The sequence below is a fragment of the Microbulbifer sp. ABF4_143 genome (assembly GCF_056160225.1).
In genome coordinates this window covers 1-52,427 of record NZ_JBSWWT010000025.1, presented here as the reverse complement: position 1 = coordinate 52,427, position 52,427 = coordinate 1, and the positions used below count along the sequence as shown (strand labels likewise).

The 52,427-nt window shown below is 59.1% G+C and carries 45 protein-coding genes and 5 tRNA genes; 12 read left to right on the top strand and 38 right to left on the bottom strand.

Annotation, left to right across the window (positions count from 1 at the left end; genetic code table 11):
- Together ACXAF3_RS16315 and ACXAF3_RS16310 are read left to right on the top strand one after the other, a co-directional pair.
- Positions 1-105, top strand: a 105-nt coding sequence (locus tag ACXAF3_RS16315) for a transposase (protein WP_475113119.1), incomplete at its 5' end; no start/stop codon positions are given.
- Between the two features lie 31 nt (positions 106-136).
- On the top strand, positions 137-310 hold the full coding sequence (locus ACXAF3_RS16310) for a hypothetical protein (protein WP_475113356.1): 174 nt from the start codon (positions 137-139) through the stop codon (positions 308-310).
- Here ACXAF3_RS16310 and ACXAF3_RS16305 read toward each other — a convergent pair.
- The 21 genes from ACXAF3_RS16305 to ACXAF3_RS16205 all read right to left on the bottom strand — a co-directional run bounded on the left by ACXAF3_RS16305 (position 307) and on the right by ACXAF3_RS16205 (position 23,872).
- Positions 307-1,524, bottom strand: coding sequence for a glycosyltransferase (locus tag ACXAF3_RS16305; protein WP_475113355.1), 1,218 nt, complete (start codon positions 1,522-1,524; stop codon positions 307-309). The two genes, ACXAF3_RS16310 and ACXAF3_RS16305, sit on opposite strands and share 4 nt — an antisense overlap.
- A 73-nt stretch (positions 1,525-1,597) precedes the next feature.
- On the bottom strand, positions 1,598-2,851 hold the full coding sequence (locus tag ACXAF3_RS16300; RefSeq protein ID WP_475113354.1) for a glycosyltransferase: 1,254 nt from the start codon (positions 2,849-2,851) through the stop codon (positions 1,598-1,600).
- Between the two features lie 26 nt (positions 2,852-2,877).
- The gene (locus ACXAF3_RS16295) at positions 2,878-4,047 is read right to left on the bottom strand and encodes a glycosyltransferase (RefSeq protein WP_475113357.1); all 1,170 of its coding nucleotides are present in this window, start codon (positions 4,045-4,047) and stop codon (positions 2,878-2,880) included.
- 34 nt (positions 4,048-4,081) lie between these two features.
- Positions 4,082-5,353 (bottom strand): glycosyltransferase family 4 protein, encoded by a 1,272-nt coding sequence (locus ACXAF3_RS16290; protein ID WP_475113353.1) that lies wholly within the window; start codon positions 5,351-5,353, stop codon positions 4,082-4,084.
- Positions 5,340-7,154 (bottom strand): heparinase II/III domain-containing protein, encoded by a 1,815-nt coding sequence (locus ACXAF3_RS16285; protein ID WP_475113352.1) that lies wholly within the window; start codon positions 7,152-7,154, stop codon positions 5,340-5,342. Before ACXAF3_RS16285 ends, ACXAF3_RS16290 begins: the two co-directional genes overlap by 14 nt.
- A gap of 2 nt (positions 7,155-7,156) precedes the next feature.
- A complete protein-coding gene (locus tag ACXAF3_RS16280; RefSeq protein WP_475113351.1) occupies positions 7,157-8,890 on the bottom strand; it encodes a hypothetical protein in 1,734 nt (577 codons plus the stop codon).
- A gap of 152 nt (positions 8,891-9,042) precedes the next feature.
- Positions 9,043-10,773 carry a heparinase II/III domain-containing protein gene (locus ACXAF3_RS16275; RefSeq protein ID WP_475113350.1) on the bottom strand — a complete coding sequence of 577 codons (1,731 nt, stop codon included), beginning with the start codon at positions 10,771-10,773 and terminating at the stop codon, positions 9,043-9,045.
- Positions 10,770-13,529, bottom strand: a complete 2,760-nt coding sequence (locus ACXAF3_RS16270; protein WP_475113349.1) for a glycosyltransferase family protein — start codon at positions 13,527-13,529, stop codon at positions 10,770-10,772. The genes ACXAF3_RS16275 and ACXAF3_RS16270 overlap by 4 nt, the downstream gene beginning before the upstream one ends.
- A 49-nt stretch (positions 13,530-13,578) precedes the next feature.
- The gene (gene wecC, locus ACXAF3_RS16265) at positions 13,579-14,841 is read right to left on the bottom strand and encodes a UDP-N-acetyl-D-mannosamine dehydrogenase (protein ID WP_475113348.1); all 1,263 of its coding nucleotides are present in this window, start codon (positions 14,839-14,841) and stop codon (positions 13,579-13,581) included.
- Positions 14,842-14,852: 11 nt separating this feature from the next.
- A complete protein-coding gene (gene wecB / locus ACXAF3_RS16260; RefSeq protein ID WP_475113347.1) occupies positions 14,853-16,007 on the bottom strand; it encodes a non-hydrolyzing UDP-N-acetylglucosamine 2-epimerase in 1,155 nt (384 codons plus the stop codon).
- A gap of 9 nt (positions 16,008-16,016) precedes the next feature.
- A complete protein-coding gene (locus ACXAF3_RS16255) occupies positions 16,017-16,892 on the bottom strand; it encodes an NAD(+) kinase (RefSeq protein WP_475113346.1) in 876 nt (291 codons plus the stop codon).
- A 183-nt stretch (positions 16,893-17,075) separates the two neighbouring features.
- On the bottom strand, positions 17,076-18,086 hold the full coding sequence (locus ACXAF3_RS16250) for a 1-aminocyclopropane-1-carboxylate deaminase/D-cysteine desulfhydrase (protein WP_475113345.1): 1,011 nt from the start codon (positions 18,084-18,086) through the stop codon (positions 17,076-17,078).
- Positions 18,087-18,143: 57 nt separating this feature from the next.
- Complete coding sequence (locus ACXAF3_RS16245; RefSeq protein WP_475113344.1) at positions 18,144-18,929, bottom strand: RES family NAD+ phosphorylase; 786 nt, start codon at positions 18,927-18,929, stop codon at positions 18,144-18,146.
- A complete protein-coding gene (locus ACXAF3_RS16240) occupies positions 18,926-19,291 on the bottom strand; it encodes an antitoxin Xre/MbcA/ParS toxin-binding domain-containing protein (RefSeq protein WP_475113343.1) in 366 nt (121 codons plus the stop codon). Before ACXAF3_RS16240 ends, ACXAF3_RS16245 begins: the two co-directional genes overlap by 4 nt.
- Positions 19,292-19,695: 404 nt before the next feature.
- Positions 19,696-19,772: transfer RNA gene (locus ACXAF3_RS16235), tRNA-Asp, on the bottom strand.
- A gap of 48 nt (positions 19,773-19,820) precedes the next feature.
- Positions 19,821-19,896 (bottom strand) — tRNA-Val (locus ACXAF3_RS16230).
- 101 nt (positions 19,897-19,997) lie between these two features.
- Positions 19,998-22,256 (bottom strand): DUF6351 family protein, encoded by a 2,259-nt coding sequence (locus tag ACXAF3_RS16225; protein ID WP_475113342.1) that lies wholly within the window; start codon positions 22,254-22,256, stop codon positions 19,998-20,000.
- A 347-nt stretch (positions 22,257-22,603) separates the two neighbouring features.
- Complete coding sequence (gene cysC, locus ACXAF3_RS16220) at positions 22,604-23,227, bottom strand: adenylyl-sulfate kinase (protein ID WP_475113341.1); 624 nt, start codon at positions 23,225-23,227, stop codon at positions 22,604-22,606.
- A 182-nt stretch (positions 23,228-23,409) separates the two neighbouring features.
- Positions 23,410-23,485: transfer RNA gene (locus ACXAF3_RS16215), tRNA-His, on the bottom strand.
- A gap of 212 nt (positions 23,486-23,697) precedes the next feature.
- Positions 23,698-23,774: transfer RNA gene (locus ACXAF3_RS16210), tRNA-Arg, on the bottom strand.
- Positions 23,775-23,795: 21 nt separating this feature from the next.
- Positions 23,796-23,872, bottom strand: a tRNA-Pro gene (locus ACXAF3_RS16205).
- 293 nt (positions 23,873-24,165) lie between these two features.
- Here ACXAF3_RS16205 and folD point away from each other — a divergent pair.
- From folD to ACXAF3_RS16190, 3 genes are all read left to right on the top strand, one after another.
- Entirely contained in the window at positions 24,166-25,014 is an 849-nt protein-coding gene (gene folD, locus ACXAF3_RS16200; RefSeq protein ID WP_475113340.1) for a bifunctional methylenetetrahydrofolate dehydrogenase/methenyltetrahydrofolate cyclohydrolase FolD, read from the top strand.
- A 70-nt stretch (positions 25,015-25,084) separates the two neighbouring features.
- On the top strand, positions 25,085-25,777 hold the full coding sequence (gene rsuA / locus ACXAF3_RS16195; protein WP_475113339.1) for a 16S rRNA pseudouridine(516) synthase RsuA: 693 nt from the start codon (positions 25,085-25,087) through the stop codon (positions 25,775-25,777).
- Between the two features lie 4 nt (positions 25,778-25,781).
- Positions 25,782-26,792 carry a class I SAM-dependent methyltransferase gene (locus ACXAF3_RS16190; protein WP_475113338.1) on the top strand — a complete coding sequence of 337 codons (1,011 nt, stop codon included), beginning with the start codon at positions 25,782-25,784 and terminating at the stop codon, positions 26,790-26,792.
- A 93-nt stretch (positions 26,793-26,885) separates the two neighbouring features.
- Here ACXAF3_RS16190 and ACXAF3_RS16185 read toward each other — a convergent pair whose 3' ends face one another.
- The 11 genes from ACXAF3_RS16185 to ACXAF3_RS16135 form a co-directional block, all read right to left on the bottom strand.
- Positions 26,886-27,341 (bottom strand): hypothetical protein, encoded by a 456-nt coding sequence (locus ACXAF3_RS16185; protein ID WP_475113337.1) that lies wholly within the window; start codon positions 27,339-27,341, stop codon positions 26,886-26,888.
- Between the two features lie 103 nt (positions 27,342-27,444).
- Positions 27,445-28,191 (bottom strand): methyltransferase domain-containing protein, encoded by a 747-nt coding sequence (locus ACXAF3_RS16180; protein ID WP_475113336.1) that lies wholly within the window; start codon positions 28,189-28,191, stop codon positions 27,445-27,447.
- Between the two features lie 9 nt (positions 28,192-28,200).
- Positions 28,201-28,683 carry a GAF domain-containing protein gene (locus tag ACXAF3_RS16175; protein ID WP_475113335.1) on the bottom strand — a complete coding sequence of 161 codons (483 nt, stop codon included), beginning with the start codon at positions 28,681-28,683 and terminating at the stop codon, positions 28,201-28,203.
- 144 nt (positions 28,684-28,827) lie between these two features.
- Positions 28,828-29,277: a hypothetical protein gene (locus tag ACXAF3_RS16170; RefSeq protein WP_475113334.1), complete on the bottom strand. Its 450-nt coding sequence runs from the start codon at positions 29,275-29,277 to the stop codon at positions 28,828-28,830.
- Between the two features lie 141 nt (positions 29,278-29,418).
- Positions 29,419-30,618 (bottom strand): Wadjet anti-phage system protein JetD domain-containing protein, encoded by a 1,200-nt coding sequence (locus ACXAF3_RS16165; RefSeq protein WP_475113333.1) that lies wholly within the window; start codon positions 30,616-30,618, stop codon positions 29,419-29,421.
- Positions 30,619-30,691: 73 nt separating this feature from the next.
- A complete protein-coding gene (locus tag ACXAF3_RS16160) occupies positions 30,692-34,318 on the bottom strand; it encodes an ATP-binding protein (protein ID WP_475113332.1) in 3,627 nt (1,208 codons plus the stop codon).
- Positions 34,319-34,447: 129 nt separating this feature from the next.
- Positions 34,448-35,158 carry a DUF4194 domain-containing protein gene (locus tag ACXAF3_RS16155; RefSeq protein WP_475113331.1) on the bottom strand — a complete coding sequence of 237 codons (711 nt, stop codon included), beginning with the start codon at positions 35,156-35,158 and terminating at the stop codon, positions 34,448-34,450.
- Positions 35,151-36,578 carry a Wadjet anti-phage system protein JetA family protein gene (locus ACXAF3_RS16150; protein WP_475113330.1) on the bottom strand — a complete coding sequence of 476 codons (1,428 nt, stop codon included), beginning with the start codon at positions 36,576-36,578 and terminating at the stop codon, positions 35,151-35,153. Before ACXAF3_RS16150 ends, ACXAF3_RS16155 begins: the two co-directional genes overlap by 8 nt.
- Before the next feature lie 15 nt (positions 36,579-36,593).
- Positions 36,594-36,782: a DUF3012 domain-containing protein gene (locus ACXAF3_RS16145; RefSeq protein ID WP_475113329.1), complete on the bottom strand. Its 189-nt coding sequence runs from the start codon at positions 36,780-36,782 to the stop codon at positions 36,594-36,596.
- A gap of 130 nt (positions 36,783-36,912) precedes the next feature.
- Positions 36,913-38,289: a cysteine--tRNA ligase gene (gene cysS / locus ACXAF3_RS16140; RefSeq protein WP_475113328.1), complete on the bottom strand. Its 1,377-nt coding sequence runs from the start codon at positions 38,287-38,289 to the stop codon at positions 36,913-36,915.
- 57 nt (positions 38,290-38,346) lie between these two features.
- Entirely contained in the window at positions 38,347-40,023 is a 1,677-nt protein-coding gene (locus ACXAF3_RS16135; RefSeq protein ID WP_475113327.1) for a glutamine--tRNA ligase/YqeY domain fusion protein, read from the bottom strand.
- A gap of 198 nt (positions 40,024-40,221) precedes the next feature.
- Here ACXAF3_RS16135 and ACXAF3_RS16130 point away from each other — a divergent pair, with 198 nt between their 5' ends.
- The 4 genes from ACXAF3_RS16130 (at position 40,222) to ACXAF3_RS16115 (ending at position 43,000) form a co-directional block, all read left to right on the top strand.
- On the top strand, positions 40,222-40,719 hold the full coding sequence (locus ACXAF3_RS16130) for a peptidylprolyl isomerase (RefSeq protein ID WP_475113326.1): 498 nt from the start codon (positions 40,222-40,224) through the stop codon (positions 40,717-40,719).
- A 120-nt stretch (positions 40,720-40,839) separates the two neighbouring features.
- Positions 40,840-41,565 carry a UDP-2,3-diacylglucosamine diphosphatase gene (locus tag ACXAF3_RS16125; RefSeq protein ID WP_475113325.1) on the top strand — a complete coding sequence of 242 codons (726 nt, stop codon included), beginning with the start codon at positions 40,840-40,842 and terminating at the stop codon, positions 41,563-41,565.
- A gap of 122 nt (positions 41,566-41,687) precedes the next feature.
- On the top strand, positions 41,688-42,851 hold the full coding sequence (locus ACXAF3_RS16120; RefSeq protein ID WP_475113324.1) for a saccharopine dehydrogenase family protein: 1,164 nt from the start codon (positions 41,688-41,690) through the stop codon (positions 42,849-42,851).
- Positions 42,848-43,000, top strand: a complete 153-nt coding sequence (locus ACXAF3_RS16115) for a DUF2269 family protein (protein ID WP_475113323.1) — start codon at positions 42,848-42,850, stop codon at positions 42,998-43,000. The genes ACXAF3_RS16120 and ACXAF3_RS16115 overlap by 4 nt, the downstream gene beginning before the upstream one ends.
- A gap of 36 nt (positions 43,001-43,036) precedes the next feature.
- Here the strand turns inward: ACXAF3_RS16115 and ACXAF3_RS16110 are convergent, their stop codons facing one another.
- On the bottom strand, positions 43,037-45,022 hold the full coding sequence (locus ACXAF3_RS16110; RefSeq protein ID WP_475113322.1) for a DNA topoisomerase III: 1,986 nt from the start codon (positions 45,020-45,022) through the stop codon (positions 43,037-43,039).
- A 133-nt stretch (positions 45,023-45,155) separates the two neighbouring features.
- The gene (locus tag ACXAF3_RS16105; protein WP_475113321.1) at positions 45,156-45,788 is read right to left on the bottom strand and encodes a malonic semialdehyde reductase; all 633 of its coding nucleotides are present in this window, start codon (positions 45,786-45,788) and stop codon (positions 45,156-45,158) included.
- Between the two features lie 75 nt (positions 45,789-45,863).
- Here ACXAF3_RS16105 and ACXAF3_RS16100 point away from each other — a divergent pair, with 75 nt between their 5' ends.
- Positions 45,864-46,124 carry a DUF3081 family protein gene (locus ACXAF3_RS16100; RefSeq protein ID WP_475113320.1) on the top strand — a complete coding sequence of 87 codons (261 nt, stop codon included), beginning with the start codon at positions 45,864-45,866 and terminating at the stop codon, positions 46,122-46,124.
- A 166-nt stretch (positions 46,125-46,290) separates the two neighbouring features.
- Here the strand turns inward: ACXAF3_RS16100 and ACXAF3_RS16095 are convergent, their stop codons facing one another.
- Together ACXAF3_RS16095 and ACXAF3_RS16090 are read right to left on the bottom strand one after the other, a co-directional pair.
- A complete protein-coding gene (locus tag ACXAF3_RS16095) occupies positions 46,291-46,905 on the bottom strand; it encodes a MiaE family protein (protein ID WP_475113319.1) in 615 nt (204 codons plus the stop codon).
- Positions 46,906-46,962: 57 nt separating this feature from the next.
- Positions 46,963-47,700, bottom strand: a complete 738-nt coding sequence (locus tag ACXAF3_RS16090) for an iron-containing redox enzyme family protein (protein ID WP_475113318.1) — start codon at positions 47,698-47,700, stop codon at positions 46,963-46,965.
- Positions 47,701-47,860: 160 nt separating this feature from the next.
- Here ACXAF3_RS16090 and ACXAF3_RS16085 point away from each other — a divergent pair, with 160 nt between their 5' ends.
- Positions 47,861-48,778 (top strand): hypothetical protein, encoded by a 918-nt coding sequence (locus ACXAF3_RS16085; protein WP_475113317.1) that lies wholly within the window; start codon positions 47,861-47,863, stop codon positions 48,776-48,778.
- Between the two features lie 19 nt (positions 48,779-48,797).
- On the opposite strand, the gene ACXAF3_RS16080 is transcribed toward ACXAF3_RS16085, so the two are convergent.
- Positions 48,798-49,253 carry a DUF1289 domain-containing protein gene (locus tag ACXAF3_RS16080; RefSeq protein WP_475113316.1) on the bottom strand — a complete coding sequence of 152 codons (456 nt, stop codon included), beginning with the start codon at positions 49,251-49,253 and terminating at the stop codon, positions 48,798-48,800.
- A 281-nt stretch (positions 49,254-49,534) separates the two neighbouring features.
- Between ACXAF3_RS16080 and acnB the strand changes: the two genes are divergently transcribed.
- Positions 49,535-52,150 carry a bifunctional aconitate hydratase 2/2-methylisocitrate dehydratase gene (gene acnB / locus ACXAF3_RS16075; protein ID WP_475113315.1) on the top strand — a complete coding sequence of 872 codons (2,616 nt, stop codon included), beginning with the start codon at positions 49,535-49,537 and terminating at the stop codon, positions 52,148-52,150.
- Positions 52,151-52,208: 58 nt separating this feature from the next.
- Here the strand turns inward: acnB and ACXAF3_RS16070 are convergent.
- Positions 52,209-52,427 (bottom strand): transposase (locus ACXAF3_RS16070; RefSeq protein WP_475113314.1); only part of this gene is annotated, 219 nt, incomplete at its 5' end.

The window sequence follows — 52,427 nt, the reverse complement described above, 5'->3', positions numbered from 1 at the left end:
ATGAACAACCGCATCAAGGTGATCAAGCGCACGGCCTACGGATACCGGGACAACGACTACTTCTTCCTAAAGATCAAAGCCGCGTTTCCCGGTAAAGTGCGATGAACCAAATAATGGGGTAAGGGGGAGTTGCGCCTTGAGAAAAATTACCTGGTCACAAGATAATCAACCTGAACACTTTAAGGTCATCCTCTGGGCGCTTGCATACCGCATGCCTGCACAGCATAAAATTCTGGAGTGTCAGGCGGGTGGTGCAAAATCCGGGCTAGAAACCCGGGGTGATTCAATAAATGTCGCAGCACCGACCTAACTTGGATTATCACCCAGCACCAATTCTGTGAACGCCAATGCGAGACGCTCCCGGTCATACTCTGCACAAAACGACGATCTATCGTACTTTAACAATTTAATACGGCTGAACTGCCGAATCGCACTTGACAAATCACCCGGGGAAAAGCACCAAGCACCATCAATTCTATTGATAATACGTCTGGAAACGCCTTCAACCCCAGCAAATATGGGTTTTCCAGTTGCGGCGTACTCAAAAATTTTTGAAGGCACTGCTCTACGGTTCGACTTCGCGCTCTTCAAATTTAAGAACAGAATGTCAGCCCAGTGATAATGCTTGATAAGTTCATCTCTACATACTGGCGAAATAATTTTTAGGCGGGAATGCGGAATGTCCGCAGCCGATCTTCTCAAATCGACCTCGCATGGACCATTGCCAACAACTCTCCATTCAACATCGTCACCCAATTTCATAACCAGTCCGGGCAAAACTTCGTGAAGAGCCTGCGCACGGCCTATATTTCCAGCATATAGAACTCGCACCTTCTTCTTGGCCATCTCCGCTGGAAAATCTGCAGCAGATCTATGTACCGACATTTCGAACTCCAACATACGCTTATAAAAGCTCGATTCCAGGCCATTACTAATGACTGCACATCGATCGACACCGAAGAAACGCTGCAAATACCTCCCCTGCATCTCGTTAGTTGCAGTAAAACTACTCGCCTTGCGGATAGCCCAACGTTTAAAAGGTAGCAATAATCCTCGTAAAAATCTGCCTCTCCACCCAGGAATCAAGTGTCGAAGGTTATCGGTAAACAAATCTCTAGTATCAAGATGCAATCTCGAGCTATATCGCGTGGAAATAATTGCCCCCAAAATCTGGGAGCCGAGCATAGAAGATGAGGCAATTACCAGATTTGGGTTATATTCTCTGGAAACGCGGAACACCCTCCAGGCGTAACGCAACAAACAAAGCAGGCTAGAATTGGTCAGAGAATTCCACCGGCTAAATTTTGCACGATGCACTTTAACCAAACATCGGCCATTAGACTCAACACCTTCCCGATCCGAGCTCCAGTTATCAGCCTTACGCCGTATTTTGTCCCCGGTAACGACATGTATCTCCGATCCACTCGGTAACTTCTCAGAAAGAGCGCGAACAAAAGCCGACGAGCGAAAGGATGCTGCCATCAAGTCAGGTGGATAATGAAAACTAAGAACAATAACACGCACAAACTTATTCTCTACATAATCCGAGGATACAGAATTCCAGCATGCCAACTCATACAAGTTGTAAACTTACCATTCAAGCAATGTTACGAGCCTTATTCTCCATTCTGGAATTTATAATCAGCTGCCCTTCTATGGCCGCGACATATTCCTTCTCAACAGCATCCCAAGACAAGTCGAATCCAGACTTTCGTGCGTTATCGGCAAGTTGCTCGCGCAACAACGTATCCTCTGCTAGTTGGCGAATAGCCGATCGAATTGCACTCACGTCATCCGGATTTACCAAGATTCCATAATCGTATGCACGTACAATCCGACGAATTTCAGGAAAATCGCTGGCTACCACTGGCAAGCCGGAAACCGCGTACTCGAAGAGCTTGTTTGAATCCGTAGAGTAATGATTGAAACAAGTATTTCTAAGCAGCTGCAGACCGAAATCAGCTGAAGCTGTCCATTTCGGCAAATCCGCCAAAGGCACTGATGATAAAAAATGTACTCTCTTGGAGACACCCAGATTTTCAGCAAGGAACGCCAACGAATGGCGCTGTGGACCATCACCCAAGAAAACCAAATCGACATTTTCAACCCCGACAATCGCCCTGACCATATTGTGTAGCCCGCGCCCTTCCTGCAGTCCGCCCTGATATAGTGCAATGACACGCCCAGCTTCACTTTCAATGGCCTTCCGCAGTTTCTCGGTCTTCACTGGACGCGAAAAAGGTGGACGATTCTCAAATACCAGGGGGGCAGTCTCGAGCTTGTAGACCCGCCGAAAATGCCTCGCCCTCATAGCTGTAGTCGTCATTGTCAATGACGTACACGGCAATAAAGCTCTTTCGATGAACCATATCAATTTCTTCAGCTGCCTGTAGTATCCCTCTCGATTAAGGTTAATCTCGTGCGCATCATAGATCAATTTAGCTCCTGTGAATTTTGAAGCAACCCAACCAGTTATCAATGTATTAACATTATGCGCCAGAATAATTTGCGGCCGGCAGCGATACACCAATGGCAACATCCTCAACAAAATGAGAATACGAGAAATCAGTAACGCCAAAAGCCTAAAACGGGTTGGTTTGTAACCAGCTTCAGAGAGCATGGTACTACCTGCGTGCTGTCCTCTGACGCCATTGCCAGCTCTAGACCGAATACCTGCCAGCAAACCAACTTTTGTGCGCAATATAGTGAATCCGCCAGGATGTTGCTCCAGCTCTTCATCTTCGCCCGAAGATCCAGCACTGATTACATGTACCCGCCAACCCGCTCGAACGAGGCTAATGGCCTGCTTTACCACCCGAGGATTTTTCATCGCACTGGTTCTCACCAGCATGCATATAGACCGTTTCATCTGGAGCGCTACTCGATCGACATGACTGAACGATATAAACCAAGCAGCCTCGGCGCCTGCGTTTCCCAAGACAACTCAGGGGCTGCATTGAGAGCAGAAACAGAGAGCTTATTTCGAAGAGGCTCATCGCTTACCAATTGATTTAGTGCCTCGACCACCGCATTTTCATCAGCCGGGTCAACCAACGTGCCAAAAGGATGCTTTTCAATCACCCTGCGGATCTCGGGGAAATCACTCGCGACCACAGGCAAACCAGCAATTGCATATTCAAACAGCTTGTTCGAGTCCGTTGTGTAATGGTTCAGACATGTATTCTGTAATAACTGAACACCGATATCTGCCGAGCAGGTCCAATGATGGAGCTCTTCCCACGGGACTGCCGGAGGGAAGTGAACACGATCTTGTACGCCTGAATCAACAGCCTGCGCGATCAATTTTTCCCGCATGCTACCCGGCCCCATCAGTACGAAATGAGCCTCGGGCACCCTGACTGCAACTTTCAGCAGTTCAGGTAACCCACGCCCTTGCTGCAAACCACCTTGATACAAGACAATCGGCGAGTCAGCTGGAATCCGCAGATGCTCTCGCAGACGCTGAGTACGCTTTATCTCTCTATACAGCGGCCGGTTCTGAATTACTACCGGGCGCGCCACACCGTACTCTGCAACAAAGTGATCTGCACGCATATCGGTTGTCGTAATCATTCCCTCTATACGTCGCACTATATATCCTTCTACCTTACGCACCAGGCCGGATATACGCTGAAAAGCTTCTCGGTCGGTACTTATCTCATGTGCATCGTAGATCAGGGGTCGTCGACGCAACTTGGCCGCCACCCAGGTGGTAGGCAAAGGGACAATATCATGCACATGGTAGACATCGCTGTTCAGCTTCCACGCTTCGAAAACCATTCGTATATGCCCAGTCAACCCACGCAAATAACGCCAAAAAACCGAAAGTCGACCGGGACGCATAGTCCCATTGCTACCCTCCGGCATCTTCAGAGGAGTCGGTCGACGAATGCGGATAACATCGAAACCAAGCGGGTGCGTTTCCCGTACTGGAAGACTATCATCCCAATTGGATGCGATTACCGTAACCTCAGCACCGGCTTTAACCAATTCCTCCGCGGAGCGAACAACGCGTGCATCATGACGCAGACTGTTCCAAATAGTCATGCATACACGCGTCCCAACCAAGGGGCTCTCTGATTTATTCATTCACTAAAACTCTGCTATACAACTTCAATAGATCTTCGGACTGTGAAGCCCAGTTGAGCGACTTCCTCGCCACCTTGGCATTGTTCGCATATCGGGCACGCATTTCCTCGTCCCGCACCAAGCACTCGATGGCTTGTCGAAGGGATGTAACATCGTCAGGATCAACCAGCAGCCCTAGATCCCATTCAGAAACCAGCTTGCGGATCTCTGGAAAGTCACTCGCCACTACTGGGAGCCCGCCCATTACATATTCAAACAGCTTGTTTGAATCAGTAGTAAAGTGGTTCAAGCAGGTATTACGAAGACACTGGACACCAATATCCGCAGAGGCTGTCCACTCCGGGAGCTCATCAAGTGGAACTTGCCCGACAAAGTGGATTCGGTCAGCCAGCCTGGCAGCCTGCTCTTCCAAATATTTTCGCTGGATACCGTCACCGATAAATACTAGCTCAGCGCCCTCAATATCGCTGACTGCAGCCATTAAGTTCCTTAATCCCCTGCCCCACTGGAGACCGCCCTGATATAGCACAACAACGCAATCGGCTGCTATGCCGAGCCTTGATCTGATCCGGTCACTACCATTGACGATTCGCTGAACCGGTCGATTCTGTAATACGACCATGTCCGGATAACCGTAAGAACTACGAAACCAATCTGCACGGGCCTGTGTTGTGGTAATACGCCCTTCGGCATTTCGTCCTATCCATCGCTCAACGATTTTTATCAGCCATACTCGCCCACGGTACCCCTCTCGGTCAGCGCTGACTTCGTGAGCGTCATAGATTAATTTGGCCCCGCAGCGACGGGCCGAAAGCCAAGCCGGTAGAAGGGTATTAATATCATGTGCATGCACTACGTCCGGACGAAATCGACAAACAGACCGGAACATGCGGAAGTTGACGCCAAGTTCTTCAACTAAAAGCGTAAGACGTCGGTCCAGCTGCCACCAACGAACTGGATTATAACACTGCCCGCGAGGCTTGCCCTTTATTGTTCCGGTAGCCAACCACTTAACGCGTCGCAATAGATTGCGTGGAGCCAAGATAAGCCGCGACAGTAGTGGCACCATGCGCGACACTCTTTCAACATGGATTCCATCGGACACTGTTTCTGAAGACACCATCCGGGCGGGCGTTAACACTGCCGTAATCTGTACACTTGCACCGCTCTTATGGAGCGTATCCGCTTCACGTAACACTCTTGCGTCATTGACAAAACCGTTCCACAAAAGCATTGCCACTTTCTTCCCTCTAATCACAGCCATGCAGCCTCCACACCCCTTGCTGCAGATCCATTCGTCTACCGTTAAGGGAACCACTCTCCCTCCAGCAGTACTCGTAATTCCCGGAAGAAAACCAACCAATGAATTGCGTTTCCGGCACACTCGGGAGTGCTTCACCAGGCTCAATCCAACGAAATACCGTGACAAACCTTCCCGAAAAAGCCCTGTTCCGAAATCCAATTTGCCAACTAGGCTCCAATTTCCGGTACTCGGGTGAATACCACCCATACCACTGATCACCCTTAACACCTCGCAACGCTTCCACACCCGTTACCGGCACTGTACTGAATACATACAGGACTGAATCAGTCCAGGGAAACCGCACTTCGAATCGACCTCCAATCTTTGTTACCTGTGCCTCAGGCGGAAAATGAAACCATTGCACCAACTCCTCCCATGGCCAGCGGTTGCGTATTTCGTCAGCCACTATCAGCCACTCCCCAGGCGAAAGTAGTAACCACCGCTCTTGCTCGGTATCTACGACAGAACGAGGAAACTTGGCGGAAGCGTTTAGCATTGCCACACCATCTTCTGTTCTCGCACTGGAACTAAGTATTTGCGGAATCTTTTTGCGCGAGTAGCCACGCTCACCGACCCTAACCGTGTTGTGCGCATTAACGCCTACAATATAATTACGAGCTGGTCCTGCGTCATATCCCCACTTTCCAGAATCAACTAAAATACGCCGCCCCTGATCCGACCATTCAAAAGAGAACGTATCAGCGTGCTTATGGACCGAAGAGTGATGCGCCACTGAAAACATTACGTAGCTATCATTTCCCCTCTTGTCCTTCATTCGGACAAATGAATACCCGGTATCGGGAAACGACTTTGCACCATACTCAGGCTCACGGCCCTGTACACCACCGCTCGTCAACCACAAAGCCTTTGGATCAAATTTTGCAGCATTACGAGCATGGCGGGACTCCGTATCCCCAATTGCGGCAAAGCCGCCGTCAGGGTGGACCATCCAGTGAAGATTATCGGGCACACGCTCAAAAACGGTTCTTGCATTTCCGGACAGTTTGAGCAACCCGGAATCTTCTATTTTCTTAAACACCTTGTAGGCAAAAAGATGGTATTCCGGGGAGTGTTCCAAATGCATCGCTTCTCCATTGAACTGTAGCCAAAACAGCTCTTCATAACGAGCACCTGCATACTTCATCATGCTTTCGCACTCAGGGTACAATCCCAGTTGACACAGCGATGCAATACCTATCAACTGAAATAACCCGTGATTGTAAGCTGAGAATTTATCGGGATCTGCCAATTCGACCAAATGAAGTCGCCCCGCATTAACAAGGCGTTCCATGTCGATCTCGGAAATCTTCCCCTCACGTCGCTCTAGCCAAATCAGTTGCGCCAGGTAATTTGCACGCACACCAGTCGCCATATCATTCCAGCGGAAGGAATTAGGCTTGTCATCTTCTATATTAAATCTGACCCAGTCGAGGAAAACTTCACGAACAAATTCTAAATAAGATCGGTTACCATCGCCCATCAGCACCTGAAAAGCAGGTGCAAGCGGATACATTCCATTAAGTTGATATTGCCAATTAATATCTTTATATGGGTCTGCAGCCCAATCGATGGGAGGCTGCATTGAAAATGCTTCATATCCTCGAATAGAAAACCCATCCTCGACAATCGACCTTGCCGACCTTTCCGGATTCGATATATTTTGATGCTTATAATAACCAAATCCGTCTTCAGCCTGAAGCCTTCCCACAATCGCAAAGAGCATTGCAGGGAACAGGATAAATCGCAAGAGACTTGACCGCACGACTAACTCCCCATTAAATATTCGCCGTTCGAAACCGGAGATCCCATGCTGCGCAGGTGGTTCAACCTAACTAGAATATCAGGCAAAAGTGCCAAGGCGTCGACAAATCGTTGCCGGCTCACCTCGACCTCCAAAGCAAACATCAAAGCCGCCAGCTCCGCCTGTTCCGGCTTGACCTCTTTAAGTGAGTGTCTCTTATATCCAGCCGTTACTATGTTATCTTTGAGTGTCTGAAGTCGACTAATAGGCCACCCTGCTCCTACCGGCTCGAGGCCCCAATGCCCCCAGTGCAGCGCGCAATCGTTATCATTCTTTCGCGAGAACATGGTACAACCATTCACACTTGGATTCGTAAATGTCAACGGCAGGGCATTAATCAATCCTTTAATCACGTTTATATGAGAAATAAGAGTATCAATTAATGCCAATGACTGAGCGTCGGAAGCGACGCGCAGTCGTGTGAACATTTCCTCGCTAATTCTCTGTCCAAGTAGCGGACGGGAACGAAGATATCGCTGAGTTAACTCTACGGGCGGTTCAACCAAGAGTAATATTCCACACATACGCTCCGCCAATGAACGGATATTCTTACCCTCATAAGAGACGACGTCAGGCAACAAGAACAAATGGCACTGAAAATTCTTTAACTGTGTAACCCCAATGAGCGGCAAAGCCGGAAGTCCCCGCGGGGGGCGCGCTAGCAGCTCAGCCTCATGTTGCGCTATGGAACTGAGATTTGACTCAAACAGTTTAACGAAATACGACCTTTGGCTCTCACTCGCTTTTACCTTAAGCACGGCAATATTCGTCAGACCTGTGTGATACCATTGACATTCCAATGTCCTGCTATCGTCTCGTGCCAGCTCCGAAAGTACTGACCGCACCCAGGTACTTTTTGATTCTGGCGCCAGCATTGGCCACATACTGTTGTCAGTACTGTTGCGGGACGACAATAGTACTTTGCCATGAAAAAACAATGCGTCCAATTTCATTCTCTGCCGCTGCAAGTCGATCAGTCCGCTCACCACACCGGCGGCGTGAGCAAATACTTGCCTGCTGAGCAATAAGGTCACTATCGCCAGCAGTAAATTCGGCGGAGACCAGAATATAAAGTCAACCATCATGCAAGTGAATGAGAGCAAAAATCCCAGGTTACCCGCTATGTTTACCGAATCCCGCCATTTCTCAGCCATCACTTCCGAAAATTTTTCGCTGACTTGGCATCCCGCCCAATACAGCGTGAAAATCAACACGAAGTATCCAGCCAATACCAGTGCCATTACAGGATATTTCCAGGCCAGCAAAAGCACGGAAAACAATATGAACACGCCACTGGACAGCAGCCTGGAGTATGCCTGATATCCATTTACGGCGGTCAATTCCTGGTTCTCAAACAGGATCATCTTACGGTTTTTGGCCAGTAGATACTGCGCTCCGCTGTTGGCACAGAATGAGATCACGCGCTCGGCAGCCAGATGCAGGGCGTAAAAAGCGATAGCGGAAATACTCAGAAAAAGTACGAGCCAATCCCGATCCATGTCAGCAAAAAAACTGGGAAAATAGGCAGGAGTTCTCTCAGAGCCCAATAAGACGACCACTTTCAGCGGTAAGAGAAACGCCAAAATAGCGCTAATCTGAGATACAAGCGTTGCAAACACCCCGCAAGCAGTCGTCCAGGGAACAACACGAGCAAACTTAAGCCCGAGCGAAAGATACCACCGCATCACTCCAGACATTGTTTATAGTTACCTCTCAGCATCTTCAATACCTCATCAATCAAGCGCCGAGCAATACCCTAAGACGCTGAAGGACGGTCAATTTTCTCAAATACAAAAAGGACTCAGCCTAACTTTGAATAACAAGTAACAACACCAGAACTCTGCAAAGACTAATCCTTAACTTGCATAGTTCCGTCCTCTTGTAAGAGAACACTACGAGATTTATTTCCGATAGATACTGTCATTAGCCTGCTATTCTTAGAGGCACTCTGAGAGACAGACACTTTCTCACTATGCTTAGCAAATCCAAACACTGTTAAGAAAGTGACGAACTTTCCGGAACGCACTGTTGCGAGTGTCGGTACTGGGACTATCTCATCATGGCCGTAGCCCGCCCATCCACGTAACGGCTGCTCGCAGCCCCGAAAGTAGGAAATCTCATCAAAGGGCCAGAGCTGGAAACATTCGGCTTTGGCATCCCCCAACGTCAACTCGGCGTGATCCCTAGTCAGGGAACGAAGTTCCAGGCCGCGATCAAAATGCCAGAGCTGCTGGAAGGGTCTGCTTTGTTCGGATACCAACCGGTCCACCACAACGATAAATTCCGGATCCTGGCAAAAGAGAATTCCACGCTGCCTAGTTGTTTTATAGTAAGGAACATCTCTTAACTGGTAAGACTGCCAATCTTCACGAACTTGGGAGTAGGTCAATTCCGTTTTGGCATTCCATAGAAAATTAGCATTATCGAGGGAAACAACTGTGTTGTGAGCCTCCGGTGTCTGTAAATGTTTGCGCATTTTTTCATCGGAATAACCATGAAAGCCACCGTCAATCAGAACCCGCCTGCCTTTGTAGTGATAGGTCAGCGAGGTATGATCGTTATGCCCATGGATAATGCGCCCGGGACCAAAGCGGAGTGTATAGTAGCTCTCTTGCTCAAAAGGACGCTCCTCACCCCAACCGCTGCGCCCAAAGACATAACCGCTATCAAATATCGCGATGCGCCTGTCAGGCCTTTCCCCCCGAGCTCCATTGGTCGCAGCGTATTCCAGGGCTGACCCGGAGGCAAAACGGGCGAGATCCGTCGCATCATTGTGAGCGTTCCGCAACAATGTATCACCGAGCTGCACCCAATTGCCATCCGGCGCGACCCCGTGAGCAGCAAAGTCCAGCATTCGCGGCAATCGCGAGAATTTGCTTTCATCCACAGCGAGACCACTCGCATCCAAACGTGTTTTCAGGTCGTTAAACCGCAGATAAACGTAATACTGATAGCCCACTGCCTGCTCGTGGGTCACTCCCTGTACATCGATAGACGCCTCGAGATTGTCCAGTGCACGCTCGTACGCCAAACGCTTCCAATCGTCGCGATCTAGCGCACAACCCAAGGCAAGCAACCCAATATCCTGGTCCAGGCCGTGATTCCATTTTCCCTGATGGAAATCCTCGTCAAGCAGCATCTCCGCGTGTACTGCGATGGTATCGATCAGCCACTGCTCATGACAGCCGAGCACATACAGTGCCGCCAAGTGCTCAGCCCTTATCGCCGTCGCATGACCGTCCCACGCCATTTTAGAGCTGGGAGTACTTGGGTCATTGTCGGAAGCCCAGTCACGCATAATTGAAGCGGCCAATTCAATATCACTTTCCTCTCGGCCCATCTCAATCAACAGCGGTCTTAAACAAAAAAAGGAATTCAACCACCAGTGAAAGGTCGGAGACAACTCCGCATGGCTTGACCAATCGAATTTAACGGAAAAATCCAGCAGCGTTACCCCATAAACAGGCGGAACCAAGACGCATTTTGACTCCCGGAGGCTGCAAAGCTCCTTCCTTGCCATCGCAGATGGGGGGAAATCACACAAAAATTCCTTGCCGGCCAGTGGAACACGTACCGTCATACACGCCCCTCAATATTCAAGACCTCGGCCAGTCGTCCGTAGATAGATTCATGGCCGTACTTTCCAACGAGTAGATTCCGATTCGCCTCGATCTGCGCCCGGCGCTCACCCTCAGAAAGATTTCGAAACACCTCAATTCGATCGGCCGCCTGTTTGGGATCATTCACGATCCAGTCGCTGGAATAAACTGACGCGGCCTCCTCCCAAGGCCACAGCAGCGGCTGGCAGCCTGTCAGCACACCATCCGCGAGCGCGTAGTGAAAGGACTCGTGGTCGCTACAGGAAATGATGTGATCAACCTTGCGATACCACAAGGCGACATCATTCCCCCAAGGATCAAAGTGCACCCGTCCCGCCAGTAGAGACTCACCATCAATTCTGGCGTAGATTTCCCGGTAATAGTCGAGTTCAGCCTTGCGGCTGGGACCATGCATAAACTCCAATGTTTCAGGGCGCGGCCCCTTGATAAAAAGTTCCGCGTCCCTGCCCCTTTGCCGCAGCACCAGAAGTGTATCGATCGCGCGATCTAGACGTTTGCTTTGAGGAATCATCCCCACCATACCCAAGCGGATAGTTTCCGTCTGCTTCCGGGAAGCCAGTTTATACTCGTCTTCCAACAGGTAATTGGGGATTATTACTGTCTTTTCCTTCGGCCAACCGAACAGTTCAAGCGCACGATCACGAACCCGGCGCGATACAAAAATAACTTTCTCTACATTGTCGATATTTATTTGACGACCAAATTTGCTTGCGCGTGGATTGACCTCTTGAGCATGAGCCCGAATGAAGAGCCGCTTACCCGGCGCCAGATTATTTGAATGCCAAACTGCATTCGCGAGCCCCCACTCGCACAACACGATATGCGCCCAATCCTGACAGGCCTTCGACCTTTCGACATTGACAGGATCTCCCCACGCCCAGGTATCTCGAACAACTTCGTGTCCCACTGATTTCAAGTAGGAGACATATGGATCGATAAACTTGAAGTCGTGGCTCGCAACGCAGATACGCTTTACATCGGCCAGCTCTTTGCGATCAATGATTTCATCGAAAAACCGCCGACGGGCAGTTGCAAGACTGTGCTTTTGACGCAGTGCATTAGCAACACCGCTTGGCAATGAGTTCTGCGAAGCAAGGATCTTTCCAAAATCTTCCAGATTGTCGGCGAAAAAAGGATAATCCGCACCAAGTACCGAAACATTAACCTCGCTCGGATAACAGATACATTTTGAGCCGGATGCGATCATTTCAACCAGTTTGGTGGAGAGTTCAAGCGTATTGTTCTCCAATCTCGCGGGCCGCCAGCACCAGACATAATCCATCTCAGACATCAACCGCATAGACTGCTGACGATTGAAATCCTGGTAATGTTTAGCCTCAACCCGCTGCATCTTTTCCATGATAGTTGTTCGAAAGCCTTCCTGGCGTTTCGCACCACTGCCTTCTGAAATCTTGTTTGCGACTATGTGAACTTCGACGTCCACGCCTCTTTCTTTAATCTCAGCGATCCAGTCCAGAAGCTCTTCCACTCCCCAGTCTGGTGTTATCTTCCCTGAGTATCCGATCAGCAACGGTCCATTCTGGCCAACCTCCGCAGACTTTGGTTGAGGAAGCTCATCCGGAATTGGGGGGGGGAGTTCGAAAGCTTCGAAGTCCAACCCCGTGACTTGACGCAATTTCTGTTCAATAGCGGGGGTCTGAACTATGAGTTTTGCCGCTTGATTTGTACATATTGATGCCGAGTGGGCTCGCTCCGCAGGAACCTCCAGGCCATCCTCATTAATCACATAGAAGTCTGTTAGGTAAACTAGAGCGCGCTCCCTGAACTGGCGCGTAACAAGCAGCTGCTCAGCAGCCTCCACGCCACGAATAACAACGTGAGAAATTCTAGGAAGAATTCCATCTATTGACCGCAGGACTCGACAGGCGTCAGCTGGAGTAAAGGATTCACGTGGTGAATTCAAGTCGTCGGGACTAATTATCAGAAGGTTTTCCCGATTTTGAATGTTAGATACAACGACATCTGAATGAATATCTGATTTGGAAACCAGAATGCAGCGTCCATAGCCACACAATATGGAAGCCATAGAGGAAAGCCAGACAGAAGAGCCATCTACAATATTTAGGTTAATATCTGCATACAGAAGATACTTGATATCCGTTGCGTCCGCTAAATTTTCGGCCCATTTAGCCGTCGCTGCTTCAATCCAAGAATTATCCTCTTCCAACCTCCGGAAACACAACTGGTCTAGGTTGATCACGCGATCTAGCGTTGAACTCAGTGTAACTTTAAGCCACCTTTGATCTTTCTCGACATTAATGACCGCGTTTTGAGCCACCCCATAGTCGCGAGGCTTTCCTCCGCCAAAGTATGAGAGTAGTGAATCATCATCGCCAATCATCATACCCAGGCGGCCGGCAACTTCTCGGGAAGGAGTGCCATTGAACATTTGAAAGCGAGCCACCAGGGCCTTTCGGCTGCCGGCCAGCTTCTGATCTGCGTGCCGAATTTCAAAGCAGTAAGTGCCCTTGCGCACATTACCAAAATATATCCTTTTCTTGGAAGATGGCCAAAGAACACAACCATTAACAATTGATCCGACATTGGAAACTATGCCTCTATTCAATGACCTATGCAGCTTGGCTGCAGCTTTCCATCTATATGTCTTGATCTCCCTGTATAGATAATTAGCAATCTTGTAGGGGTTTAGATACTTCAAATTAGATTTTATATTTTTCGCAACCACCACGTTCATGCATCTTCTCTAACAGTTAGGACCAACATCAAATACAATCGAAAAGCATCTATTGCTTTTTGATATTTACAAAATCGATTAGCTTTTCTCCAGGGAAATCTACTTCATTTAGCACTTGCACAAACTCTTTGTGCCTCACCAGTCCAGCAAGTAATACTTTGTCCTTTATGACGTCGTCGAGTGAAGCCAGCCGTATATTTTCTATATCGCGAAGAGCTTCTGGCAAATCACTGATATTTGGCTCTACTGCAAGCACTTGTATGGATTTGTCGTTCGATAGCATTCGGACAATCTCTACTGCTGGACTTTCGCGCAAATCATCAATATCCGGCTTAAACGCCAACCCGAGGCATGCCACCACCTGTGCACCATTTAACTTTTTCTTGATTTGCTCTACTACGTATTCAGGCTTGCTGTCGTTTACTTCACGCGCCGTACGGATAAGGCGGGCGCTCTCTGGAGATTGGCTCACGATGAACCAGGGATCCACGGCAATACAGTGACCACCGACTCCACAACCCGGCTGCAGAATGTTGACCCGGGGGTGTTTATTGGCTAATTCAATCAACTCCCAAACGTCAATATCTAACTCTTTTGAGATTATCGAAAGTTCATTTGCAAACGCTATATTGACATCCCTGAAAGCATTTTCAGTCAACTTTGCCATCTCGGCAGTACGGGCATCGGTTAATAAACAGTTGCCTTCCACAAAAATTTGGTAGAGCTCTTTGGCCTTGGCGGCACACTGCTTCGTCAGACCGCCAATAATTCGGTCGTTTTCCACCAACTCTCGCATCACATGTCCAGGAAGCACTCGCTCCGGACAATGGGCGATATAAATATCGAACTCTCCTTCTAACCGGTTGAGTGTTGGCACATTTAGGTCCGGCCGAAACTTAGCCAGGCCCTGCGCCATATGCTCTGTGGCACCAACGGGCGATGTCGATTCTAGAATTATCAAGTCACCCTTCTTGATGACAGGCGCAATTGCGGCTATCGCAGATTCGATATAAGAAAGATCAGGCTGCTTATTTCCTTTAAATGGTGTAGGTACAGCTATGATAAACGCATCAGCAGCTTCCGGTGACAACGAAGCTTTTAAGTAGCCTTCCGTTACTGTCGAATGTACAACTATATCCAACTCGGGCTCGACTATATGAATCTCACCGCGATTAATGGTGTTTACTGCGCCTTCATTGACATCCACACCACAAACTTTGAGCTTCCGAGATGCAAACACTGCGGCAGTTGGCAAACCAATGTACCCAAGCCCCATTACCGTCAGTGATTGAAAATTCTTGTTAGTAATCACTTTACCTCCTTTTATACCGTTGCATCTTCTACTGCAGAAACCTCTTTCTGCTGGACTATTTGCGAAACTATTCGCTCGCACGCCTTGCCATCCCCATAAGGATTGTGGGCTTCAGACATGGATTTATAGTGTGCCTCGTCAGTTAGGAGTTTCACCACTTCATTCAAAATGAAATTACTATTTGTACCCACAAGCTTAACGGTTCCTGCATCTACAGCTTCAGGTCGTTCCGTTGTATCCCTCATTACCAGTACTGGCTTACCAAGTGACGGAGCTTCCTCTTGAATACCCCCGGAGTCAGTCAATATCAAATACGAGCGACTCATCATATATACGAAAGGGAGGTATTCGAGCGGTTCCATCAGGAGCACATTTTCAACATTGCTCAGAATTCTGTTGACAGGTTCTCGGACATTCGGATTCAGGTGAACCGGATACACGACTAGAACATCAGGATGGGAGATGGCGATCTTTCTTATTGCCGTGCAAATGTTTTCAAACCCTTCGCCAAAGTTTTCTCTGCGATGCCCTGTCACCAGGACAATCTTCCGGTTTTCTTTCAGAAAGGGGAGCTGATTCAGAATCTGCTGCTCGAGCTGAGGATTCTGCCCAATAATAGAGAGGACTTCATGTAGCGCGTCGATAACGGTATTGCCCGTTACTTGCACCGTGGAGCTGTAAACGCCCTCGTTGAGCAAATTATGTTGCGCTCTTGAAGTTGGCGCAAAATGATACGCAGCAATAGAGCCGGTGATTCTCCGATTCATTTCTTCCGGCCAAGGCGAGTAAATATCACCCGTACGCAATCCTGCCTCGACATGACCAACTGGAATTTTTTCGTAGTAGCTCGCTAAAGAAACAGCTAGCGTGGTCGTCGTATCGCCGTGTACAAGCACGATATCGGGGCGCCACTCTTTCAAAACAGGTCTCATCCCCAGCAATATTCGACTGGTAACATCTGTAAGATCCTGGCCAGGCTGCATAATATCGAGATCCCAATCAGGTGTGATATCAAAAAGCTCCAAAACCTGATCCAGCATTGAGCGATGTTGTGCGGTTACGCAAACCTTGCACTCGGCATCTTTATTTTTGGCAAACGCTTTTACAAGCGGTGCCATCTTTATCGCTTCCGGGCGTGTGCCGAAGACAATAAGGACTTTTTTCATAACGCTACCTTAGCTGCTTACCTGCCAGTTCAGTTTTGAACGGCATGTTTCGTAAAAGTTGTGGCCTAAAGGGTGAATTAGAGTCAATCTATGTGGTTTTTTGTGTATACGAATCACATCACCCGGTTCGGTAACTACGTGATCATGTCCGTCACAAGTCACGTGCGGCTTGGCAATATTGTGCTCGCCCACAATGATCTTGAACTCGCTGCTGCCCTCCACGACGATCGGGCGACTGCTGAGGGTGTGTGGGTTCAATGGGACAAGCACTATGGCGTCCAGTTTGGGATGCATAATTGGTCCACCACCAGATAATGCATATGCCGTAGAGCCCGTGGGAGTAGATATGATCAGACCGTCCGAGCGCTGGGTATATACAAATTGGCCGTCTATATAGAGATCGAACTCGATCATGCGGATGAATTCGCCGGGGTGCAGCACCACATCGTTGAGCGAAGCCCCCTTGCCGATCGGCTTGCCGCTGCGGGTAACTGACATATCCAGCAAGAAGCGACTCTCAGCCATATATTTGCCGGCCAGCACTTCACCTACTTTCTGTTCGATTTCATCCGGGGTGATATCGGTAAGGAAGCCCAGCCGCCCCCGGTTGATACCCAGAAGGGGCACGCTGAATTTGGCCAGGGCGCGGGCGGCGGCGAGGAGGCTGCCGTCGCCGCCGACGACGATCACCAGGTCGCAGAGTTCGCCCAGCTTGTCTTTGGGCGCCACGCGGGCATTGTGATTGGGGGCGGCGCTGGCGGTTTCCTGTTCCAGCACCACGGCGAAGCCCTCCCGCTCCAGGAACGCCATCAGGCGTTTGAGCGAGAGGACGGCACTATCGCTTTCTGTACGGCCGATCAGGCCAATATTCTGAAATTCCGACACCGCTCCCCCAAGGTGCCCGAATTTGGGCCCAGCGATTGATACCTTTCTTGGCGGCCCACCTGGTTAATTTTTGTGCGCCGCAGGGGAAAGCCCCCAAATTTGTGACAGGCGATTATGCCTTAGCTTGATGGGTGAGTCGAACGAGGATAGGGAGTCAGCGGGACTTCGCCGTGACTACACTGTTTATTTTTTGTTCATCTCAAGATGTGGAAAGCCGCGCCGCCCCTGAAGGCCGCCGGAGTGCAGCGTCAGTATCCTGCTGCCGGCCGGGATGCGGCCGCAGAGGGCTTCCCGGTGCAGAGCGTACATTAGTTTTGCGGTGTACACCGGGTCCAGAGGAATCTCGGTTTGGTGTTCGAAGGTTTGCTGGAATTCCTGCAGGTATTGGGGGTACTTGGCGTAGCCGCCGCAGTGATACTTGTTGATCAAATAAAGATCAGTTGGGGCTTTATGCTGCTTGCTGGGAGAGGCTCCTGTCGCTCCCTCCCCGCAAGCGGGCCCGGCACTATTGAGCGCCCCCAGCCAGCGCTGCGCATCGCGGCGGATAGAATCGCCGGCTTTTAGCACTTCTACGCCGCAGATTGGAAAGCTTGTGACAGAAGAAGCCAGCCCAGCCAGGGTCAGGCCTGTGCCGCAGGCCAGCCAGAGTTGATCAAAACTGACCGGGGCCGTCTCTTCGATTACTTCACCCAACAACCGGGCGCCCCTGGCACCGGCCAGGTTGGCACCGCCTTCCGGTATATAAAGGATGTCGGGTGCGTCAACCGCGATCAGACTCAGGAATCCCGGTTGGTTGCGCTGGCGGTACTCTTCCCGGGTGACGAATCTGAGCTGCATGCCGAAGCGCTCCGCGTCCTGCAGGGTGGCGCTCAGCACCGGCGGGCGTTGGCCGCGGATTATGCCGATAGTGTCGAAACTGAAGCGGGCGCCGGCGGCTGCGGTGGCGTGTATATGATTTGACCAGGCGCCGCCGCAGGTCACCAGGGTTTTGGCACCCTGCTCTCCCGCTTCGATCAGGTTGTAGAGGAGCTTGTAGGCCTTGTTGCCGGAGATGACCGGGTCCAGGAGATCGTCGCGGCGGATCCAGACTTCTATATTGGGGAGCAGGTCGCTTTCGATGCGCTGGTAGGGGACGTCGCTAGCGGCTTGTTTGAAATCCTGAAGGTCCAGGCTGGTTAAGTAGCGGGGTTTCAACTTGATCTTCCACTCCGAAAGTTCGCCTGCAAGCAGGCTCCTACAAAGGCCGGCGGGTTATGCCGGCCTGGGCAATGCGCCCTCGACCACGAAGACGCTCAGAGGGAATGATGTGGTCTCCGTTCCGTCGCCAGACTTCACCAGGAATACCACCTCTTCACTGCCGGTTTCCGCCGTTACGTCCGCCTCCTGGGTGGGTGGGCGCTTGAGCAGGGCCCGGGGTTCGAACAGGGCGACATTGATACCTTCGGAGTTGCCCGGCGGCAGCTGCACCAAACCGGCCTGCAGTGCGCGGGCGGAGGGTGTTTCGATACCGACGATTCCGGCCTCGCGCAGATGGCGGCCCAGCTTCTGGCAGTGGCGGTAGTCCGCCGGGTGGGTCAGTGCCGGCCAATCGCCCTCCCAGGACGGGTCCTGCAGGCGAACGCCGGGATCGGCGCAGTATTTGGCGGAGAAGATATTGTGGTAGCTGGTTACCGGCTTCGGCGGCGCTGGTTGCATATCGTGGAAGAACAGCAGCCGGTAGTAGGCGGCTTCGGCCAGCACCGTGGGGATTGTCTTGCTGCCGTAGAAGATGCCGGATTCCGCCGTGCCGCCGAAGCGGGAGCCCCAGGGCAGCGGCGGGTAGCGGAAGGGCGTGGCGAGCAGGTAGTGCAGCTCCTCGCTGCCGGGCAGCCTCTGCGGCTTGCTCTGCTCCAGAAGCTCTTCCAGCACCTGCTGCTTTTGCAGGCTGTCAACCAGGCTGCGGGTGGCGACCTCCTCCTGGGATTCGACGATTCGGTACAGGCGCCCGAGCAGGCGCTGCCGGCCGGATTCGATGCGGCGGGAAATCTCCTCGCTCAAACCTTGCCCCGCATCGCATCCAGGTAGGTGACGATACGAACCAGACCATCGATGCGGCTGGCCATTTCCCTCGGCGTGCCGTTCAGTGCCCGGTTGGGCGTGGCGAACCAGTAGCGGGCGCCCTCGGCGCCGCCCATCAGCACGAAGGCGGCGCGGTAGGCGCGCACCAGCAGCAGAGCCAACTGGCCGGGAGCGCTGTCCGGATCCAGACCGCTTCTGCGCCTCAGGGTGCGATCGTCCAGGTGGATGATCTCGCCGAGCTCTTTCTTTTTCAGGCCCAGGTGGTCTGCGGTGTTCAGCAGGGCTTCGAGGAGTACCGCGTCACCGCTGGGCTTGGGCTGGTAGCTGGGGATTGAGGTCATTGCAGCCCTCTAATTGAAATCGGTCACTTGACCGAAATATAGAGCAAAATCGGTCAAATTGCAACGACCGGGCGACCGATGGTCTGGCCGTGGAACACAGGAAAGCAGAGCACAGGATTGTGGCTCCTGAGGTCGGAAACTCTACTTCTGCCCAGCCTTCCGAACATATACCTTAACCCCTGCCCCACATACGAAAAAGGCCCACACTTTCGTGCGGGCCTTTTTCGTATGTGGCGGACCGGACGGGAATGACTCGGGCCGTCCTGGCCCTCGCCCTGCGGGCGCCTCCGCTTCGCTGCGGCGCCCAAATTCGTTCCCGACGAATTTGTCGAACGGGGGCTCTCGCACGCCGATCCAACATATACAAAAAAGGCCCACACTTTCGTGTGAGCCTTTTTTGTATATGGCGGACCGGACGGGACTCGAACCCGCGACCTCCGGCGTGACAGGCCGGCATTCTAACCAACTGAACTACCGGTCCGCATTTCTTCCTCCCCTTAACAATCCTGCCCAGCAGGTGAAAGGGAGGTGGTGGGTGGTACAGGGGTCGAACCTGTGACCTACGGCTTGTAAGGCCGTCGCTCTCCCAACTGAGCTAACCACCCGTCGCTTCGATCGTTTGGGGCCTTGCCCCCTCGAGCGACGCGCATCATACCCGAATGCGCCGGCCTGTCAACAAAAAACGCGCCAAAAAAATTTTCAGAGATCAGTGAGCGCTCTGCGGAAGCGAAACGGGCACCGGTTGCGGCTCGACTTCGTCCGATTTTTTACCGGCGAGGCGGTCGATGGGCTGACGGTAGTCGGGTTCGATCAGCTGCCCGGCTATTTTCACCGGCGTGTCACCGGGAATCAGATCTTCCTTCGGTCGCGCCAGATCCGGCTGGCTGTAATTGCACACGCCTGTGGGAAATATTCTCTGCATATCGTCGAAACGCGCCGCAATCTCATCCGTGTACGGCCCATAGATGCCTTTGGCCAGCGCCCGCTCGAGCGGCTGCAATGCACACTTGAACACATCGCCCGTGATCGGCGCGCCGGCCACCTGGCGCGGGGTGCTGTAGATGGGGTATTCCTGCATACACGCGCCTGTAGGCTGGCTGTTCCAATGGCCATTCCAGACATCCGCGCCGGCGGCCATCACATTGCCCTCGCTGTCGAAACACTGGTCGTGGGCATCGACCGGCCGGTTGGCCGCGACTCCGGCGCCGGGATTGTCGATGATGTTCTGCATCCAGCGGTCCATGGTGTCCAGGGCTTCGTCCAGGGGGATGTAGTTCTTGTGGCTCACCCAGATCAGCTGGTTGTCGGCGTGACCGCGCGCGCGGCGGATGCGCTCGCGGGCGGAGAAGGAGGCGGAGCTGTGGTGCATGTCGAGCTCGCCGTCGAGATAGTGGCGCAGGTCGATAATGGGAATCTCGACATCCCCCAGGAATACGTGGCCGGAGCGGTAGATACCCTCTATCGCCTCGCGGCTGGCGCGGCTGCGTTTCGCCGGCCTGTCCAGGCTGCCGAGACGCATATTCTGTTCACTCCAGACGGAGAGCTGCACCGGGAAGACCTCGCCGTTCAGGAACCAGAGTCTCTCATCGCCCTGATCCTCCTGCGCCTTCCAGCCGCCGACAGTCGCATTGAGCTCGAGGAAGGTCTCCACGGAGATCTGGCCGCTCACCAGGGCCTGCAGCCCGTATTGCACCCCCTCGTTATCCCACACGCTGTTGGCATAACCGGTCTCGTCGGCACCGTAGAAGAGGCGCAGGTCCTCCCAGTGGGTCCAGTGCACTTTGCTCGCCACATCGTCGGCGAAACTCTTGATGAAATGGACGAAATTGGGGTTGTTCACCAGTGGCACCAGACCGCGCCACCCCTGGGTGCACTCGGTGGCTCCCTCGGTGCCATCCCGGTAGCGACCATCAAACAGCGAGGCGGCCAGTTTCAGGGTGTGGAAGCGGCTGTCGACCTCGGCGCTGGCGGAAAGCCCCTCTATCACCGTGCGCTGCGCCGCATCGCGCCAGCGCGGGTTGTCCGCGTCGACCACGTCGAAAAAATACTCCAGCGGTTCACAGTCAAAGACGTAGATGGTCTGACTGACCATATCCGGATAGGAGTAGAGGGGAATCGCGGCGTCCAACAGGCCGGGGGCATTCTGCGCGAACAGATACTGCTGAATGGCGCCGCCGGACCCACCGATCCCCACGGTATACAGGGGCTCGCCATAGAGGGCCGTGAACTGCTTCTTGAGACGGCGCGCCGTATCCTCCGCCAACCAGATATTGTAATGGTTGCTGGTCTGGTTGGCAGTGGAGTAGACCACCGCATAGCCGCGGGCCAACTGGTCCGCCCGGCGCGAGATGATATCCCCTTTGCTGATATCCCCCTGGCGCCGGCCTATGCCGACTCCGCCCCTGAGCTGGTAGATCAGGCGGCGATTCCAGTTGCTGGCGCTGGGCCTGTCGGGAGCTTCGCCCTCGCCTCTCAGCGCCGCAATCGCGTAGAAGAAGCGATTGATGGTGCCGGTTTCCAGACGCACGACGAAATCGGTGAGCTCGCCGTTGACGGTGACTTGGTCGATATCACCGTTGGCCTTTTCCAGCGGGTGGAAGTTGCCGTCAACTGTGCTGCGATAAAAGTAACTGACCTGTGTCGGGTGGCTGCAGTCGCGGCTATAGCCGATGATCTTGTCGGTTCTGCGGCCATCGTCGCCGACGGCAAAAACAGGGACCCCCTCGCCGACCTGGTTGTCCACCAGCGGCTGTCGGCCGGTCACATCATTGTCGCCACAGTAGAAGGGATAGGTGGAGGGGCCGGCGAACAGGGTCTCCACCGGGCCTATCTCGCCCTCGGTGATCGGAAAGGGGAAGTATTCCGGCGGGCGCTCCATCACGCGCGGATGGGGGCCGGAGTATGCGGGCATCGGGCGGTGATCCAGCGCCCCCTCGGGGACTCCCACCACCGGGGCCTCAGGCACTCCGGGAATTCTCGGCAGCTTTTGATACCCGTACCAGGCGCCAACTCCAAGCAAAGCAACAATCGCCAATACCACTCCAGAGAGAACCCTTGCTCTCCGCACCGACATACTCGCCTCCACAGCTGCCCATTTCGTTATCTGGTACAGCTTGAGTATATGTACGGATGGGCGGGGCGACCGGCAGTTGGCGTCTGAATACACCGCTTTCGGAAACGGGGGACAAACCGGGATCCACCGCGCTCAACGGGAGGGGAATTCTGGCAGAGGGAAAAGTCCGACAGCCGAAGCAAAGACCGCAGGCCGGATCAGGCGAGCGCCCCACCCGGCCCACAGGGAGCAGGCGCCACTCAGGGGATGATGCCGCGTGCCTGGAGATTGGAGAGGATCATATCGACCTCTTCCTCCAGGGTCATCTGATCGGTGCGCAGATGCAGCTCCGGGGAAAGCGGTGCCTCGTAGGGATCGTCGATACCGGTAAAGCCGCGGATCTCACCGGCGCGGGCCTTCTTGTACAGGCCTTTCGGATCGCGGGCCTCCGCCTCCTCAAGGGGGCAGTCGACGAACACTTCCAGATACGGCAGGTCGCCCTCGACATGCATGCGGCGCACCATATCGCGGTCTTCGCGGTAGGGGCTGATAAAACTGCTCAACACCACCACACCGGTGTCGGCAAACAGTTTGGAGATTTCGCCCACACGGCGGATATTCTCCTGCCGGTCTTCGGCGGAGAAACCGAGATTGGAGTTGATGCCGAGGCGGATATTGTCGCCGTCCAGTCGATAGCTCAGCACACCGCGCGCGACCAGCGCCTTCTCCACCGCGACCGCGACGGTACTCTTGCCGGAGCCGGAAAGGCCGGTGAACCACAGGGTCACCCCTTTGTGACCGAGAATACTCGCCCGGTCCTCGCGGGTAACATCACCCTCGTGCCAATGCACGTTCGTCGCCTTGCGCTCAACTGTTACGGTCACCGATTGCTCCCTAGTCTCAATTCTTCATCTCTATACCTCTTCCGGCAGCCCTTATAACCAAAAGCCATCGAAAGATCCGGGCGCTTATTATCAAGCAACGCCGCAGGCAGCGTAAAGCACCTGCTTATAGCATCTGCGCGCGAAAACAAAAAAGCCCGGCATAAGCCGGGCTTTCGGGAAAATGGGGTGGCCGACGGGGATCGAACCCGCGACCTCAGGAGCCACAATCCTGTGCTCTACCAACTGAGCTACGGCCACCATAGAAGTGATATGTCTTCAGCGCCTTGTGGCAACGCTGAACCCTGCGTGGGCGCAAGGCCCGGCAGGTCCAAAACGCCTATCTGCGAAGCACCGCTTCGCGGCCGTTTTGGCGCCCACCAGCTTGCTGGTGGGCCGGAATAGTCCTGCGACTAAGCGCCGGCAGCGGGTTCAAACCGAAACTGCCAAGCCATCAGCCACCCGTAAAAGGTTGGCACGCCCGGCAGGACTCGAACCTGCGACCATCCGCTTAGAAGGCGGATGCTCTATCCAGCTGAGCTACGGGCGCAAGGTAAACCCGGCAAGCGTCTGGTCGGGGCAGAGGGATTCGAACCCCCGACATCCTGCTCCCAAAGCAGGCGCGCTACCAGACTGCGCTATGCCCCGCAAACCCGCTCTATCGCTGGGGCTGAGGTCTCTCCGACCACTGCGGTTGCGCAGTTTCGAAGGCCGCCTCCCTTGCGAAGAGCGCGCATAATACTGACAGCCCCCGAGGGAGTCAACGGCGCTAAGCTATTCTTTTTGCAGAAGTTTAGTCTCCCCGCCAGGGGCTGTGACCAAGTGGGGAAATTATTCCCGGCCTGTGCGAAAATAGCGCGCTTCGCGATCCGGGCCGGATGCCGCATACGGACCTATTCCGGCCACTTAGCCCAAGATTCAATTTGTTTGAGATACCACCTATGTCTGCACTGGTTCTGGACGGCAAAGCCCTGGCACAGAAAACGGAACAGGAACTCTCGGCCCGCGTGGCCGCGCTGAAGGAGAAGAGCGGCGGCCAGACGCCGATTCTGGCCACCATCCTGGTCGGCGACGACCCCGCCTCCGCCACCTACGTCAAGATGAAGGGCAACGCCTGCCGCCGCATCGGCATGGATTCCCTGCAGGTGGAACTGCCCTCCTCCACAACCACCGAGCAGCTGCTGGCCAAGATCGAAGAGCTGAATGCAAACCCGAACGTGCACGGTATCCTGCTGCAACACCCGGTGCCGGAGCAGATCGACGAGCGCGCCTGCTTCGACGCCATCGCACTGGATAAAGATGTGGACGGCGTGACCTGCCTCGGCTACGGCCGTATGGCGATGGGCGAAGAGGCCTACGGCTGTGCGACACCGAAAGGCATCATGCGCCTGCTGGAGGCGTACAATATCGAAATCGCCGGCAAACACGCGGTTGTCGTCGGCCGCAGCCCCATCCTCGGCAAGCCGATGGCCGCCATGTTGCTGAACGCCAATGCCACTGTGACCACCTGCCACTCCCGCACCCGCGACCTGGCCGATCATATCCGCCGCGCCGACATCGTCGTCGGCGCCGTGGGCAAACCGGAATTTATCAAGGCCGAATGGATCAAGGATGGCGCGGTGGTTGTGGACGCAGGCTACCACCCCGGCGGTGTCGGCGATATCGAGCTGGGCCCGCTGGTGGAGCGCGTCGCCGCCTATACCCCGGTGCCCGGCGGCGTCGGCCCGATGACCATCAACACCCTGATCTACCAGTCGGTGGATTCGGGCGAGCGCAAGATCGCGGGTTGAGCCCTCTCCGCCAACCCGGTGCTCGCGCCGCCCTTTGCGCGAGCCGCCGGATTGGCGAGCGGGGAAGACAATGCGTCTAGATAAAGCCGTAAGCCAGGTCACCGACCTCTCCCGTTCCGACGTGAAGCGCGCCGCGAGGGCCGGTCGCGTCACCGTCAACGGGGAGACAGTCACCAACCCGGCCGCCAAAGTCGAAGAGACGGACACCCTGTGCCTGGACGGCGAGCCGCTGCTGGAGCCAGGCCCGCGCTATTTCATGCTGCACAAGCCGCTGGGCTATGTCTGCGCGACCAAGGACAGCGAGCACCCCACGGTGCTCGATTTGATCGACGAGCCCAACAAGCACCGGCTGCATATCGCCGGGCGCCTGGATATCGACACCACCGGCCTGGTGCTGCTTACCGATGACGGCCAGTGGTCCCACAAAGTCACCTCCCCGCGCCACCACTGCGACAAGACCTACTATGCCCACCTGGCGGAGAGGATCGGCGAAGACGCCATCGAAAAGTTCGCCAGGGGAATCTGGCTCGACAACGAGAAGAAGAGAACCAAACCGGCCAGACTGGAACTGCTCTTCGCCAACGAGGTGCGCGTCACCATCAGCGAGGGCCGCTACCACCAGGTGAAGCGGATGTTTGCCGCCCTCGGCAACCGGGTGCTGGAACTGCACCGGGAGCGGATCGGCGATATCCTGCTGGACGACGCACTCGAGGAGGGTGACTACCGGCCCCTGACCCCGGAAGAAGTCGCCTCGGTAACATAACCGCATGACCGCCCTACTCAGCCAGGAATTACAAGTCGCCCCCCGGGAAACCCTGTGGATCGCCGATGAAAACTGCAAGGCAATGTTGCGGCAGGGATTCAACTTTGCCGGCGATCTGCTCAGCAACCGCTGGGATATCGCCAGGTTGGCAGAAGCCTGCGCCGGGCGCAGCTTCTTCAGCGATTTTCGCTTCGAAGAGTTGGGGCGCAACTACCGCCGCATCGTCTACGCGGTCTCCAAGGAAAGGGCGGTGGTGCATCACATCATCAACCGCGCGCCGGAGTTTCTCGGCGAGGGCGGCGAACTGGTGCTCGTCGGCGGCAAGCAGAGCGGCATAAAAACCTATGCGGCCAGGGCCGCGCAACGCTTCGGCTGCGCCAAATATCTGCAAAAGCACGGGGCGGAATACCTCAGCGTCAACCCTCTCGCCACCCGCGGCGGCGAGGCGGTGGACGACCAGGATTACACGCAACTGCGCCGGCTCGATGCGCTGCACGGCCTCTACAGCAAGCCCGGCCTGTTTGGCTGGAATAAGATCGATCGCGGCAGCGCCCTGCTCGCACAGAAGTTTCCGCAATTTCTGCCGGGGGAAGGCGCCCACGTCGTCGACCTCGGCTGCGGCTACGGCTACCTGTCGACACAGCTGGCCGCTCTGGGGGATTTTTACTTTACCGCCACCGACAACAACGCCGCGGCGCTCCTCGCCTGCGGGAAAAACTTCCGCGAGCGGGGGATCGAAGGCGTGGTGCTTCCCTCCGATGCCGGCGCAGAACTCGAGGGCGGCATCGCCGATTTCCTGATCTGCAACCCGCCATTTCACCAGGGATTCGATGTGGAGGGCGATCTCACCGACCAGTTCCTGCGCCAGAGTGCCCGCCTGTTGAAAGCCCCTGGCTCGGCGCTGTTTGTCGTGAACGAGTTTATTCCGCTGGTGAGAAAGGGGCGGAAGTACTTTTCCGGGGTCGAGCTGCTGGCCAAAGACCAGGGCTTCTGCGTCTACCGGCTCGACCTGTAGGGGCGAGCCCTGTGTTCGCGCAAATGGCCGCGTCAGATGCAGCAGGGGCGAACCAAGGTTCGCCCCTGCCTGCAATTTTCCGGCTTGTGCGCGCTAATAATCCCGCAGGTTGAACAGATTCATCGACAGCGTGTGCTCCTCCAGCTCTTCCAGCTGTCGCAGACGCTCGAAGGCATCCCGCGCCGAGGGCGTTTCCGCGCCCTGGGCCAGGTCCCGATACTGGTCGGCCAGATACATCTCGATATCCATCGCCAGCTCGGCAATTTCATCCAGGCTGTTGATGTCAATATTGCGCAGCCTCTGCAGAAATTCCTTCTCGCGCCCCTCCGGGGCAAACTGCACCCAGGTATGCAGAGCGCCGGGGCTCAAGTCGGCGCGGAAGTTTTCCAGCGAGTGCTTCATCGAATCCTCGCGCCGCTTCAACTGGTCCAGCAACAGCTCTATGCGTTTGTTCGGGGCCAGCTGCTCATACTCCCCGTATTGCTGCGCCAGCTTGGCATGAAAATCCCGCCCCTCCTGGATCACATCCTCCACAGTTTTGTAGCGCATCGACCGGTCCCGGGAAAAACTTGTCTTATTCCAGTATAGACACCCAGTTCCATGGGGCGCCAACCGAGTTGGCACCCGCTCAGGCGTGAATTGCGCAGCGGGATCAGGGCAGGCGCTTCAACCGGCAGTGCAGGCGCCGGGACCGGCTGCGCGGATTGATTTTTTCCGGCGCCCTGGCGGCCAGCTCGGCCAGTGACAGCGGCTGCCGGCTGAGCGCCAGAATCGCGTTTTCATAGTTGGGCAGTTCGGCGCTCCAGGCGCCGCGCAGCTGACCGCGGATGCGCGGCTCACGCCAGCCGCTGGCCAGCAGCTCCCGCCGGCTGCCGAAATTGCTCACCAGCAGCCCATCGGCACTCAGCATGGCGAGCAGCCGCTCGCACCAGGGCAGGTCCGCTGCAACGGTGCGCTCGGCTTCGCCATTTCCATGGCCAAAAAGGTCGTCAATAATCAGATCGAAGGAACCCTGATCCCCGGAAGCGCAATAATCGGAAACAAAATCCCTAGCATCGGCACAGATCAGCTCCGCATCGCGCACGCCGAAGTATCGGCGCGCGATGCGCAGGTGGGTCGCATCCAGATCCACACCGACGATCCTGTCCGGGCGGACAAACTGCTGCAGCAGGCGGATCAAAGCCCCGCCGCCGACGCCGAGCAGCAGCACCGAGCGAAGCCGCTCCCCCGGCAGAAAGAAGGCGGGCAGCAGCATCAATTCCCACAGAGAGCCCTTCAGCGGATCGCGGGGATTCCACTGTGAGTGGAAAACGCCGTTGCTGTACAGGCGCACACTGGCACCGTGGCTGCGCACCTGGTAGAGGTTGCCCGCCACCCGCTTCTGCCACAACAGCGCCATCCGCCCGCCTTACAAGCTGTGGGGAATAACCGGGGGGATCTCACTGCAGTTCAGCAGCACGCGGGCAAATTCCTGCAGCCCGGCGAGGTCCTCGGCATCGAATCGCGCGACGGTTGGGCTGTCGATATCCAGCACACCGAGGCAGCGACCGCCGGCAAACAGGGGAATCACCACTTCGGAGGCGGACACGGCGTCGCAGGCGATATGGCCGGGAAACTGGTGTACATCCTCCACCAGCTGCGGCTCACCGGTCGCCACGGCGGTACCGCAGACGCCGGCACCGACCGGAATCCGCGTACAGGCCGGTTTGCCCTGGAAGGGGCCCAGGCGCAGTTCGTCGCCGTGCAGGAAGTAGAAGCCGGCCCAATTGATATCGTCCAATTCCATAAACAGCAGTGCGCTGGCGTTGGCGGTATTCGCCAGCCAGTCCCGCTCGCCGGACAGCAGTCCCGCCAGCTGTTCGCTCAGTGCGGTGTAAAAGGTCGATGGCACGGACAGATATTCTCCCTAGCGGTGTATGTCGGTGGAGTTTGCCGCTGGCAAAAACGGCAAAGCCCCGATGGGTCCGCGGCGCCCTGCGCCTGCCTGCGGACATATTGGGGCTTTGCGCGGGGATTCAATATGCGGCTGGGCGATTTACTGGTAGGGGTCCGCCACCGGCTGCTCAGCCCCGCTTTCCGGCCGGTATTGCTCCGCATCGACCGTCGGGCGCTGCCACTCGCGCTCATCCACCGCCTCGCCGGCGCCGGCGCGGATGGCCGGCGGCGCGCTGGTGACATCCGAGGCTACCAGCTTGCGCTTCGAGACGGGCTCGGCGGCGCGGGTCGGCGCCGCAGCCGCCGGGCGCACCTCGCGGCGGATATTGCTGGCGATGGTCTTCAGGTTCGGGCGCCGGCGCTCCGCCAGCTTGACCGCCTCCAGCTCGCCGTTCAGTCGGTTGACTTCCGCCTGCAGGTCACCCAGCTGGGCCTGCAGTTCGGTGATCTGGGTGAGAACGCCCTTGACTTTGCGGCTCTCTTTCTCGTACAGAACGGCGGCGCCGCCAAAGGCCAAAACGAATACCACCAGGATGGAAAACTGACGCATAGCGATCTCCGATAAATTCCCTTTCTCTTTCAGCACTCCATTATCCAGACAAACTGCGGCTATCTTCTGCGAACCTGCGCATAGATCGCAACAACAAATGGTGACCGCAAGGCCTGAATCCTTCCGCCACGGCGCCGCTGGCTACAGGTCTTCGGGCAGCTGTTTCGCCGGCACGGATTCCTGGTCCGCGAAGCGGCCACAGCGGTGCAGTGCCGGTATCAGCTCGCCGTCGGCGTAGTCACAGCCGGTGCGCTCGATAACCCTCTGCCCCCTCTTGCCCGCCTGCTGCGGCAGGTGACCGCCGCCGGCGCGCAACAAGTCCAGCAGCGGTCCGTAGCCCGGCCGCCAGCAGGCCAGGTGGGGGAAGCTGCGCCGCAGCGCGGCGGCGATCTGCATACCCTCGTAGTCCAGATCGCCCCAGAAGTACACCGGCGGCTCGTCCGCGCCCTGCCCCTGCCACCACTGCAGGAAATGTCTGCGCGACTCCGCCGGCGCGTCGTTCAGGGTGCTGAAGCGGGCCATACCGGGCGCGCGCACCCGTGCGGCCCCACCGCGGTAACCCTCGATATACACCAGCGCGGTGCGCTCGGGCCGGCAGTCCGCCAGCATCAGAAAGGTGTCCTGGTTTTCGATCAGCAGCACCCGCTCGGAGCGCGCCGGCAGATACAGGTGCATCAGCAGGGGCCGCTCGCGGATTCTGTCACAGAGGGATGGAAAGAGCGCGCGCGCCAGCGCCTGGCGCCCGTCCCCGTCCAGGTATTTGGAGTCGCCGTGAAAACAGCGCGCCGACAGCTGGCGCCAGGACAGGCCGTCGCCGCATTTCAGCTCCGTGCCGACCGAGGCCCAGCAGGCAAGCAGCCCCTCGAAACTGTCGAAGCCCGGCTCCAGTTCCAGGCCGCCCGGCGGGAAAGCGTCCGGGCACTCGAAGCGCCCGGCAAAGCGGGTCAGCGCCGCCTGCCACTGCGGATTCAGCCGCTGTGGGCGAGGCCGGTCCAGCCACTCGCGAACCATCGCCTCGCGATTGTCCTCGAAGGTGAGGCGCGCGCCCTGCCAGGGCGCAGCGCCCGCGGACCGGCGCGCCGGCGGCCGGATGGAGAAACAGCGGTAGTCCTGTGACAGCCATTTCAATTCGTCCCATAGCTCGCCGTCGTCATAGGCGGGATCGGCAAAGGGCGCCAGGGCGGCGCGCAGTGCCCGCGGCGCCCTGGACGGGTCCAGGGTCAGGGCGATCGGCTTTTCCTCGCCGGAGAGAATCTGTTCGTCGCGCCTGTCGAGCACATAATCCAGCAGCCCCATAATCACCGGGTTTGCCGCCGCCAGATCGGGAATGCGCCTGGTCATGCTCTTTTCCCCCTATTTAATTCACCCGCGTGTAGGAGCGGTCATGGGCCGCTCCTACACGGGGTAGTCAGCCTCAACTCTCCACCAGCTCCATAAAGTCCAGCGACGCCTGCTGGCGTATCGTGCGGCGGTGATTGGCCCAGAGTTCGGCGATCCTATCGCGGTTGCAGACCTTGCGGTCCACGTACACGCGGGTGTGCAGCTGGCCGATCGGCTCGGGGCTCGGGCACTTGCTGAACACGAACTGGTTGGAGATCAGATCCATAAAGGGCCCCGACTTGCTGCTCGGCATGATAAACAGCAGCTGCAAGCCGAGGGTTTCGGTCAGATAGCGAATGACTTCCCGCGAGCGGGATTCGTCCATCTTCGAGAAGGCCTCGTCCACCAGCACCATCTGCAGGTGACTGCCGCCCTCATTGAAGCGGAAGGCCGAGGTCACCGCCGCGGAGCGGATAATGTAGGCGGGGGTCTCCAACTGTCCGCCGGAACCGGTGCCGTACTGGCTGAGCGCGATCGGCTCCTTGCCCTCCGGCTCCTTGAAGATTTCGTAGTTGCGGTAGTTTCTGTAGTCGCTGATACGCTCCAGCTCCCGCCGCGCGACCTGTTCGTCGTCGCTGAGCAGCATATTCAGCAGCTTGTCGCGCACCTTCTGCTGCGCGGGGCTCAGCTGCGCGTCGAATAGGCTCTCCTCCTCCCCCAGGTTGGGCAGTTCGATCACCGCCTTGAAGAAACTCCAGTACTCCTTGAACTCCGGCACCCAACTGTAGGCGAAGCGGAAGCGCTCGCGGTCGGCGCCGAAGCGGTGGTGTTCCAGCTCCCGGTTCAGGTCGTCCAGCACCCGCTTGCCGTCGTTGATGGACTGGTAGATGGCGTGGCACAGGTGGGTGACGAAGGTGGTGTTGAAGGATTTCTTCAACCCCACCAATTGCTCGTGGCGCTCCACCAGCAGATTGTTTTTCAGGCGGTTGCGCAGCGCTTCCACCTGTTGCTGCAGGCCGCACACCAACTTGAACTGTCCCTCGTCGTGGCCGGCGGAAAAATCCGGATCAAACGCCAGGGTGTCGCCGGTGCCACAGCTGCCGTTGTAATCCCTGACGCCGTTGAGCAGTTGGCTCTGGTATTTCTGCAGCAGCCCCTGCCACTCTTCCAGATCCTTGGCAAAATCGAAATCGCCCCCGGCGCGCGCGGCCTGCTCGTCGGCGCGGTGCAGTACCGAGTCGGCGTCGAAGTCCGGGCTGACCTGCGCTATCCGCTGTACCGCCGCCTCGCAGTCCGACAGGTTTTCCTCCAGGGCATCCAGCTGGGATGCGAGGCCCTTCAGCTGCCGCTCGATATTCTCCAGGTCCCCCTCGAGCTTGCCCTCCTGCTTCTGCAGGGCCGCCTGGGCACGGCGCTCCGCCTCCAACTTGTCGTGCAGCGCCGATGCCTGGCGCTCCAGTTCGATGCCGTCTTCGAGATCCAGGTTCGCCAGGGCCTGTTCCGCACTGCGCAATTCGCGCTGGGCCGCCAGCGCCCCGTCGACGGACTCGAGCAGTCGCAGCGGCGTAAAGGCGCGCACCGCCTCGGACAGTTTGCGCAGCTGCTGCTGGTATTCCCCCAACTGGGCCGCCTCCGCCAGCATCTGCTCCAGCGCCTGGCGCTGGGCCGCCAGCGCTCTGGCGCGGGCGGCCTGACCGAAGACCAGGTCCGCATCGTCGATATCGCAGCGCCACATGCTGTAGTTGCCGCTGGCCAGGCCGTCCGCGGTCAGGCCGCGACGGGTTCCGCGCAGTTCGTTTTCGTCGCGCACCTGCAGTACCGAGCCGTAGGAGGCGCGCAGATAGTATTCGGCGGTCTTGTGGCTGAATGCCATCAGCTCGACGATGGACCCCTTGGGCAGCGGCACCCGCTCCGCGTCGCGGCGTGCCTTGTCCCCCTGGATCACCCGCGCGCGGTTGCTCCTGCCGGGCAGGCTGCGGACTATGCGGATGGCCGCGGCCTCGCAATCCGGCTCCACGATAATCGAGAAGCGCGCGCCGCCGAGGTAGCCCTCCACCGCCATCTGCCAGCGCTCGTCCAGCACCTCCACATAGTCACACAGCACCCGCGGTTCCGCCTGCGGACACTGTTCGCGGATCGCCGCCAGCGCCTGCTCCACCGCCTGCGGATAGCGCACGCGATTGGATTCCAAATGCTGGATGCGGCTTTCCTGGGCGTGCAGCTGCTTCTGCATCTGCTGCACTTTCAGCGCGCCGCGCGATACCAGCTCCGCCACCTCTTCCCGCAGCGACTTGCGACTAGGATCCGAGTCGTCCAACTGGCTGGCGAGGCGGTTCTGCACGGCCTCCGCGGCGGCCACCTGCTCGCGCAGGGACTCCTGTGCCGACAGGTCGATCCAGTCCCGGCCGAGCAGATTCTGCAGGTCCGGCAGATCCTCCGCGCGGGCGGCGGCCTTGACCGCCTTCCCGAGCCCCTGGTCGGCGAATGCCGGAATATCCACGGAAATGGAAGTGGTATTGATCATCGCCAGCAGATCGGCCGCCGCGGCGCGATTGGCCGCGAAAGCCTGCTGCTGTGCCGACAGCGGATTGGCCAGCGCCGACAGAGCGCGGTTGGCGTCGGCGATCCTCTGCTCCAGCTCATCTTTGCTGCGCAGCGCGGCAATACCCTGGCGCTGGGCCTGAACCTCCACCAGTTGCCGGGACAGTTCACGGCAGCGCTGTTCCGCCAGCCGAAGCTCCTGACCGGTGCGCTCCAGCTCGGCGCCCACCGCCTTCTGCCGGCTCTTTCCTTCCAGGTAGGTTTTCTGCACCTGCAGCTGCCGGTGCTTGGACTGCAGGTATTCATGCACCCGCAGCTGCCGCCAGCGCTCGGTGTAGAGATCGGACGCCTCGGCGATCTGCTGCAGCGCGTCTATGCGCTCGACAATTTCACGCGCCTCCTGCTCCATACCGTGGATGGTTTTCATCAACTCGGAAACGGAGCGTATTGCATCGCCCAGGTCGCGCTTCTCCAACACCTCCTGCGCGACGAAATCGTTGATGCTCTTGACCGGCTTGTAAGCCATGAAGTTGGCAAAGGTACGCGCCGCGTGCATCGCCTCGCGATCCGGCACCGCGTCGCGGCGGCCGCGCAGGGCGCCGTACAGGCGGCGCAGGTAGGCCTTTTTCTTGTCGTACTGCTCGACTTTCTCGAACTGCTTGCTGAGCACCGAGTGGAACTTGTCCAGCGGCAGCAGGTGCTTGCCGTCCTTGTAGTCGCGGATAAAGTCGCCGATGGACAGCTGCTCGCCGGGGAAAATAAAGAAACGCAGATCGCTCTGGCGCGCCTGCGCCGGCTTGGTGCTGGTGTCCAGGTGGGCGCGTATCGCCATCACCGAGGTGAAGGGCTCGCCGTCCTCGCCGCTGGTCGGGTAGAAGACACCGGCGATATAACAATCGGTTGGCTGCAGACGCGCGTAGCTGCCGTCGTCACAGCCGAGCACATAGGAGGCGAGCGTGCGCACCTGCTTGCCACCGCGGCCGCGCTGGGTGGTCTCGTCCTGGCCCGGGTTGAAGGTAAACAGCGTGTCGTGGGCCGCGGTCATCAGCGTCTGGATCGCGTCGGCGGCCGTGGTCTTGCCGGAGCCGTTGCCGCCGGAAAACAGGTTGATGGGGCCGAATTCGTATTCCAGCTGGGGAATATTGCCCCAGTTGATCAGGATCAGTTTTTTCAGAAACATAAGGGTTCCCGCACGGGGAGCATCTTCACAAATTTTGTTTTTGCTGCATTTGTAGGATGGGCAGAGCGCAGCGTGCCCATCAACCCCAATTGATGGGCACGTCGCTACGCTCCTTTGCCCATCCTACAGTCAGTCGTTGGCCGGATTCGGTTCGGCAAAGAGACTGTGGTCTTCGCTGTCCGGCGTGATGCGCTCTTCAGTTTCCCGTTCCTTCGGCTGCCCGTCGAGCAGCTGCCGCAGCGCCTCCTCGCCGACGAAGTGCGCGATGGTCGGGCGCACGCGCAGCCAGATATCCGCGGCCGCTTCGGAGTCCTCGCCGGCGAACTGCACCAGGCGCAGCTGGCGCAGTTTCTTCAGCAGGTTTTTGCGTTCCGCCAGCTTGTCCGGCAGGGACATTTTCAGCAGGTTGCGCAGCCCCAGCTCCAGCGCTTCGAGTGAGAGGGCCGCGCAGCCGTTTTCGTCCACCTGCCCTTCCCGCAGCGCCTTGTCGTATTCGACCCGCAGCACCAGTATCGCGGCCACCTCCTGCTGGGTCAGGCGCGCGCGGAAGCCGCCGTGGTGGGGCTCCTCCTGGTCCGGCAGGCCCGGCACTTCGGCACCGGGCGGATAGACGCGGATAAACTGGAAGCGGCTGTCGTGCTGCAGGCGCAGTCCCAGCGGTGCCAGCCACTCGCGCACCAGCTGTTCGCAGCGCTGGAAGCGGTCGTACAACTGCGTTTCCACCTGGCTCTCGTCGCGGCAGATAACGCCGTAATCCAGCAGCCGCACCAGCAGTTCGGAGAACTCCCCGCGGGTCAGGCGACACTGGGTCAGCGCTTCTTCCAAGGCCTGTTCAATCACTTTCTTTCACTTCCAGGATATATTCGTCGAACTTCTCGAAATAGTCGTTGCTGGCAGTCTCGCCGGTGAAACGCACTTCCAGGGTGGCGATACCGCTCTGGTTGACCGCCGCGGCCTCCAGCGCGTGGCTCATGGCGAGCAGGTCGCGGGCGTCTTTCAACGGCAGATCGCGGCTGTTGATACGGCGGCCGCTGCCCAGAGCCGTTTGCAGATAGTCGCGCAGGTGGCCACTGTTGAAGTTGAAGGCCTGGTCCAGCAGCTGCTGCAGGGCGATCTCCCGGCGGTTTTCCTCCGCCAGCGGCGCCTGCTCCTCCACCCGGGTATTGACCGGCTGGCGGCGGCTGCGCTGCCACAGCTGGGTCTGTTTGGGGTCGAACAGGCGCAGCTGGAAGCCGCCCATCTGCTCGCCGAGTTTTTCCAGCAGTGCGGATTTGTGCGGGTTGTCGCCGAGGCGCTGACACAGGTCGGCGAAGTCGCCATCCGACTGGCTGTGCAGGTAGCTGAGCTGGCGGATGATGATATCGGCGCGCTTGGTAAAGCCCTGCAGCGCGCGGCGCAGCGCCGGCAGCTTCACTTCGCAGGCGCGGCGCATGCGGTCCTCGATGGTGTCGAGCATCAGCCACAGCAGAGAGCGCCCCTCTTCCACCAGCTCCGGCAGCAGCTGGCGCAGGCGCTTTTCCCACTCGGCCTTGGCGAGCTTGTCCTTGCGACGGATACGCGCGATAACCTTGCCGATCGCATCGCGGTGCTTCTCCACGCTGTCCGCGGACAGGCGGATCGCCAGGTCCGGCTGGAAGCGGCTCTCCATAAAGGAAAAGAACTCGTCGGTGGCCTGCTGCACCAGCAGCTGCGCCTCCACCTCGCGCACCAGCTCGCGCTTGCGCTCCTCGAGCTCGGCGATCATATCGGTGAAGTCGGCGACGATGCGCTCCGAGTATTCCCAGGCGTCGATCAGGTCGTGGATCTCGCCGCGGCTGGCAAATGCCTCCAGTGCGTTGAGGGTGTTGCGCGTGTTGCGGTGGCGGGTGCGCACGCGGGTGCTGTTCACCTCCACCAGCGGCTGGGTGAACAGGCGGCCGCGGCGGCTGAACGGATAGCTGGCGGACAGGGTCGCGCTGTCCACCTGTTTTTCCAGCCAGCCGTGTTCCACCAGACTGTTTAGCACCCATACAGCCTGCTCGCGCAGGTTGCGGAAACGGCCTTCGGAGTCCTGGTTGCTGTCATCGCTGTCCAGCTGCGGCGCGCGAGTCAGTGCCTCGGAAAAGATTTCGAGTATCTGCTCGCGCGCCAGCGACTCGCCGTAGTCCGCCTTGGCGGTATACAGGCGCTCGTACAGCAGGCGCAGGCACTCGACCACCTGCGCGCGGTACTTTCCGGTCAGCGGGCGGAAGAAGTGCTGGTAGGGATCGTCGAAGAACAACCGCGTCGCTTCCGCTTACTCTTCTTCGGGCTTCTGGTTGAACACGCAGTATTTGGTGTAGTCGCTGGCGTCGTTCAGGGTCCACTCGCCCTTCGGGACCTCGTCCATTTTTTTGCACCACTTCTCCGAGCCGCGCTTCGGCTCGCAGGCGGTCAGGGTCAACAGGGCGACGACAGCGGTGGTGAGGGTAACTATTTTTTTCATTCTAGTTTCTGTCTATTTGCAGGATGGGCAAAGCGCAGCGCGCCCATCAAACTGCGGTGATGGGCACGCTGCGCTTTGCCCATCCTACGGTACGCTTACCTCTCCCCCAAGGGGCGGAGGGAGAAAACACTTACTCGCGACGCCACTTGGTGCCTTCACGGCTGTCTTCCAGCACCACTCCCTTGGCCTTCAGCTCCTCGCGGATCTCATCGGCGCGGGCGAAGTTTCTGTCCTTCTTGCTCTGGGCGCGCTCGGCGATCAGCCGTTCGATTTCGTCTTCACTGATCTCCTCCTCGCCGCCGCGGGACTGCTTGAACCAGGCCTCGGCGTCCTGCTGCAATATGCCGAGCATCTCGCCGGCGGCCAGCAGCTCGCCCTTGAGGCGCGGCCTGTCGGCGGGGGCCGCCTTGTTCAGCGCCTTGGCCAGCTGGTGCATTTCGCTGATCGCGATCGGCGTGTTCAAGTCGTCCTCCAGCGCGGCGATAAATGCACTGCCCTCCAGATCGGCCGCTGCGGCTTCCACCTCTGCGGTTTCGCGCAGGGCGCCGTAGAGGGAGTCGAGGCTGCGCTGGGCCTGGTCCAGCAGGTCGGCGCTGAAATTCAGCTCCGAGCGATAGTGGGCGGAGAGCAGCGCGAAGCGCAGCACCTCGCCCGGGTACTGTTTGAGCAGGTCGTTGACCATGCGGAAGTTGCCCAGGGACTTGGACATCTTCTCGCCGTCAATATTGACGTAGCCGTTGTGCATCCAGTAGCGCACGAAGTCGACGCCGTTGGCGCAGCAGCTCTGGGCGCGCTCGTTTTCGTGGTGCGGGAAGGTCAGGTCGCGGCCGCCGCCGTGGATATCGATGGTGTCGCCCAGGTGCTTTTTGATCATCGCCGAGCACTCCAGGTGCCAGCCCGGGCGGCCGCGGCCCCAGGGGCTGTCCCAGCCGGGCTCGTCGTCTTTGGACGGTTTCCACAGCACGAAGTCGCCGGCGTACTTCTTGTAGGGTGCGACCTCGACGCGGGCGCCGGCGAGCATATCGTCCAGGGAGCGCTTGGACAGCTTGCCGTAGTCCTCCATCGTGTCCACCGCGAAAAGTACATGGCCCTCCGCCGCGTAGGCGTGGCCCTTCTCGATCAGCCGCTCGATCATGTCGATCATTTCCGGCAGGTGTTGGGTTGCGTAGGGGATGACGTCCGGCTCCAGGTTGTTGAGCGCGGCCATATCCTCGAAATAGGCCTGGGCGAAGCGCGCCGACAGGGCGCCGATCTCCTCGCCGTTGTCGCGCGCGGCCTTCATGATCTTGTCGTCGATATCGGTGATATTGCGCGCGTAGACCACGTCGCTGAAGTTTTTCTTCAGCAGCCGGTAGAGGGTGTCGAACACCACCGCCGGGCGCGCGTTGCCGATATGCACGCGGTTGTAGACGGTGGGGCCGCAGACGTACATGCGCACGCGGTCTTCCACCAGCGGGGTGAAGGTTTCTTTCTGTCCGGAGAAGGTGTTGTAGAGCTGTAGAGGCATTGTTTCTCGCAAATTGATCTTGCCGTGGCGGATGATGGGCAGGCTTTGCTTTGCCCATCAACCCTTCGCCTGTTCCTTGGCCCAGCTGTCGCGCAGGCCGATGGTGCGGTTGAAGACCGGCTTTTCCGCGCTGCCGTACTTGTTGTCGCGGCAGAAGTAGCCGTTGCGCTCGAACTGGTAGCTCCGCTCCGGCTCCGCCTGTGCCAGTCCAATTTCGGCCTTGCAGCCTTGCAGAATCTTCAAGTTGCCCGGGTTGACGAAATCGAGGAAGTTCTTGTCCCCCGCGTCCGGCGCCGGATCGCTGAACAGGCGGTCGTAGAGGCGTACCTCGCAGTCCACATTCTTCTCCGCCGAGACCCAGTGGATCACGCCCTTCGGCTTGACGCCGTCCGCCGGATCCTTGCCGAGGGTGTCCAGGTCCACGGAGCAGATGACCTCGACGATTTCGCCGGCGTCGTTCCTGACCACCTCGTCCGCCTGAATCACATAGGCGTTTCGCAGGCGCACCTTTTTGCCCAGCACCAGGCGCTTGTACTTCTTGTTGGCCTCCTCGCGGAAGTCCTCTTTCTCAATATAGAGGGTGCGGGTAAACGGCAGTTCCCGCGCCGGCAGGTCGTCGCGCACCGGGTGGCCGGGGGCGGACAGGATTTCCTCCCTGCCTTCCGGGTAATTGCTCAGCGTGACCTTGAGCGGCTCCATCACGCACATGGCGCGGGGGGCAGTCTTGTCCAGCTCGTCGCGGATGCAGTACTCCAGCATGCCCACGTCCACGACCGAGTCGGAGCGGGTCACACCGATCATCTCACAGAAGTTGCGAATGGCCGCCGGCGGCACGCCGCGGCGGCGCTGGCCGGACAGGGTCGGCATACGCGGGTCGTCCCAGCCGTCTACATGGCCCTCGTCCACCAGCTGCTTCAGCTTGCGTTTGGACACCACCGTGTAGTTCAGATTCAGGCGCGCGAACTCGTACTGGCGCGGGCGCGACGGCACCGGCAGGTTGTCGATAAACCAGTCGTACAGCGGCCTGTGGTCCTCGAACTCCAGGGTGCAGATGGAGTGGCTGATACCCTCTATCGCATCCGACTGGCCGTGGGCGAAGTCGTAGCTGGGGTAGATGCACCACTTGTCGCCGGTCTGGTGGTGGGCCATCTTCTTGATGCGGTAGATGATCGGGTCGCGCAGGTTGATATTGGGCGCGGCCATATCGATCTTGGCGCGCAGGCTGCACTGGCCCTCTTCGAATTCGCCATTCTTCATCTGTTCGAACAGCGCCAGGTTCTCCTCCACCGAGCGGTCGCGGTAGGGGCTGTTTTTGCCCGGCTCGGTCAGGGTGCCGCGGTATTGGCGCGCCTCCTCCGGGGACAGGTGGCAGACGTAGGCCTTGCCCTCTTTGATCAGGTGCAGGGCCCACTCGTACAGCTGGTCGAAGTAATCCGAGGTGTATCTGGCCTCGCCGTTCCACTCGAAGCCGAGCCAGGAGACGTCGCGCTTGATCGCGTCTACATACTCTTCCTCTTCCTTGGCCGGGTTGGTGTCGTCGAAGCGCAGGTTGCAGGTGCCGCCGAACTCCTGCGCCAGGCCGAAGTTGAGGCAGATGGACTTGGCGTGGCCGATATGCAGGTAGCCGTTGGGCTCCGGCGGGAAGCGCGTGGCCAGTTGGGACACCCGGCCCTCGGCCAGGTCTTCGCGAATAATGTTCTGTAAAAAGTGAGCGGGCTTGCTCTCGGATGTCATAGGATTCTCTTACAGCTGTGCGAATGTAAGCGGCGGATTATAGCCTAGTTGAGCGGCAGAATATCGGTTTTGCTGTGGGCACTTACGGCGCCATCAGGCCATTTTTTGTACAGAGCGGGCGCAGCCGCCGCGCCGCCGTTTTACAGCCCCGGGCGACAGGGTATTATGCCGCCCCAAATTCACCCATCAGGATATTTTATGATCACCCTGCATACGACTCACGGCGACATCGCCATCGAACTGGACTTTGACAAGGCTCCCAAGACCGCGGCCAACTTCCTGCAATACTGCCGCGACGGCTTCTACACCGGCACCATCTTTCACCGGGTGATCGACAACTTCATGATCCAGGGCGGCGGCATGACCCCGGACATGCAGCAGAAAGAGACCCGCGAGCCGATCGAGAACGAAGCCGACAACGGCCTCAAGAACGACACCGGCACCGTCGCCATGGCCCGCACCATGGACCCCCACTCCGCCAGTTCCCAGTTCTTTATCAACGTAAAGGACAACGACTTCCTGAACTTCCGCAGTAAGGACCCGCAGGGCTGGGGCTACTGTGTGTTCGGCAAGGTCGTGGACGGCATGGACGTGGTCAACAAGATCAAGAGCGTCAAGACCGGCAGCAAGGGCTTCCACCAGGACGTGCCGCTGGAGACCATCGAGATCACCGGCGTGACCATCGCCGAGGACTGATCCCCCTCCCCTCTGTAGGAGCGGCCCATAACCGCGACAGGTGTATGCCACTCAGGCAGATCTATCGCGGCCATGGGCCGCTCCTACAAGGGTCAATTCCACTCCAAGGAAGCGAGCACAGTGACCAGCTACCTGATCTCCGACCTGCACCTGGACGAGAGCCGCCCGCAGATCAGCGAGGCCTTCTTCGACTTCCTGCGCGGTCCCGCCGCCGGCGCCGAGGCGCTGTATATCCTCGGCGACTTCTTCGAGGTGTGGATCGGCGATGACGACGACGCGCCGCTGGCCGCGGAGGTGGCCGAAGCGCTGAGCCGCTACAGCGGCAGCGGCGCCGAGCTGTACCTGATGCACGGCAACCGCGACTTTCTGCTCGGCCAGGACTTCGCCCGGCGCGCCGGCGCGGTGCTGCTGCCGGATCCGAGCACCGTCACCCTGGCCGGGCAAAAGGTCCTGCTGATGCACGGCGACAGCCTCTGTACCCGCGACAGCGAGTATATGGCCTTCCGCCGGCAGGCCCGCGATCCCAACTGGCAGCGGCAGCTGCTGGCCAAGCCCGTCGAGGAGCGGCGCGCTATCGCCGCGCAGATCCGCACCGTATCCAAGTCCATGAACAGCCGCAAGGCCGAGGACATCATGGACGTAACACAGGAAGAGGTGGAAAGGGTCATGCGCGAACAGGGGGTGCGCACCCTGATCCACGGCCACACCCACAGACCCGCGCGCCACCAGCTGACCCTCGACGGCGAGGCGGCCGAGCGCATAGTGCTCGGCGACTGGGGCGAGCGGGGCTGGTGCGTAAAGGCGGACAAAGACTCGCTTGAACTGATCCACTGGCCCATAGGATGATTCGGGCATAGTGCTGTAGGGGCGGCCCATGGCCGCGATTGAAATCGGGGGAACCCCGTAGCCCGATCGCGGCCAAGGGCCGCTCCTACAGGGGCAGAGGCAAAGGATTGGAGTGCACCGGGATGGTCAAGAATTACAGGAAGCGCGTACTGATTCTCGGTGGCTACGGCACCTTCGGCGCGCGCATAGCGCAGATGCTCAGCGGCGAGCCGGATCTGCAGCTGATCATCGCCGGGCGCGACAAACGCAAGGCGGAACTCTGCGCCGCCAAGCTGCCCGGCCTCGCCGAGGGGCTGCGCCTTGAGCGCGACGCCATCAACCTGGCCGCACAGCTGAAGGCCCTGCACCTGGACCTGCTGATTCACTGCGCCGGCCCCTTCCAGCGGGAGACCGACTACCGCGTCGCCCGGGCCTGCATCGAATCCGCCACCCCCTATATCGATATCGCCGACGCGCGCCGCTATGTGTGCGACTTCCACCGCCTGTCCCCCGCCGCCGAGGCCGCCGGCATTGCGATGATATCCGGCGCCAGCAGCCTGCCGGCCCTCAGCTCCGCGGCGCTGAAGGAAATCCAGCGGGAGCTGCCGGCTATCCGCTCGGTGGAGATCGCGATAGCGCCGGCGCATCGGATAGAGCGCGGCCTGGCGACGGTGCGCGCCGGCTTTGAATCCCTCGGCGACAGCTTTCCGCTGCTGCGGAACGGCCGCTGGCGCGAGTCCTTCGCCGGCAACCGCCTGCGCCGGGTCAAGCTGGCGCACCCGGTGGGCGAGCGCTGGCTGTGCGACTTCGACGTACCGGACCTGGAACTCTGCCCGCGACACCTCCCAGAACTGCAGAGTGCGCGCTTCGCCACCGGGGTCGAGCCGCGCACACTGCAGACCGGGCTGACACTCTGCGCGCACCTGGCGCGGCTGAACCTGCCCGCCACCAATCCCGGCCTCGCGCACCTCGGCCACAGACTCGCCAAACTCTGGCCCGGCGGCAGCTGCCACGGCGGCATGCTGGTGCGCGCCGAAGGCGAGAACCGGCGCGGCGAAGCCGACGCATTCCAGTGGCAGGCTCTCGGCCTGAACGGCGACGGCCCCTGGATTCCCGCCGCCCCGGCCGCGGCCATGGCGCGCAAGCTGCTGCGCGGCGACTGGCCGCACCGGGGCGCCACCGCCTGCTGGCAGCTACTGACGGTCGATGAGATCCTGGCGGAACTGACGCCCTACTCCGTGGTTACCGCGATGGAGCGGCTCGAATTCCACGCGCCGATGGCACCGAGACTGGCTGCGCCCCGATGAACCTCTACCTGACGCTTAAAGCGCTGCACGTTCTGAGCGCCATGGTCGTGCTCGGCACCGGTATCGGCATCGCCTGGTACACATTGCGCGGCTGGCGCTCTGGGGATCTGCGGGTATTGCGCTGGATCAGCCGCGGGACGGTGGCATAGTCGCCAAGCCTGGATTCCGGCGCGATATCCGCGCTGTCAGGCTTCACTCAATTCGCTCCTGGAACGGCGCCCGCCGGCCCGGCGACGCGGGCGATTTTTGCCCGAACGCTTTGCGGTTGCGCCCCTCTTGCCGGATCTGTAGCCGGCAGGCGCACCCGGTGCCTTGATACCGGCAAAGGCGCGGCTGTCCAGCGCGCTGGCCTGGCGCACCAGCGCCTGCAATTGCCGCTGCAAGGGCTGCATAAAGCCTTCATAATCCAGCTGCCGCCGGCTGATATCGTTCAGCTGGCGCTCCCATTGCGCCGTCATATCCGGTGCCGCCGTGCTTTCCGGCAGCGCCCGGATCAGGGCCCTGCCCAGGTCGGTGGCATGGATGCTTTTGCCCTGGCGCCGCAAAAAGCCGCGCTTGAACAGCAGCTCGATGATGCCCGCCCGGGTGGCCTCGGTACCCAGGCCGTCGGTGTCTTTCAGGATTTTCTTCAGTTCCGCATCGCGCACAAAGCGATTGATTCCTGTCATCGCCGCCAGCAGGCTGGCATCGCTGAAAGGTTTTGGAGGCTGGGTGTGCTTCTCATCCACGCGGGGCTCGCCACTCCACAACAGCTGCCCTTTTTTCACCTCGGGCAGCGGCGGGGATTCTTCCACTGGCGAGCGTGCGGGCACAGCCAGCTTCCAGCCGGGCTCAAGGGTTCGGCGCTCTTTGGCCACAAAGCGGCCGCCGGCAATGTTCAGCTCGATGCACAGCTCCAGGTATTGATGCCGCGGATAAAACTGCAGCAGATACTGCCGCGCAATCAGCTGATAGAGCTGCTGCTCCACCCTGCCGAGACGCGCCCAGGATGCCTGCCTGGTGGTGGGAATAATCCCGTGGTGGGCATCCACCTTGGCGTCGTTCCAGGCCTTGCTGCGCAGCGACCAGTCGGCGCCTGCGTGCACCGATTGCAGCGCGTCGCAGCCGGCCGCGATGGCCCCGCCAATCCGCTGGCGCTCGGCGTAATGCTCCGCGGGCAGATAGCGGCAGTCAGAGCGCGGATAGGTGATCAGCTGGTGTTTCTCGTACAGCACCTGGCAGGCATCCAGCACCTGTTTCGCACTCAGGCCAAACGCTTTCGCCGCGTCTATCTGCAGTGCCGACAGGTTGTACGGCAGAGGCGGCGCCTGCGTCTTCTGCTGCCGCTGCACCTGGGTGACGGTGGCAACCTGCTGGCGAATCCGGCTGGCCACATTGGCCGCCAGCTTGGGGTTGAGCACCCTGCCCTCGTCGTCCTGGTGGGGCGCGCAGGCTTCGCTGGGCTGCCAGAGGGCGTAAAAACTCAGCGGCTGCGACCTGTCTAAATGGATGGCGGCGCGCACCTCGTAATAGGGCCGGCTGACGAAGCGCGCTATCTCTTCGTCGCGGCGCACTACCAGGCCCAGCACCGGCGTCTGCACCCGCCCCACGGACAAGACCTGCTTCAGGCCGCCCTGCTGGCCTTTGACCGTGCAGGCGCGGGTCAGATTAATGCCGTACAGCCAGTCGGCGCGGCTGCGCGCCAGCGCCGATACCGACAGCGGCACAAACTCCCGGTTGGGGCGCATCTGCTGCAACGCCCGCGCCACCGCGCTGGGGTTCAGGTCGCTGACCAACAGGCGCTGCATCGCCTGTTTCTTCGCCGCCGGTACCTTGAGGTAATCGATCACCTCGTCGACCAGCAACTGGCCCTCGCGATCCGGGTCGCCGGCGTGCACCAGCTGATCCGCCTCCTTCACCAGTTTGCGCAGCAGCGCCAGCTGTTTGCGGGTGCCGCTTTTAGGTTGCAGCTGCCACTGCTGCGGCACTATCGGCAGTGCATCCAGGCGCCAGCGCCTGTAGGACGGGCTGTAGGCCTCCGGCTCCGCCTGCTCCAGCAGATGCCCGATGCACCAGCTCACCACGTCGCCATTGGCGGCGCGGATACAGCCCTCCTCCCTGCGCTGCGGCCCGGGCAGCACCGCGGCAATGGCGCGCCCCAGGCTGGGCTTTTCGGCGATAAACAGGCGCATTGAAGATTCACCGGTAACTGTTCAAATATACAGTATAACCCGGCGGTTTTTCGGAATTGAAGTCTCGATAAGCCCGGCCGCCGCTCTCGAATCCTTGAGCGGGGGAGATGCGGGCGGGCCGGCAGGTTGAAACTCAGAGGATCTTGCACACCTCGTCGAAATCAAACCGCGGGCCGCGCGGGTGCAGCAGCTGCGGGTCGCCGTAGCCGAGATTGCAGAGGAAATTCGACTTGATATGGCTGTCCGGGCAGTGCTCCTGCTGGAAGGCAGGCGTGCGGCCAGCCTCGCTGAAGAATTCGTGATCCACCAACGCGTTGTCAAAGCCGGACATGGGGCCGCAGTCCAGCCCCAGGGAGCGCGCGGCGAGGATAAAATAGCCGCCCTGCAGCGAGCCGTTGCGGAAGGCCGTTGCGGCGGCCAGCTCCGAGTTGTCCACATACCAGTCCCGCGCCGGCGCGTGGGGAAACAGCTTCGGCAGGTATTCGTAGAACTTCAGGTCGTGGGCGATGATCGCGGTGACCGGCGCGGCCATGGTCTTGTCGACGTTGCCCTCGTTCAGCGCCGGGCGCAGCCGCTCCTTGCCCTCCTTGGTTTTGATAAACACGATGCGCACCGGGCAGCAGTTGGCGCTGGTGGGTCCCATTTTCATCAGATCGTAGAGCCGCTGCAGCGTCTCGTCGCTCACCGGCCTGTCGAGCCAGTGACTGTGTGTTCGCGCCTCGGTAAACAGCTGCTTCAGGGATTCGTCGGGAAGCCTCTCGCCCATGACCGTCTCCTTGCAGACAATGCCGGTAACCTCTGACACTATAGTGTGTATCGGCAATGGGCAAAGAGCGTAATCGTGGAACAGGAACACAGGATAGACGTCAAGCAGGCGCTGCGCGTCTTCGACAAGGCCACCAGGGAAGGCGTCAGGGACGGCGACGGCTGGCGCTACCGCGGCCTGACCGTGAGTACGGATTTCGACGGCTATACGGTGTTTATCAACTCGGCCAGGGTGCAGCTGACCGTTTTCTTTCACAACAAGTACACGGTCGATTACCAGAACGCGCACGACCTGCAGGAATTTGTCGACCTGCTGGAAAAACTCGACCGGGATTGAGCCCCCTGTAGGAGCCTGCTTGCAGGCGATCAAATCGCCGGGGGCGATTTGGCGCAGCGAAGCTGCCCGACGGAGCGAGCCCTGGGATATGCCCAGCGAAAGACCGGACTCCCGCGGCCTTCGCCTGCAAGCGGGCTCCTACAAACCAATACAAGCCGCTGGAACGCTATTTAGGCACTCCGCTGTGAAAACGGAATTCGCCGTCCTCCCCCTCGACCAGCTCGCGCTCCACTTCCAGCAGCTGCCGCACCCGCGGCTCTATGTCCTCGGCTGTCGCCTTCCGGGCCAGCGTCAGGTAATCGCGGAAGTGGCGCGCCTCCGACTTCAGCAGTGACAGGTAGAACTTCTGCAGCTCCTCGTCCAGGTGCGGCGCTATACGCGCGAAGCGCTCGCAGGAGCGCGCCTCGATGATGGCGCCGCAGATCAATGTGTCCACCAGGCGTCCCGGCTCCTGGGAGCGCACCTGCGCGCGCAGACCCGCGGCGTAGCGGGAGGCGCTGATATGGGGATAGTCGATGCCGCGTTTCTGCATAATCGCCAGCACCTGCTCGAAGTGGCGCAACTCCTCCCGCGCCAGGCGCGACATCTTGTTCAGCAGCTCGAAATTGTCCAGATAGCGGAACATCAGGTTCAGCGCCGTGCCCGCAGCCTTCTTCTCGCAGTTGGCGTGGTCCACCAGCATCAGCTCCGGCTCCGCCAGGGCCGCCTGCACCCAGGCGTCCGGGGTCGGGCACAGCAGGAAATCGTGGATGGCGGACAGATCGGGGACTTGGGCGTTCATGGAAATTGCGACACTGCTTGGGAAAGCGCGGGATTATAGCCATCCGGCGCGGGAAATTCAGTGTCGCGGCTGCGCCGTCTTCACCAGCCCGCAGTGCTCGGCCACCTCGTCGCGGTATTTGAGCCAGGCGTGCAGCACCAGCCCCATCCAGTGCAGCACCAGGGGGCGCGCCGATTCGTCCACATAGTCCAACATCAGGTGCCAGGCCGCCTTGCGGTGCCCGCCCTCCACCTGGTGGTGCACCCGGCTCAGGGCCAGGTTCTGCACCGGCAGGCCGTAGTGTTTGACCAGCGGATGCTCCGAGGGCGCAAACTGCGGCCGCCGCGGCGCGCCCGGCTCCAGCTCGCCGCGCTCGTATTCCGTACCCTCGAGAAATATCGTCGTCACCGCCGCGCCCACCTCCCAGCCGTGACCTCCGGTGGCGTCGTCCAGCAGCGCGCGGAACTCCGCCGCCGCCGGCAGCAGCTGCACATGCTTGAAGCGGTCCAGGTTCATGCCCAACCCGCGGGGGTACTCGAGGAACAGCTCCGGGTGCGGCCGGCTGCCGCTCAGGCCGCCGGTCTCCTCCTCGTAGATGTTTTCCGCCAGCTCCCGGCGCACCGCGGCAAGCGGGCACTGGGTATAGGCGCGCGCGATCAGTATCGGGAAGTCGCGCACATAGGTGCCGTACTCCTGCTCCAGGTGGATATGCAGCCGCTCCTTGGGCACCTGCCCGCCGGTAAACGCCGGCCAGGCCCAATGCGACTTGCGCTCCATCACCCGCAGCAGTCCCTCTTTGAATTCCGAGCGGTTCATACCGGGCAATGGTAGGCGGGACGGCAGTTGCCCAGTAGCCCCCCGCCCCAATCAACCGGGCGCGGTATTTCCGTGGGTGGGGAGCTGTTAACGGCAAATTGATAACGGCTTATTAAGTGGGTTAATATTTTACCCATGAATTGAACCGGAAAACCGATAGATGACCGATCACCGCAAACTGGCGGCGACTGTTCCGCCGCTGCTGGAGCGGCTCCATGCCAGTGCCGCGGCCCTGCGCCAGTCCGTCGAGCGGCTGCAGGCTTCGCCCAAGCCCTGGCAGCACTACCTGCTGCAGCCGCCCTTCGCCCGGGACGCGGCGGAGCGCCTCGGCGGCAGTTTCGACCAGCCCTTCGCCCTCGCCGGTGCCCTCTTCGCACAGCTGGACTACTGCGACCCGCCGGGCGCCGGCGACGCCCGCGCCACGCTGCAGATTCCCGGGCTGCTGGCGGTACCGCCCGACACCCTCACCCTGGCCCGGCAACTAAACGCAGACAAGGAGGCCTTCGCCAAGGCCATCGCCGAATACAAGGCCGCCCTGGCCGAGCGCCCCGCCCCGGAGCGGGACCGCAGTGTGCGTGAGCTGCTCGCGGCCGCCGGCCACCCGCGCGCGCACCTGCGCCACTGCTACCGCCAGGTGCTGCTGTGCCCGGAGCGGCCGGATGCGATTGCGCTGTCCTGGATCAAGGCGCGCAAGTCGATTCGCAAGGTGGCGGTGCAGTGGTGCGAAAGAAAACTGCTACAGCTGGACCCGCAGGGCGCGGACCCGGGCATCCAGTACCAGCGCCAGCTGCTGGCCGGGCTGCACCGGAGCCAGCACGGGGACCTGCGCCAGGTACAGGTGCAGAGCCGGCCGAACCTGCAGGTGGCGGAGATATTCCGCGATGGCGACGGGGAGACTTACCGGCAGGTGGGCTACGCGGCCATGCCGGTACTAGTGCTGGCGGACGAGAGCGGCCGGCTGCCGGACTTTACCCGCGTCGACCACCAGCCGAGCCAGAGCCGGCGGCGACAGCGGCGGGATCTGGCGATCTCCTCGGAAGCATTTTTACCGGCGCTGCGGGTCTTTCTGCGAAAATAGCGCGCAAGGCGAGCCTATCTCAGGCCTGCTGCAGCCCGGGAGCGACGAAGCGCTGGTAGTAGGCCACCGACAGCGCGTAGAAATCCTCGTCGATGCGCCTGCGCAACTCCACCAGGGGTACGCCGAGCGCCTGAGGCGTCGGCTTTAGGCCGTAGTGGGCGGGATTCTCTATCTGGCTGGCGCCGGCGCGCAGCAGATCGAACACCCAGCAGTAGGGGTTCTGGGTCTCGTCGAAGCGGATCTGCTGGTGGCGCAGCTGCGCCAGCAGCAGGTTCTGATCCACTATCTCCAGTTGGCTGCGCACCGCGTTGGCCAGGTAGCCCTCGCGGCGCTCGGCGATAATCCGCCGCTGGTCCTCGGAGTAGGCATTCCAGTCGATCACCTCGTGGGCGAAACGCTTGCAGCCGCGGCAGACGTCGTCGCCAATGCCGGTGGAGCAGACGCCTATGCAGGGGGTGCGGACTTTTTTGTACATCGATCAACCAAGCCGGCCTGAAAAACGTGGCGGGTAGACTATTTTGTTTGGATTCCGAAAGGAAGATCGCAGCCCACGAATTAACCAAGATTCACCAAACAAATAGTGACAATTCGCGTAAGTTATTGATTTTTCAATAAACTTAACAGCATTAGGGCTTTACTGTAGAATTCGCCACCCGCCTCCAGCGGCACGAATGCAAAAAATCCCGGCACAGAGAAAAACGATCGGGAATTCCATCCGCTGTTGGTGCCACCCCACACACCAAGAGGGACTAATCCGTGCTTGAAGCCTATCGCAAACACGTCGCCGAACGCGCCGAACAGGGTATTCCGCCGAAGCCGCTGGACGCCGAACAAGTGGCCGGCCTGGTTGAACTGCTGAAGAATCCCCCCGCCGGCGAGGAACAGGAACTGGTAGAACTGCTCACCCACCGGGTACCGCCGGGTGTGGACGAGGCGGCCTATGTCAAGGCCGGCTTCCTGTCTGCCATCATCAAGGGCGAAGCGGAGTCCCCGCTGATCGATCGCGAGCACGCGGTCAAACTGCTGGGCCAGATGCTGGGCGGCTACAACATCGCCACCCTGGTCGAACTGCTGGACGACGCCGATCTGGGCGAGCTGGCCGCCGAGCAGCTGAAAGGCACCCTGCTGATGTTCGACGCCTTCCACGACGTAGAGGAGAAGGCCAAGGCCGGCAATGAAAACGCCAAGGCCGTGATCCAGTCCTGGGCCGACGGCGAGTGGTTCACCAAGCGCGACAAGGTGCCGCAAAGCATCAAGGTCGCCGTGTTCAAGGTGACCGGCGAAACCAACACCGACGACCTGTCCCCTGCCCCGGACGCCTGGTCCCGCCCGGATATCCCCCTGCACGCGCTGGCCATGTACAAAATGCCGCGCGAAGGCCTGGAGCCGGAAGAGCCCGGCGTCAAGGGCCCGCTGAAGCAGATCGAAGAAGTCAAGGCCAAGGGCCTGCCGGTGGCCTTCGTCGGCGACGTGGTCGGCACCGGCTCCTCGCGCAAGTCCGCCACCAACTCCGTGCTCTGGTACTTCGGCGAAGACCTGCCCGGCGTGCCGAACAAGAAAGGCGGCGGCATCTGCATCGGCGGCAAGGTGGCCCCGATCTTCTACAACACCATGGAAGACGCCGGCGCACTGGTGTTCGAAGCACCGGTGGACGAGCTGAACATGGGCGACATCATCGAGATACGCCCCTACGACGGCAAGATCCTGAGCGAGGATGGCAAGGTGCTGTCCGAATTCAAACTGAAGTCCGAAGTGCTGCTGGACGAAGTGCAGGCCGGCGGCCGCATCAACCTGATTATCGGCCGCGGACTGACCGGCAAGGCCCGCGAATCCCTCGGCCTGCCCCCCTCCGACCTGTTCCGCAAGCCGGAGCAGCCGAAGGACACCGGCAAGGGCTATACCCTGGCGCAGAAGATGGTCGGCAAGGCCTGCGGCATGGAGGGCGTGCGCCCCGGCACCTACTGCGAGCCGAAGATGACCACCGTGGGCTCCCAGGACACCACCGGCCCGATGACCCGCGACGAACTGAAAGACCTGGCCTGCCTGGGCTTCTCCGCGGACCTGGTGATGCAGTCCTTCTGCCACACCGCCGCCTACCCCAAGCCGGTGGATATCGACACCCAGCACACCCTGCCCGACTTCATTATGAACCGCGGCGGCGTGTCCCTGCGCCCCGGTGACGGCATCATCCACAGCTGGCTGAACCGCATGCTACTGCCCGACACCGTCGGCACCGGCGGCGACTCCCACACCCGCTTCCCGATGGGCATCTCCTTCCCGGCCGGCTCCGGTCTGGTGGCCTTCGCCGCCGCCACCGGCGTAATGCCGCTGGATATGCCGGAATCGGTACTGGTGCGCTTCAAGGGCGAGATGCAGCCCGGCATCACCCTGCGCGACCTGGTGCACGCCATCCCCTACTACGCGATCCAGCAGGGCCTGCTGACCGTGGAGAAGAAGGGCAAGAAGAACATCTTCTCCGGCCGCATCCTCGAGATCGAGGGCCTGGACAACCTGACCGTCGAGCAGGCGTTCGAGCTGTCTGACGCCTCCGCCGAGCGCTCCGCCGCCGGCTGTACCATCAAACTGCCGGAAGAGGCCATCGCCGAATACCTGCGCTCCAACATCACCCTGCTGCGCTGGATGATCGCCGAGGGCTACGGCTCCAAGCGCACCCTGGAGCGCCGCGCGCGCGCCATGGAAGAGTGGCTGGAGAACCCGCAGCTGATGGAAGCCGACAAGGACGCCGAGTACGCCGCGGTGATCGAGATCGACCTGGCCGAGGTGAAAGAGCCGATCGTCTGCGCCCCGAACGACCCGGACGACGCCCGCCTGCTGTCCGAAGTGGCCGGCGACAAGGTGGACGAGGTGTTCATCGGCTCCTGTATGACCAACATCGGCCACTTCCGCGCCGCGGGCAAGCTGCTGCAGCAGCACAAGGGCGGCATCTCCACCCGCATGTGGATCGCTCCGCCCACCAAGATGGACGAGCACCAGTTGATGGAGGAAGGCTACTACAACATCTACGGGGCCGCCGGTGCCCGCACCGAAATGCCCGGATGCTCCCTGTGTATGGGCAACCAGGCGCGCGTGGCCCCGAACAGCACCGTACTGTCCACCTCCACCCGCAACTTCCCCAACCGCCTCGGCGACGGTGCCAACGTGTACCTCACCTCGGCGGAACTGGCCTCCGTGGGCGCGATCCTCGGCAAACTGCCCACCCCGGAGGAATACCAGGAGTATGCGAAAAACATCAACTCCATGGCTGGCGAAATCTACCGCTACATGAACTTCGACCAGATTGAGGAATTCCAGAAATCTGCCGAAGAGGGCAAGCGGATCGCTGCTACTGAGATTCAGGAAGTCGCTGTTTAAGCGATAACCGGTCTCGCCCCGAAAAGCCCCGCCCTAAACGGCGGGGCTTTTTTTGGGTTCATCGCACTTTACCGGGAAACGCGGCTTTGATCTTTAGGAAGAAGTAGTCGTTGTCCCGGTATCCGTAGGCCGTGCGCTTGATCACCTTGATGCGGTTGTTCATGCTCTCCAGAACAGAGGTGTTTAGTCGGTAGGTAGCGCTGGCCACTATCCCCTCGACATAGCTGGACAACCTCCTGGCAAATCGCTGCACGGCCTCAAGGCCGCTTTCCCTGGC

Excerpts from the sequence above, each read along its gene's own strand:
- ACXAF3_RS16085 (WP_475113317.1), top strand. The coding sequence starts at position 47,861 with ATGACCGATCACCGCAAACTGGCGGCGACTGTTCCGCCGCTGCTGGAG.
- ACXAF3_RS16185 (WP_475113337.1), bottom strand. The coding sequence starts at position 27,341 with ATGCGCTACAAAACTGTGGAGGATGTGATCCAGGAGGGGCGGGATTTT.
- ACXAF3_RS16090 (WP_475113318.1), bottom strand. The coding sequence starts at position 47,700 with ATGAACCGCTCGGAATTCAAAGAGGGACTGCTGCGGGTGATGGAGCGC.
- ACXAF3_RS16275 (WP_475113350.1), bottom strand. The coding sequence starts at position 10,773 with ATGACGGTACGTGTTCCACTGGCCGGCAAGGAATTTTTGTGTGATTTC.
- ACXAF3_RS16110 (WP_475113322.1), bottom strand. The coding sequence starts at position 45,022 with ATGCGCCTGTTTATCGCCGAAAAGCCCAGCCTGGGGCGCGCCATTGCC.
- ACXAF3_RS16115 (WP_475113323.1), top strand. The coding sequence starts at position 42,848 with ATGAACCTCTACCTGACGCTTAAAGCGCTGCACGTTCTGAGCGCCATG.
- ACXAF3_RS16080 (WP_475113316.1), bottom strand. The coding sequence starts at position 49,253 with ATGTACAAAAAAGTCCGCACCCCCTGCATAGGCGTCTGCTCCACCGGC.
- ACXAF3_RS16190 (WP_475113338.1), top strand. The coding sequence starts at position 25,782 with ATGACCGCCCTACTCAGCCAGGAATTACAAGTCGCCCCCCGGGAAACC.
- ACXAF3_RS16300 (WP_475113354.1), bottom strand. The coding sequence starts at position 2,851 with ATGCTGGTGAGAACCAGTGCGATGAAAAATCCTCGGGTGGTAAAGCAG.
- ACXAF3_RS16165 (WP_475113333.1), bottom strand. The coding sequence starts at position 30,618 with ATGACCAGGCGCATTCCCGATCTGGCGGCGGCAAACCCGGTGATTATG.
- ACXAF3_RS16105 (WP_475113321.1), bottom strand. The coding sequence starts at position 45,788 with ATGGGCGAGAGGCTTCCCGACGAATCCCTGAAGCAGCTGTTTACCGAG.
- ACXAF3_RS16180 (WP_475113336.1), bottom strand. The coding sequence starts at position 28,191 with ATGGCGCTGTTGTGGCAGAAGCGGGTGGCGGGCAACCTCTACCAGGTG.
- ACXAF3_RS16145 (WP_475113329.1), bottom strand. The coding sequence starts at position 36,782 with ATGAAAAAAATAGTTACCCTCACCACCGCTGTCGTCGCCCTGTTGACC.
- ACXAF3_RS16130 (WP_475113326.1), top strand. The coding sequence starts at position 40,222 with ATGATCACCCTGCATACGACTCACGGCGACATCGCCATCGAACTGGAC.
- ACXAF3_RS16160 (WP_475113332.1), bottom strand. The coding sequence starts at position 34,318 with ATGTTTCTGAAAAAACTGATCCTGATCAACTGGGGCAATATTCCCCAG.
- ACXAF3_RS16290 (WP_475113353.1), bottom strand. The coding sequence starts at position 5,353 with ATGGCTGTGATTAGAGGGAAGAAAGTGGCAATGCTTTTGTGGAACGGT.
- ACXAF3_RS16120 (WP_475113324.1), top strand. The coding sequence starts at position 41,688 with ATGGTCAAGAATTACAGGAAGCGCGTACTGATTCTCGGTGGCTACGGC.
- ACXAF3_RS16135 (WP_475113327.1), bottom strand. The coding sequence starts at position 40,023 with ATGACATCCGAGAGCAAGCCCGCTCACTTTTTACAGAACATTATTCGC.
- rsuA (WP_475113339.1), top strand. The coding sequence starts at position 25,085 with ATGCGTCTAGATAAAGCCGTAAGCCAGGTCACCGACCTCTCCCGTTCC.
- ACXAF3_RS16240 (WP_475113343.1), bottom strand. The coding sequence starts at position 19,291 with ATGACCTCAATCCCCAGCTACCAGCCCAAGCCCAGCGGTGACGCGGTA.
- wecB (WP_475113347.1), bottom strand. The coding sequence starts at position 16,007 with ATGAAAAAAGTCCTTATTGTCTTCGGCACACGCCCGGAAGCGATAAAG.
- ACXAF3_RS16270 (WP_475113349.1), bottom strand. The coding sequence starts at position 13,529 with ATGAACGTGGTGGTTGCGAAAAATATAAAATCTAATTTGAAGTATCTA.
- ACXAF3_RS16170 (WP_475113334.1), bottom strand. The coding sequence starts at position 29,277 with ATGCGTCAGTTTTCCATCCTGGTGGTATTCGTTTTGGCCTTTGGCGGC.
- ACXAF3_RS16295 (WP_475113357.1), bottom strand. The coding sequence starts at position 4,047 with ATGACTATTTGGAACAGTCTGCGTCATGATGCACGCGTTGTTCGCTCC.
- folD (WP_475113340.1), top strand. The coding sequence starts at position 24,166 with ATGTCTGCACTGGTTCTGGACGGCAAAGCCCTGGCACAGAAAACGGAA.
- cysS (WP_475113328.1), bottom strand. The coding sequence starts at position 38,289 with ATGCCTCTACAGCTCTACAACACCTTCTCCGGACAGAAAGAAACCTTC.
- ACXAF3_RS16280 (WP_475113351.1), bottom strand. The coding sequence starts at position 8,890 with ATGTCTGGAGTGATGCGGTGGTATCTTTCGCTCGGGCTTAAGTTTGCT.
- ACXAF3_RS16095 (WP_475113319.1), bottom strand. The coding sequence starts at position 46,905 with ATGAACGCCCAAGTCCCCGATCTGTCCGCCATCCACGATTTCCTGCTG.